The organism is Streptosporangium sp. NPDC051022, from assembly GCF_040683035.1.
Lineage (GTDB): Bacteria > Actinomycetota > Actinomycetes > Streptosporangiales > Streptosporangiaceae > Streptosporangium.
Genome location: NZ_JBFBCF010000024.1, coordinates 1 through 56913 on the forward strand (window position 1 = coordinate 1; position 56913 = coordinate 56913).

Annotated in this window: 52 protein-coding genes, 1 tRNA gene and 4 pseudogenes (1 of these 57 only partly in view); 25 read left to right on the forward strand and 32 right to left on the reverse strand. The window is 68.1% G+C overall.

From position 1 onward, the window contains the following. The 4 genes and pseudogenes from AB0N02_RS31710 to AB0N02_RS31725 all read right to left on the reverse strand — a co-directional run. Window positions 1-290 (reverse strand): annotated as a pseudogene (locus AB0N02_RS31710) (2-oxoacid:ferredoxin oxidoreductase subunit beta); the annotation flags it as partial. Next, window positions 283-2136 carry a 2-oxoacid:acceptor oxidoreductase subunit alpha gene (locus AB0N02_RS31715; protein WP_363953915.1) on the reverse strand — a complete coding sequence of 618 codons (1854 nt, stop codon included), beginning with the start codon at window positions 2134-2136 and terminating at the stop codon, window positions 283-285. The pseudogene AB0N02_RS31710 and the gene AB0N02_RS31715, both read right to left, overlap by 8 nt. A 204-nt stretch (window positions 2137-2340) precedes the next feature. Further along, entirely contained in the window at window positions 2341-2430 is a 90-nt protein-coding gene (locus AB0N02_RS31720; protein ID WP_363953917.1) for a putative leader peptide, read from the reverse strand. A gap of 69 nt (window positions 2431-2499) precedes the next feature. Then, a complete protein-coding gene (locus tag AB0N02_RS31725) occupies window positions 2500-4026 on the reverse strand; it encodes a polysaccharide deacetylase family protein (protein ID WP_363953919.1) in 1527 nt (508 codons plus the stop codon). 211 nt (window positions 4027-4237) lie between these two features. Here AB0N02_RS31725 and ndhC point away from each other — a divergent pair, with 211 nt between their 5' ends. From ndhC to AB0N02_RS31750, 5 genes are all read left to right on the forward strand, one after another. Then, window positions 4238-4609 carry an NADH-quinone oxidoreductase subunit A gene (ndhC, locus tag AB0N02_RS31730; RefSeq protein WP_363953921.1) on the forward strand — a complete coding sequence of 124 codons (372 nt, stop codon included), beginning with the start codon at window positions 4238-4240 and terminating at the stop codon, window positions 4607-4609. 105 nt (window positions 4610-4714) lie between these two features. After that, a complete protein-coding gene (locus AB0N02_RS31735; protein WP_363954168.1) occupies window positions 4715-5155 on the forward strand; it encodes an NADH-quinone oxidoreductase subunit B family protein in 441 nt (146 codons plus the stop codon). After that, window positions 5148-5738 (forward strand): NADH-quinone oxidoreductase subunit C, encoded by a 591-nt coding sequence (locus AB0N02_RS31740; RefSeq protein ID WP_363953924.1) that lies wholly within the window; start codon window positions 5148-5150, stop codon window positions 5736-5738. The genes AB0N02_RS31735 and AB0N02_RS31740 overlap by 8 nt, the downstream gene beginning before the upstream one ends. A 223-nt stretch (window positions 5739-5961) precedes the next feature. Continuing rightward, a complete protein-coding gene (gene nuoH / locus AB0N02_RS31745) occupies window positions 5962-6915 on the forward strand; it encodes an NADH-quinone oxidoreductase subunit NuoH (RefSeq protein WP_363953926.1) in 954 nt (317 codons plus the stop codon). Window positions 6916-7028: 113 nt separating this feature from the next. Next, complete coding sequence (locus AB0N02_RS31750) at window positions 7029-7964, forward strand: hypothetical protein (RefSeq protein ID WP_363953928.1); 936 nt, start codon at window positions 7029-7031, stop codon at window positions 7962-7964. Window positions 7965-8011: 47 nt separating this feature from the next. On the opposite strand, the gene AB0N02_RS31755 is transcribed toward AB0N02_RS31750, so the two are convergent. Further along, window positions 8012-9343, reverse strand: coding sequence for a serine/threonine-protein kinase (locus AB0N02_RS31755; protein ID WP_363953930.1), 1332 nt, complete (start codon window positions 9341-9343; stop codon window positions 8012-8014). 273 nt (window positions 9344-9616) lie between these two features. On the opposite strand from AB0N02_RS31755, the gene AB0N02_RS31760 reads away from it, so the two are divergent. From AB0N02_RS31760 to htpX, 8 genes and pseudogenes are all read left to right on the forward strand, one after another. Then, window positions 9617-11320, forward strand: coding sequence for a 4Fe-4S binding protein (locus AB0N02_RS31760; RefSeq protein ID WP_363953932.1), 1704 nt, complete (start codon window positions 9617-9619; stop codon window positions 11318-11320). Next, window positions 11317-11853, forward strand: a complete 537-nt coding sequence (locus tag AB0N02_RS31765) for an NADH-quinone oxidoreductase subunit J (RefSeq protein WP_363953934.1) — start codon at window positions 11317-11319, stop codon at window positions 11851-11853. Before AB0N02_RS31760 ends, AB0N02_RS31765 begins: the two co-directional genes overlap by 4 nt. A gap of 1 nt (window position 11854) precedes the next feature. Continuing rightward, window positions 11855-12139, forward strand: a pseudogene (nuoK, locus tag AB0N02_RS31770) (NADH-quinone oxidoreductase subunit NuoK); the annotation flags it as partial. Between the two features lie 185 nt (window positions 12140-12324). Next, on the forward strand, window positions 12325-14289 hold the full coding sequence (locus tag AB0N02_RS31775) for an NADH-quinone oxidoreductase subunit L (RefSeq protein WP_363953936.1): 1965 nt from the start codon (window positions 12325-12327) through the stop codon (window positions 14287-14289). A 246-nt stretch (window positions 14290-14535) separates the two neighbouring features. After that, window positions 14536-14775, forward strand: coding sequence for a hypothetical protein (locus tag AB0N02_RS31780; protein WP_363953938.1), 240 nt, complete (start codon window positions 14536-14538; stop codon window positions 14773-14775). Between the two features lie 28 nt (window positions 14776-14803). Next, entirely contained in the window at window positions 14804-16474 is a 1671-nt protein-coding gene (locus tag AB0N02_RS31785) for an NADH-quinone oxidoreductase subunit M (protein ID WP_363953940.1), read from the forward strand. Continuing rightward, entirely contained in the window at window positions 16471-18441 is a 1971-nt protein-coding gene (locus tag AB0N02_RS31790; protein ID WP_363953942.1) for an NADH-quinone oxidoreductase subunit N, read from the forward strand. Before AB0N02_RS31785 ends, AB0N02_RS31790 begins: the two co-directional genes overlap by 4 nt. A gap of 75 nt (window positions 18442-18516) precedes the next feature. Then, the gene (htpX, locus tag AB0N02_RS31795; RefSeq protein WP_363953944.1) at window positions 18517-19368 is read left to right on the forward strand and encodes a zinc metalloprotease HtpX; all 852 of its coding nucleotides are present in this window, start codon (window positions 18517-18519) and stop codon (window positions 19366-19368) included. Window positions 19369-19393: 25 nt separating this feature from the next. Here the strand turns inward: htpX and AB0N02_RS31800 are convergent, their stop codons facing one another. Further along, window positions 19394-20665 (reverse strand): MFS transporter, encoded by a 1272-nt coding sequence (locus AB0N02_RS31800; RefSeq protein ID WP_363953946.1) that lies wholly within the window; start codon window positions 20663-20665, stop codon window positions 19394-19396. A gap of 16 nt (window positions 20666-20681) precedes the next feature. Further along, entirely contained in the window at window positions 20682-21569 is an 888-nt protein-coding gene (locus AB0N02_RS31805; RefSeq protein ID WP_363953948.1) for a tyrosine-protein phosphatase, read from the reverse strand. A gap of 132 nt (window positions 21570-21701) precedes the next feature. Here AB0N02_RS31805 and AB0N02_RS31810 point away from each other — a divergent pair, with 132 nt between their 5' ends. Next, window positions 21702-22409, forward strand: a complete 708-nt coding sequence (locus AB0N02_RS31810) for a GntR family transcriptional regulator (protein ID WP_363953950.1) — start codon at window positions 21702-21704, stop codon at window positions 22407-22409. Here AB0N02_RS31810 and AB0N02_RS31815 read toward each other — a convergent pair. From AB0N02_RS31815 to AB0N02_RS31825, 3 genes are all read right to left on the reverse strand, one after another. Continuing rightward, entirely contained in the window at window positions 22393-23229 is an 837-nt protein-coding gene (locus AB0N02_RS31815; RefSeq protein ID WP_363953952.1) for a metallophosphoesterase, read from the reverse strand. The genes AB0N02_RS31810 and AB0N02_RS31815 overlap by 17 nt on opposite strands. Before the next feature lie 289 nt (window positions 23230-23518). After that, on the reverse strand, window positions 23519-24094 hold the full coding sequence (locus AB0N02_RS31820; RefSeq protein WP_363953954.1) for a pyridoxamine 5'-phosphate oxidase family protein: 576 nt from the start codon (window positions 24092-24094) through the stop codon (window positions 23519-23521). Window positions 24095-24115: 21 nt separating this feature from the next. After that, complete coding sequence (locus tag AB0N02_RS31825; protein WP_363953956.1) at window positions 24116-25123, reverse strand: hypothetical protein; 1008 nt, start codon at window positions 25121-25123, stop codon at window positions 24116-24118. Window positions 25124-25479: 356 nt separating this feature from the next. On the opposite strand from AB0N02_RS31825, the gene AB0N02_RS31830 reads away from it, so the two are divergent. Next, complete coding sequence (locus AB0N02_RS31830; protein ID WP_363953958.1) at window positions 25480-26043, forward strand: restriction endonuclease; 564 nt, start codon at window positions 25480-25482, stop codon at window positions 26041-26043. Between the two features lie 36 nt (window positions 26044-26079). Here the strand turns inward: AB0N02_RS31830 and AB0N02_RS31835 are convergent, their stop codons facing one another. Then, complete coding sequence (locus tag AB0N02_RS31835; protein WP_363953960.1) at window positions 26080-29544, reverse strand: CHAT domain-containing protein; 3465 nt, start codon at window positions 29542-29544, stop codon at window positions 26080-26082. Window positions 29545-30503: 959 nt separating this feature from the next. Continuing rightward, window positions 30504-30998, reverse strand: a complete 495-nt coding sequence (locus AB0N02_RS31840) for a YajQ family cyclic di-GMP-binding protein (protein WP_363953962.1) — start codon at window positions 30996-30998, stop codon at window positions 30504-30506. 363 nt (window positions 30999-31361) lie between these two features. Between AB0N02_RS31840 and AB0N02_RS31845 the strand changes: the two genes are divergently transcribed. Beyond that, window positions 31362-31446 (forward strand) — tRNA-Tyr (locus tag AB0N02_RS31845). A 233-nt stretch (window positions 31447-31679) separates the two neighbouring features. On the opposite strand, the gene AB0N02_RS31850 is transcribed toward AB0N02_RS31845, so the two are convergent. The 9 genes from AB0N02_RS31850 to AB0N02_RS31890 all read right to left on the reverse strand — a co-directional run bounded on the left by AB0N02_RS31850 (window position 31680) and on the right by AB0N02_RS31890 (window position 39265). Further along, window positions 31680-33044, reverse strand: a complete 1365-nt coding sequence (locus AB0N02_RS31850) for a tyrosine-type recombinase/integrase (protein WP_363953964.1) — start codon at window positions 33042-33044, stop codon at window positions 31680-31682. Beyond that, window positions 33041-33238, reverse strand: coding sequence for a helix-turn-helix domain-containing protein (locus tag AB0N02_RS31855; protein WP_229855691.1), 198 nt, complete (start codon window positions 33236-33238; stop codon window positions 33041-33043). The genes AB0N02_RS31850 and AB0N02_RS31855 overlap by 4 nt, the downstream gene beginning before the upstream one ends. Then, window positions 33235-35004 carry a replication initiator gene (locus tag AB0N02_RS31860; RefSeq protein ID WP_363953967.1) on the reverse strand — a complete coding sequence of 590 codons (1770 nt, stop codon included), beginning with the start codon at window positions 35002-35004 and terminating at the stop codon, window positions 33235-33237. Before AB0N02_RS31860 ends, AB0N02_RS31855 begins: the two co-directional genes overlap by 4 nt. Further along, complete coding sequence (locus AB0N02_RS31865; protein ID WP_363953969.1) at window positions 35001-35201, reverse strand: hypothetical protein; 201 nt, start codon at window positions 35199-35201, stop codon at window positions 35001-35003. The genes AB0N02_RS31860 and AB0N02_RS31865 overlap by 4 nt, the downstream gene beginning before the upstream one ends. Then, window positions 35201-36640: an FtsK/SpoIIIE domain-containing protein gene (locus AB0N02_RS31870; RefSeq protein ID WP_363953971.1), complete on the reverse strand. Its 1440-nt coding sequence runs from the start codon at window positions 36638-36640 to the stop codon at window positions 35201-35203. Before AB0N02_RS31870 ends, AB0N02_RS31865 begins: the two co-directional genes overlap by 1 nt. A gap of 87 nt (window positions 36641-36727) precedes the next feature. Next, entirely contained in the window at window positions 36728-37060 is a 333-nt protein-coding gene (locus AB0N02_RS31875; RefSeq protein WP_363953973.1) for a hypothetical protein, read from the reverse strand. Next, entirely contained in the window at window positions 37057-37536 is a 480-nt protein-coding gene (locus AB0N02_RS31880; RefSeq protein WP_363953975.1) for a plasmid replication, integration and excision activator, read from the reverse strand. The genes AB0N02_RS31875 and AB0N02_RS31880 overlap by 4 nt, the downstream gene beginning before the upstream one ends. 139 nt (window positions 37537-37675) lie before the next feature. Further along, window positions 37676-38407, reverse strand: coding sequence for a GntR family transcriptional regulator (locus AB0N02_RS31885; protein WP_363953977.1), 732 nt, complete (start codon window positions 38405-38407; stop codon window positions 37676-37678). Between the two features lie 486 nt (window positions 38408-38893). Next, entirely contained in the window at window positions 38894-39265 is a 372-nt protein-coding gene (locus AB0N02_RS31890) for a hypothetical protein (RefSeq protein ID WP_363953979.1), read from the reverse strand. A 382-nt stretch (window positions 39266-39647) separates the two neighbouring features. On the opposite strand from AB0N02_RS31890, the pseudogene AB0N02_RS31895 reads away from it, so the two are divergent. Next, window positions 39648-39800, forward strand: a pseudogene (locus AB0N02_RS31895) (helix-turn-helix domain-containing protein); the annotation flags it as partial. A 261-nt stretch (window positions 39801-40061) separates the two neighbouring features. After that, a complete protein-coding gene (locus tag AB0N02_RS31900; RefSeq protein WP_363954182.1) occupies window positions 40062-41072 on the forward strand; it encodes an XRE family transcriptional regulator in 1011 nt (336 codons plus the stop codon). Here AB0N02_RS31900 and cutA read toward each other — a convergent pair. Continuing rightward, entirely contained in the window at window positions 41038-41448 is a 411-nt protein-coding gene (gene cutA / locus AB0N02_RS31905; protein WP_363953981.1) for a divalent-cation tolerance protein CutA, read from the reverse strand. The two genes, AB0N02_RS31900 and cutA, sit on opposite strands and share 35 nt — an antisense overlap. Before the next feature lie 74 nt (window positions 41449-41522). Here cutA and AB0N02_RS31910 point away from each other — a divergent pair, with 74 nt between their 5' ends. After that, window positions 41523-42239 (forward strand): creatininase family protein, encoded by a 717-nt coding sequence (locus AB0N02_RS31910; protein ID WP_363953983.1) that lies wholly within the window; start codon window positions 41523-41525, stop codon window positions 42237-42239. A 398-nt stretch (window positions 42240-42637) separates the two neighbouring features. Here the strand turns inward: AB0N02_RS31910 and AB0N02_RS31915 are convergent. Further along, window positions 42638-43456: pseudogene (locus AB0N02_RS31915) on the reverse strand (IS5 family transposase); the annotation flags it as partial. Window positions 43457-43531: 75 nt separating this feature from the next. After that, window positions 43532-46579, reverse strand: a complete 3048-nt coding sequence (locus AB0N02_RS31920) for an NACHT domain-containing protein (protein ID WP_363953985.1) — start codon at window positions 46577-46579, stop codon at window positions 43532-43534. A 328-nt stretch (window positions 46580-46907) separates the two neighbouring features. Between AB0N02_RS31920 and AB0N02_RS31925 the strand changes: the two genes are divergently transcribed. The 3 genes from AB0N02_RS31925 (at window position 46908) to AB0N02_RS31935 (ending at window position 48712) form a co-directional block, all read left to right on the forward strand. Further along, on the forward strand, window positions 46908-47201 hold the full coding sequence (locus AB0N02_RS31925) for a hypothetical protein (protein ID WP_363953987.1): 294 nt from the start codon (window positions 46908-46910) through the stop codon (window positions 47199-47201). Window positions 47202-47694: 493 nt separating this feature from the next. Then, complete coding sequence (locus AB0N02_RS31930; RefSeq protein ID WP_363953989.1) at window positions 47695-48012, forward strand: hypothetical protein; 318 nt, start codon at window positions 47695-47697, stop codon at window positions 48010-48012. A 73-nt stretch (window positions 48013-48085) separates the two neighbouring features. Next, the gene (locus tag AB0N02_RS31935) at window positions 48086-48712 is read left to right on the forward strand and encodes a DUF6518 family protein (protein ID WP_363953991.1); all 627 of its coding nucleotides are present in this window, start codon (window positions 48086-48088) and stop codon (window positions 48710-48712) included. 60 nt (window positions 48713-48772) lie between these two features. Here the strand turns inward: AB0N02_RS31935 and AB0N02_RS31940 are convergent, their stop codons facing one another. Then, window positions 48773-49183, reverse strand: a complete 411-nt coding sequence (locus tag AB0N02_RS31940) for a hypothetical protein (protein ID WP_363953993.1) — start codon at window positions 49181-49183, stop codon at window positions 48773-48775. A 375-nt stretch (window positions 49184-49558) separates the two neighbouring features. Here AB0N02_RS31940 and AB0N02_RS31945 point away from each other — a divergent pair, with 375 nt between their 5' ends. Further along, window positions 49559-50323, forward strand: coding sequence for an autotransporter outer membrane beta-barrel domain-containing protein (locus AB0N02_RS31945; protein WP_363953995.1), 765 nt, complete (start codon window positions 49559-49561; stop codon window positions 50321-50323). A gap of 792 nt (window positions 50324-51115) precedes the next feature. Here the strand turns inward: AB0N02_RS31945 and AB0N02_RS31950 are convergent. Beyond that, window positions 51116-51421: a hypothetical protein gene (locus AB0N02_RS31950; RefSeq protein WP_363953997.1), complete on the reverse strand. Its 306-nt coding sequence runs from the start codon at window positions 51419-51421 to the stop codon at window positions 51116-51118. 329 nt (window positions 51422-51750) lie between these two features. Continuing rightward, window positions 51751-52263 (reverse strand): hypothetical protein, encoded by a 513-nt coding sequence (locus AB0N02_RS31955; RefSeq protein WP_363953999.1) that lies wholly within the window; start codon window positions 52261-52263, stop codon window positions 51751-51753. A 311-nt stretch (window positions 52264-52574) separates the two neighbouring features. Between AB0N02_RS31955 and AB0N02_RS31960 the strand changes: the two genes are divergently transcribed. Then, complete coding sequence (locus AB0N02_RS31960) at window positions 52575-53024, forward strand: GNAT family N-acetyltransferase (RefSeq protein ID WP_363954001.1); 450 nt, start codon at window positions 52575-52577, stop codon at window positions 53022-53024. Window positions 53025-53453: 429 nt separating this feature from the next. Then, window positions 53454-53765 (forward strand): hypothetical protein, encoded by a 312-nt coding sequence (locus tag AB0N02_RS31965; protein ID WP_363954003.1) that lies wholly within the window; start codon window positions 53454-53456, stop codon window positions 53763-53765. Window positions 53766-54016: 251 nt separating this feature from the next. Here the strand turns inward: AB0N02_RS31965 and AB0N02_RS31970 are convergent, their stop codons facing one another. The 5 genes in view from AB0N02_RS31970 to AB0N02_RS31990 are tightly spaced (at most 42 nt apart) and all read right to left on the reverse strand, a layout consistent with a single transcriptional unit that may run on beyond the window. Next, window positions 54017-54544, reverse strand: coding sequence for a GNAT family N-acetyltransferase (locus AB0N02_RS31970; RefSeq protein WP_363954170.1), 528 nt, complete (start codon window positions 54542-54544; stop codon window positions 54017-54019). A gap of 16 nt (window positions 54545-54560) precedes the next feature. Then, the gene (locus AB0N02_RS31975; RefSeq protein WP_363954172.1) at window positions 54561-54866 is read right to left on the reverse strand and encodes a transposase; all 306 of its coding nucleotides are present in this window, start codon (window positions 54864-54866) and stop codon (window positions 54561-54563) included. Between the two features lie 42 nt (window positions 54867-54908). Next, complete coding sequence (locus AB0N02_RS31980; RefSeq protein ID WP_363954005.1) at window positions 54909-55655, reverse strand: PIG-L family deacetylase; 747 nt, start codon at window positions 55653-55655, stop codon at window positions 54909-54911. 3 nt (window positions 55656-55658) lie between these two features. After that, window positions 55659-56846: an ROK family transcriptional regulator gene (locus AB0N02_RS31985; protein ID WP_363954007.1), complete on the reverse strand. Its 1188-nt coding sequence runs from the start codon at window positions 56844-56846 to the stop codon at window positions 55659-55661. Next, window positions 56846-56913 carry the 3' end of a carbohydrate ABC transporter permease gene (locus AB0N02_RS31990; RefSeq protein WP_363954009.1) on the reverse strand. Its footprint extends 763 nt past the window's final position, so the window shows 68 of its 831 coding nt (coding positions 764-831); the start codon falls outside the window, past its right edge; it ends in the stop codon at window positions 56846-56848. The genes AB0N02_RS31985 and AB0N02_RS31990 overlap by 1 nt, the downstream gene beginning before the upstream one ends.

A 56913-nucleotide genomic window follows, 5' to 3' on the forward strand; every position in this document is an offset into this window, starting at 1 on the left:
GAGGCCAGCCCGGTGGCGATCGCCGGGGCGCGGCCGTGGATCGAGTGGAACCCGTAGGTGTTCATGTAGTACGGGAACCGCGACGAGCAGCCGATGCCCGAGACGAACACCATGTTCTCGCGCTTGAGGCCCAGCTCGGGAACGAACGACTGGACCGCGGCCAGGATCGCGTAGTCACCGCAGCCGGGGCACCAGCGGACCTCCTGGTCGGACTTGAAGTCCTTCATGCCCAGCTTGACGTCGGACTTCGGCACCAGGGACAGGCCCCGGCCGTTCTGGATCTCACTCACTGTCGATCACGTCCTGGATCACGCCGGCCAGTTCCTCGGCCTTGAACGGAAGCCCGCGCACGCGGTTGTAGCTGATGATGTCGACCAGGAAGCGGGCGCGCAGCAGCAGCGCGAGCTGGCCGAGGTTGATCTCGGGGAGCAGCACCTTGTCGTAGGAGCGCAGCACCTCGCCGGTGTTGGCCGGCAGCGGGTTGAGGTGGCGCAGGTGGGCCTGGGCGACCTTGCCGCCGGACCTCCTGATCCGCCGCACGGCCGCCGCGATCGGCCCGTAGGTCGAGCCCCAGCCGATCACCAGCACCCGGGCGCCGCCGTCGGGGTCGTCGGCCTCCAGCGGCGGGATGTCCTGGGCGATCCCGTCGATCTTGGCCTGGCGGAGCCGGACCATCTTGTCGTGGTTGGCGGGGTCGTAGGAGATGTTGCCGGTGCCGTCGGCCTTCTCGATGCCGCCGATCCGGTGCTCCAGGCCCGCGGTGCCCGGGATCGCCCAGGGCCGGGCCAGGGTCTCGGCGTCGCGCTTGAACGGCAGGAAGGTCACGCCGTCCTCGCCGTTGGGGGCAGCGGCGAACTCGGTGCTGATGTCGGGCAGCTCGGCCGCGCTGGGCACCTTCCACGGCTCGGAGCCGTTGGCGAGGTAACCGTCGGACAGCAGCATGACCGGCGTGCGGTACTTCACCGCCAGGCGGGCGGCCTCGACGGCCGCGTCGAAGCAGTCGGACGGCGTCGACGGCGCCACGATGGGCAGCGGCGACTCGCCGTTGCGGCCGAACATGGCCATCAGCAGGTCGGTCTGCTCGGTCTTGGTCGGCATGCCGGTGCTCGGGCCCGCCCGCTGCACGTCGACCACGATCAGCGGCAGCTCGGTGGTCACGGCCAGGCCGACGGTCTCGGCCTTCAGCGCCACGCCCGGACCCGAGGTGGTGGTGACGCCCAGGGCCCCGCCGAACGCGGCCCCGAGGGCGGCGCCGACCCCGGCGATCTCGTCCTCGGCCTGGAAGGTGCGCACCCCGAACCGCTTGTGCTTGGACAGCTCGTGCAGGATGTCGCTGGCCGGGGTGATCGGGTAGGACCCCAGGAACAGCGGCAGTTTCGACTGCACGGAGGCCGCGACCAGACCGTAGGCGAGGGCCTGGTTGCCGGAGATGTTCCGGTAGATGCCCGGAGCCAGCGGGGCGGGCTTGACCTCGTAGCTGACGGAGAAGGACTCGGTGGTCTCGCCGTAGTTCCAGCCCGCCTGGAAGGCCGCGATGTTGGCCTTGGCGATGTCGGGCCTCTTGGCGAACTTGTTCTCCAGGAACCTGATCGTCGTCTCGGTCGGCCGGTGGTAGAGCCAGCTCAGCAGACCGAGGGCGAACATGTTCTTGGCGCGCTCGGCGTCCTTCTTGGACAGGTCGAAGCCCTCCAGCGCCCTGACCGTCAGCGAGGTCAGCGGCACCGGGTGGACCCGCCACTCGGCGAGCGAGTCGTCCTCGAGCGGGTTGGCGCCGTAGCCGACCTTCTGCAGGTTGCGCTTGGTGAACTCATCGGTGTTGGCGATGATGTCGGCCCCGCGCGGCAGGTCGCCGATGTTGGCCTTCAAGGCCGCCGGGTTCATCACGACCAGGACGTTCGGCGCGTCACCGGGGGTGAGGATGTCGTGGTCGGCGAAGTGGAGCTGGAAGCTCGACACACCCGGCAGGGTGCCTGCGGGGGCGCGGATCTCGGCGGGGAAGTTGGGCAGTGTCGACAGGTCGTTGCCGAACTCCGCCGTTCCCGACGTGAAGCGATCACCGGTCAGCTGCATGCCGTCGCCGGAGTCGCCGGCGAACCGGATGATGACGCGGTCGAGTTGCTGAACCTGCTTGGTCACAGCTCAGTCCTCCTCGACGCGAAAGGGCGCCGTTGATGGTGGCACGTTCTCAATTCCATGCTAGATCCCTCGGAGTAACGCGGAGTCTTTTCGCGTTCCACTCGGCGGAGGAATGTGACGTATGTCGCAGATCCTCGGCGGCCGCTGAGTTGGAGATGGCTCGGGCGTGGCGCATTGCGGCCGGCTGTCCCGGCCGCTGGGGGGTCACGATCGCGAACGGTTGGTCCGACACAGCCCAGCGGCGAGCCGGCACAGGTCCACGTGCAGGCGGCCGAAGAGGACGGTTGAGGTCACGGTGCCTAACTATATGTGCCGGGAGGAAAGTGGCCTCATCGCCTCTGGCTATGTACTCATAGCCTCCGGCTATGGCGTCGGCGTCCTCTCCAGTGCCGTCGGACCGCCCGGCGGCTTCTCTGAACTGCTCGATCGACCGGAGGCGCCGGAGTCGTAGGTTTCTCCGGGACGCATCGGGTGCGAGCCGTACAGCTCGGGGACGGTCACAAAGGTGTAACCCTTCTCCTGCAGTCTCCGCAGGATCTCGGGGGCCGCCTTGATGGTCGGGTCGTCCATGTCGTGCATGAGGATGACGGCTCCGGGCTTCGCCCCCGCGACGGCCCGGTCGGCGATGTCCTTCGTCTTCCCGCCGTGCCGGTCTCCGGCGTCGACGCTCCAGCCGACCACCGAGAGACCGAGAGTGCGCGCGATGGCGGCGATCCGGCCGTCGCTCTCGCCGTACGGCGGCCGCATCAGCCCCGGAACCTGTCCGATCGTCTGGGTGATCACGTACTGGGCGCGGCTGAGCTGGTCGACGACCTTGCTGTCGGTGAGGGCGGTCAGGTCACGATGGGACCAGGTGTGGTTGCCCACCAGGTGCCCCTCCCGCATCATCCGTTTGAGCAGTTCGGGCTTGGCGGAGGCGTTGGCGCCGACGGTGAAGAAGGTGGCCCTGGCGCGATACCTGCCCAGGACGTCCAGCAGCCGTTCCGTGCCGGGCCCGGGGCCGTCGTCGTAGGTGAGCGCCACACACTTGGCCTTGGCGCAGTCGACGCTGCCGGTCTGGGAGCTCTCCGCCGGGGGCTTGGCCGTGTCCGCCTTCGCGACGAAGTCCTTCCACACCGCGGAGCCGGGCTCGTCGGCCGTCTTCACGGCCGCCCGCTGCGCCCGCATCCCGGTCGCAGACAGCAGCCGCTCGATCTCGGCGGCCGGTACGGCCACCACCACCCGGCCCAGGGACGCGGCTCCCACCTGCTGGTCGTCGAACTCCACGACGAGGTCGCCGTGCGAGTTGAAGCCCATGGAGTCGAAGAACCCCGCCTCCGCCTTGATCACACTGGAGTTCACCTCGGGCCTCCGGCCGGCCAGCCCGGTCTTGACGAGCAGGGCCAGGTCCTTCAGCGCGGTGCCGTTCTTGAGCAGGCCCGCCGAGTCAAGGACACGGGCGTCCGTCCGGTCGTACCAGACGGTGGTCCGGGACTCCGACCAGCCGGCGCCGGCGGACTCGCCCATGCGCAGCCGTACGCCGATCACCTGGTCGGACACGGCGGCGAGCTGCCAGTCGACGTTGAACTCGCGGTGGGGAAGGTCGGAGTCCGCCGAGGCGACGCGGTTGAAGTGGTCGAGCCGCCCGAGCACCGTCTTGCGGAGTTTCTCGGTGAGGCGGGGAGCGTCGTCGATCGCGGGGTAGGCGGCCTGCACGTGCCGGTCGGCGGCGTCGCCCTCGGTGATGGTGCGCACGTTCAGCCCGTGGACCCGGGCGGGGTCCACATAGTTGATCATCGTGGGCTCCGACGGAACCCGGTCTTGCGCGTGGGTGGAGGTGGTGAGGACACCGCATCCGGTGACGGTCGCGGCCAGAAGGGCGATACTTCCGACGAGTCCCGCTTTGGGCATGAATGTAACCATAGGTGGCGAGAGTGTGCTTTTGCCGGATTTTGTGATTACCCGGGTGGAGGTTTTGGCTGGATCAGGTTTGATCGCTCCACTGCGTGACGAAGACGGTGGATCCTGCTATAGCTGGTGGGAGAGGGGCTCGCGGCGAGGTGTGCGCCCGGGGCGCGGGGGAGGTCCGCGACCTCGGAGTCCCCGGAAGGTGGGCAGAGCCGTGGACGGCTACTTCGGCTCCTACGCGGTGGTCCTCGCGCTGTTCGCGATCGGGACCGTGATCGTGGTCGGGGCGCTGACGGTCAACCGGATGCTGCGCCCGGCCCGGCCGACCCCCGACAAGCTGCTGACCTACGAGTGCGGAGTCGACCCGGTCGGCGAGGGCTGGGCCCAGTCGCAGATCCGCTACTACGTCTTCACGTACCTCTACGTGGTGTTCGCGGTGGACGCGGTCTTCCTCTTCCCCTGGGCGACGGTCTTCGCCGCTCCCGGTTTCGGGACGGCCACGCTGGTCGAGATGTTCGTCTTCCTGGGATTCATCGGGCTCGGGATCCTGTACGCCTGGCGCAAACGCGTGCTCGTCTGGGCCTGAGCGCCGCCGAGGCGGTGCCCGAACCGGCACTGAAGGAGAATGAGGGTCATGGCGGACCTTCCGATGCCCACCCTGGGACCGGCCTCCAGGCTGGCCCCCAAACCCATGCGCTTCATCCTGAACTGGGGGCGCCGATACTCGCTGTGGGCGTTCAACTTCGGCCTGGCCTGCTGCGCGATCGAGTTCATCGCGACCTCGATGAGCCGTCACGACTTCATCAGGTTCGGGGTCATCCCGTTCGCCAACGGCCCCAGGCAGGCCGATCTGATGATCGTCTCGGGGACGGTGACCGACAAGATGGCCCCGGCGGTCAAACGGCTGTACGAGCAGATGCCCGAACCCAAGTACGTGATCTCCTTCGGCGCCTGCTCCAACTCCGGCGGCCCCTACTGGGACTCCTACTGCGTGACCAAGGGGGTGGACCAGATCATCCCGGTCGACGTCTACGTCCCCGGCTGCCCGCCTCGCCCCGAGGCGCTGCTGCACGGCATCATGCTGCTCCAGGAGAAGATCGCCGCGGAGAACCCGGGTGATCGCCATGTCTGACCCCGCGGTCCCCGCGGACGGGCGGGCACGCGACCGGCGGCGGACGCCCGAGGCGCTCGCGGAGCGGTACGGCGAGCGCGTCCAGGTGTCGGAGTCGTCCGGCGAGATCACGGCGGACGTCCAGGCCGGCGACTGGATCGACCTGCTGGAGTTCGCCCGCGCCGAGGGCCACGAGTTCTTCGACTGGCTCACCGCGGTCGACGACCCGCCGGACGGGTTCCAGATCGTCGCGCACGTGTTCGACCCCGTCTCGCACGAGCGCCTGCTGCTGCGCACCCGCGTGTCCCGCGCCGACCCCAGGCTGCCCAGCGCGGTCGGTGTCTTCAGGGGGGCCGACTGGCACGAGCGCGAGACCTTCGAGATGTTCGGCGTGGTCTTCGAGGGCCACCCGAACCTGGTCCCGCTGCTGCTTCCCGAGGGCTTCGAGGGTTTTCCGCTGCGCAAGGACTTCGTGCTGGCCGCCCGGGTCGCCAAGGCGTGGCCGGGGGCCAAGGAGCCCGGCGAGTCCGACCACGGCTCGCCGAGCCGCCGCAAGACGCTCCCGCCCGGCGTGCCCGCCGACTGGGGGCGCGAGGGCGGATGAGGGATTCCCGGCCGGGACATCGTGGCCGGGGATCCACGGATCGGGGACATCGCGGGGACACCTCGAGGACACCGCAGGGACACCGCGGGGGCATCTCGGCGACATCGCGGCCGGAACGGTGGCCGCGACCGTGGCTGAACGGCCCGCCGGCGGGGGATGTGATGGCTGAGGAGTCCGCTGATTGGGGATGTGATGGCTGAGGGACCCGCCGGCTGGGGGCACGATGGCTGAGGTGCTCGACGTCGCCGTCCGGCTCGTCGTGATCGTCGTGGCCTTCCTGGTGCTGCCGCTGGTCGCCGGTCAGGCCGAGCACAAGATCATGGCGCACATGCAGGCCCGCCTGGGCCCCATGTACGCCGGGGGCTTCCACGGCTGGGCCCAGCTGATCGCCGACGGTGTCAAGTTCGTCCAGAAGGAGCACGTGGTCCCGGCCGCCGCCGACCGCCGGGTCTTCACCGTCGCGCCCGCGGTGGCGCTGATCCCCTACCTCGTGGTGATGGTCGTCATCCCCGTCGGCCCCGGCCTGGTCGGGGTCGACCTGGACGTCGGGCTGTTCTTCGTCCTGGCCGTGCTGGGGGTCGGCGTGCTCGGCTCGATCATGGCCGGATGGTCGTCGGGGAACAAGTACTCCCTCCTGGGCGGCATGCGCTCGGCGGCCCAGCTCATGGCCTACGAGCTGCCGCTGGTCCTGGCCGCCTCCAGCGTCGCGATGGCCGCGGGCACGCTCTCGCTGCCGGGGATCGTGTCGGCCTGGCAGTGGTGGTGGCTGCCTTGGCAGGCGATCGGCGGCGTCGTCTTCTTCGTGGCCGGGCTCGCCGAGCTGCGCCGCCCGCCGTTCGACATGCCGATCGCCGACTCCGAGATCATCATGGGTCCGATGACCGAGTACACCGGGATCAGGTTCGCCCTGTTCATGCTGGCCGAGTACGTCGGAATCATCGTGTTCTCCGCGCTCACCGCGGTGCTGTTCCTCGGCGGCTGGCACGGCCCCGTGCTGCCCGGCCCCGTGTGGACGCTCCTGAAGGTGGCGGCCCTGGTGTTCGTGGTGATCTGGGTCCGCGTGAGCTTTCCCAGGCTCCGCGAGGACCAGCTCCAGAAGCTCGCCTGGGTCGGCCTGGTGCCGCTGGCGCTGGTCCAGCTCGCGCTGACGGGAGTCGTCAGGGTCCTCACCGGCTGATCGCCGGCCGTCGTGACCTGCGGGTCCGGCCGATGTTCGAAGCGTGTGCGCCGGGCAGGGAGGAATACCTCCAGGTGGGACCAGAGGCCACCAGAGGCCAAGGACGGAGAAGCATGACTCTCGCGCTCGCCGTTGAGAACGACGACCTGGTCGTCGAGGTGCCGGAACACACCCCGGTACGGCTGCCGCTCACCGGCCGGGACAGGGCGGGCGCGCTGCTGCTGTTCGGCTACCCCGGCAGGGGCAGGACGAGGTACGGCCTGGCGGTGCTGGACGAGTCCGGCCTGGTGATGCTGGAGGCGCCCGGCTCCCGGTCACGCCGGGAGATAGAGGCGTTCGCCGCGGACAGCGGCCTGGGGTTCGAGATCAGGAGGTTCGCGACCGGGGAGGAGACCCGTGTGGCGCTCGCCCGCCGGTCGCCCGGATGGCGGGCGGTGACATGGCGCAGGCCGCCCCCGGCCGTGCCACGGCTGCGCGTGCCCGGGGTGCGGAGCCTGCGGCCCCCGAAGGGCTCGCCCCGGATCTGGTGGCGCGAGCAACTGCTCTACGGGCTCATGTGGCTGGTGCTCGCCTACGGTGCGGCCTTCGTGGCGCTGGTCGTCCTCAACCTGGAGCGTCCCGGCGGCGACCTCGGTGAGGCCCTGGGCCCGCTCGGGGTGGCGGCGCTGGTCCTGGCGGCGCTGACCGCCGTCGGCGCCGTCGTGGCCGGGATCGGCAGGCGGCGGGCCCGGGGCCGGACCGCGGACGGCCGCGTGCTGCGGCGGCACGGCGAGCCCCACTGCCGCCTGGTCGTCGTCCACGGCCGGCTGCTGCTGGAGACCGCGCGCCGGACACGCGAGATCGACGCCTCCGGGCTGCTGCTCTACTCCGTGGAGCCGGGGATGACCGGGCTGATCGTCGGGGACGGGCTGTTCCACCTGCCAGGTCGCTGGGACCCGGAGGAGGTGGAGCGCTTCGCCGTACGGAACGGTTTCGAACTGCGGACCCGGACGCTGGGCCGCCAGGAGTATCTCGACCTGACGGCCGGGGTACGGGACGCGGTGCCCTGACACCGCCCTGACACCGCCCTGACGGTGGTTTTCGACGTGCGGGCCGGTCAGTGCACGATTCGCAGCATGATGTCGGCGGCGGTCGGCCGGTTGCCCGGCTGTTTGTCCAGGCAGGTGGCGGCCAGCGGGCGCAGCGACTGGGGCAGCGCCGACAGGTCGGGATGGTGGTTGATCACCCGGTTGAGGATCGCCGGGATGGTGTCATCGCCGAAGGCCGCGCGCCCGGAGGCGGCGAAGATCATGGTGGCCGCCCAGCTGAACACGTCGGACTCGGGGCCGATGGCCCCTCCGGCGAGCTGCTCGGGCGACATGTAGGCGGGGGTGCCCATGATGTTGCCCGATGTCGCGGTGACCTGGTCCAGGGCGCGGGCGATGCCGAAGTCGATCACGCGCGGCCCGTCGGCGCCGATCAGCACGTTGGCCGGTTTGAAATCCCGGTGCACGACGCCCGCCTTGTGGATCGCGGCCAGCGCGCCCGCCGTGGCCAGGGCCAGCCGGGTCAGGCCGTCCTCGTTGCGGGGCCCCTGATCGCGGACGAGCTGCTCCAGCGAGACACCGTCCACGAACTCGCTGACGATGTACGCCTGGTCGTCGGTGATGTTCACGTCGAGCACCCGGGCCGTGGAGAAGGTCGCCACCTTGCGCGTCGCCTCGACCTCCCGCAGGAACCGCTCCCTGACCATCTGGTTGCCGGTGAGGTGCTGGTGCAGGACCTTGATCGCCACCTTCTGCCCCTGCGGGGTGAGGGCGAGGTGGACCGTCCCCTGACCGCCCTTCCCCAGGTCGCCGATCAGCCGGTACGGCCCCAGCCAGCCCCGGGGCGTGCCGGAGGTCTGCGTGTGGTGCGGCTGCGGATGGGACGTCTGCGCGTGCGTCTGGGGATGGTGGGTCTGGGTGTGGTGGGGCTGGGGCGGGTGCGCGGGCGCGTGCATGCTCGAGGCCACGGTCGGCGCGGTGGGGTACGGCACGGCCGGTGTGACCGGCACGGGGGGCGGGAACAGCACCCCCGGTCCCGGCAGCCTCGGCCCCTGAGGGTCCTGCTGGAAGACCGACCCCCTGATGATCAGCGCGTGCCCCAGCCCGCCGATCCAGCTCGCGAAGAGGCCGATCGTCATGACGGCGTTCAGCCAGCCCGGGATCAGGTCGGTGTCGTCGTAGGCCGAGATCGCGACGATGAACACCCCGATGCCCAGGGCGTAGAAGGCGGCCGACAGGGCCAGGAGCGGGCTGCGCAGCTTGCGGGCGGCGTGGGCCATGATGAACGGCGTCCCCATGCCGCAGGTGAACAGGGGGACCAATGCCCACACCACGCTCAGCCCCGTGTTCGATCGCGGGGGCGGCGGCTGACCATGCCAGGAGGGACCGTACTGGTGGGACATGGGGCGAAGAATACGTACTTCTGAGGGGGCTTGTAGTCACCTTGGCGGGTGATTCTGCGGAGGAGGCTCACACTCGAACACACAGTCTGTGGATAACCATTGTGGATAACTTGGGGCTCCTGGGGATAGTCCCTGACCGGAGCCGTTTCTCCCGGGGAGCGTTACCGGGCACCACCGGATTCCCGGGCGCGGGTCCATGCGCCATGATGTTGAGTTGTGGCACGTATACCAGGAGTGGGGTTGGCGAAAGGGCTCTCCGTCACCCTTCGCCACATGCTGAACAGGTCGGTGACCCAGCAGTACCCCGAAGTCCAGCCGGAACTGCCTCCCCGGAGCCGGGGGGTGATCGGCCTGGTCGAGGAGAACTGCACGGTGTGCATGCTCTGTGCCCGTGAGTGTCCCGACTGGTGCATCTACATCGACTCCCACAAGGAGACCCTCCCCGCGCCCGAGGGCGGCCGTCCCCGCGCCCGCAACGTGCTCGATCGCTTCGCGATCGACTTCTCCCTGTGCATGTACTGCGGGATCTGCATCGAGGTCTGCCCGTTCGACGCCCTGTTCTGGTCCCCCGAGTTCGAGTACGCCGAGGGCGACATCCGCAACCTCCTGCACGAGAGGGACAGACTGTCCGCCTGGGCCCAGACCGTCCCACCGCCTCCCGCCCACGAGCCGAACGCCGATCCGCCCAAGGAACTGGCCGCGGCCTCCCGCTCCCTTCCCGGCGAGGCCTCCGGCGCGACCCGTCCGGGCCGGCGGGAGACGGGCCCGGTCCCCGGCCGGGGGGCGGCGGGCCGTACGGCGGGGAGGCCCGATGCGGCGGGTCGCGTAGCCGGTGAACCGGGTGGCAGGCCGGGTGGGGGCGACGAGCCGGGCGTGACCGGTGAACGGCGCACGGCCGGTAGACCGGGCACGGCAGGTGAGACGGGCACAGCCGACAGGACGGACACGGCCGACAAGAAGGACACGGCCGACAGGACGGACGCGGCCGGTGGGCCGGACGCGGCCGGTGGGCCGGACACGGTCGGCGCGCCGGGCAGGACCGGTGGGCCGGACGCGGCCGGTAAGACGGACACGGCAGGCAACGCGGGCGCGGCGGCACCGGCACCCGGGGCGACCTCGGGCGAGTCCGGTCCGGCGACCCGTTCCACCCGCCCGGACCACCCGGCCCATCCCGGCCGCCCTGACCGTCCTGAGCGCGCTGACCGGTTGTCCGGGCGGGCGGCCGAGGCGCCCGGCTCCAAGGGAGGTGAGTCCGGCTCCGAACCCGCGACGCCCGACTCCTCCACCGCTCTCGACCGCACGCCTCCCGCTCCAGGAGCCGAGTCCCCGGAAACCTCCTCCCGCAAGGCCGTTCCTTCGGACTCCCGCGAGGCCGTTCCTTCGGACTCCCGCGAGGCCGTCCCCTCGGACGACGCCACCCGGGACACCGGCCTGCCGGACCCCTCCCGTTCGTCCGCCTCCACACCGGGCCCGGCCGTTCCGGACGTCGCGGCCGGGGCTTCACGAGCAGGGGCCGGGGAACCTGACGGCTCCGACAAGACGGACGGGTCTTCCACGACGGCGGACTTCTCCGACGAGACGGACGGGTCTTCCAGGGCGGAGGACTCCGGCACGGGGGAACCCCCGTCCTCGCCGTCTCCGGCCGGACGGGCCCCGGAGAGACCGGAGGGTCCGGAGAGACCGGTCGGGGCGGAGCGGCCGACGGTGGACCGGCCGGGTGCGGCGGACCGGCCGGAGAGGCCGGGAAGACCGGAGAGGCCGGTGCGGCGTGCCTCGGCCGGGCACGCGAGCGTCCGGGCGATCCGGCCGCCCGGGGCACTGCCCAAGAGGGACGATTCATCCACAGGCGGCTTGTCCACAGGTGGGCCGTCCGGCGAGAAGTTATCCACAGGTGAGGGTGGCGTCCCCCCGGCGGCGGGCACTCCGGAGCAAACTGCTGCCACGGACCCGAACGGAGAGCCCGAGGAGGAGAAGTGACCGAGGCGCCGTCCTATCTGTCACCGACCGGGCAGGAGATCGTCTTCCTGCTGCTGGGTGTGGTGGCCGTCGGGGCGGCGCTGCTCGTGGTGACCACGAAACAGCTCGTTCACGCCGCGCTGTGGCTGGTGGTCTGCTTCGGAGCCCTCGCGGGCGGTTATCTCGTCCTGACGGCCGAGTTCGTCGCCTGGGTCCAGTTGCTGATCTACGTGGGCGCGATCGTGGTCCTGCTGCTGTTCGGCATCATGCTCACCCGTGCCCCGATCGGCAGGGCCGCCGACCTCGACAGCCGGAACCGGCCCGCCGCGGCGATCGTGGCGGTCGCCACGGCGGCCGTGCTGGTCACCGTGATCGTCGACGGGTTCCGTTCGGCCTACGCGCCGCTGAAGCCGGGCGCGGGATCCGCCGGAGAGCTCGGCTCCGCCATCTTCCGCAACTGGGTGCTTCCCTTCGAGGTGCTCTCGGTCCTCCTGCTGGCCGCTCTCGTCGGAGCCATCGTCCTGTCCCGCACCGACATCCGCGGGAGGGAGTGACGTGCACATCGTCTACCCGGCGATCGTCTCCGCGCTGCTGTTCTCCATCGGCGTGTACGGCGTGCTCGCGCGCCGCAACACGATCCTCGTCCTGATGTCCGTCGAGCTCATGCTCAACGCGGTCAACCTCAACCTGGTCGCGTTCGACATGTGGTTGCGTGACCGGTTGCACAGCGGTCAGGTCCTCACGCTGTTCGTCATCGTGATCGCCGCCGCGGAGGTCGGGCTCGGGCTCGCGATCATCCTGGCCCTCTACCGCAACCGCCGGACGGTGGACCTCGACCGTCTCCGTGCCCTGGCCGAGCCCGCCGACCCTCACGCCCCCACCGGCACGACCACCGAAACCGGCGGCGCGGCCACCTCCGGAGAAGGAGACCGAGAAGGGGGCGGAAACTCTCCCCGGTCGCTCGGCGCCGCCGCCGGCCCCGTCCGTACGATGCCCGGACGAGGTGACAGGACAGGTGACATGCCGTGATCTCCGTCGCCGCCGCCGTCATCCTGCTGCCGTTCGTCGCCGCGGCCACCGGCTTGCTGGGCTCCCGTTTCCCCCGGGGTCTTCGAGGTGGTCCCGCCGACCGGGCCGCCAACCGCCGGGCAGCCCTGATCGCGGTCGTGCCGACCGCGATCTCCACGGTGCTCGCGATCTGGCTGCTCTACGCCGACTGGACCGGCGCGGGCGGGGGACGGAGGGCGCTGCTCCCCGGGGCCGGTGAGGGAGCGGCCCCGACGGGGATCGACGGTGTCACGGGAACGCTCGACGTCGTCGGCACGGGTTCGCTGCCGATCTCGATCGGGCTGCTCGTCGACGGTCTCGCCGCGGCGGTCGCGGTGCTGGTCACCGTGGTCGCGCTGGCCGTGCAGGTCTACTCGGTCGGTTACATGGCCGACGATCGGCGTTACCCGTCCTACAGCGCGTTCATCAGCCTGTTCACCAGCGCCATGCTCCTGGTCGTCTACGCCGCCGACCTCCTCGTCCTCTACGTGGGCTGGGAGATCATGGGCCTGTGCTCCTACCTGCTGATCGGCCACTGGTGGGAGGACCGCGCCAACTCCCGGGCGGCGGTCAAGTCGTTCCTGGTCACCCGGCTCGGTGACGTCGGATTCCTGTTCGGGATCTTCGTCCTGGGCGCGGCGGCCGGAAGCTTCCGGATCGCCGACGTCATCGCGAAGGCCCCGGAGATGTCCTCCGGCACGGTCGTGGCCGCGACGATGCTGCTGCTCGCGGGAGTCGCGGGCAAGAGCGCCCAGGTGCCGCTGCACACCTGGCTCCCCGACGCGATGGCCGGCCCCACCCCGATCAGCGCGCTCATCCACGCGGCGACCATGGTCGCGGCCGGGATCTTCCTCGTCGCCCGCCTCTACCCCGTCTTCATCGAGGCGGGTCCCACCCTTGACGTGCTCGCGGTCATCGCCGCACTCGGCATGCTCGGTGCCGCGCTGGCCGCCCTGGCACAGGACGACCTCAAACGGGTCCTCGCCTACTCCACGATCAGTCAGCTCGCCTACATGGCCGGTGCCCTGGCGGCGGGGTCCGAGAGCGCCGCGATCTTCCATCTGATCACCCACGGCGCCTTCAAGGCACTCCTCTTCCTCTGCGCCGGGGCCGTGATCCACGCGGTCGGCTCCAACCTCATGAGCGCGATGGGCGGCCTTCGCGGAGAGCTCCCCATCACCTTCACCGCGATGACGATCGGCTTCGCCGCCCTGATGGGCCTTCCCCCGGCCAGTGGTTTCTTCAGCAAGGACGAGGTGCTGCTGACCATGGAGCGGGCACTGACCGCGGGACCGCTCACCGACGCGGCCGCCCTGCTGCTGTACGGCTGCGCGCTGACCACGGTGGCGGTGACCGGCGCCTACGCCACCCGGGCGTGGCTGCGGACCTTCTTCGGCGAGCGCCGCGCCGTCGCGCTCCCCGAGTCCGGCATCGCCCACGCCGTCGCGTTCTCCGAGTCCGGCACCGCCCGCGCCGTCGGCACCCCCGAGGCCCCGGCGACCATGCGCTGGCCGATCATGCTTCTCGCGGTGCCGGCACTGCTCCTGGGCTTCCTCGGCGTCACCGATCTCCACTGGGCCACCGCCACCCTCAGCGCCGTGCTGGCGCTGCTCGGCGCCGGAGTGGTCTACGCCGTCTGGCGCGGCGACCCGCTGAGCGATCCCGCCCGAGCCCTCGGTCCCTTCCGCGTCCCGTGCGAGCGGGCCTTCTACGTCGACTCCGTCTATCACGCGCTGTTCGTCCGGCCGGTGCTGGGCCTTTCCCGCCTGGTCGCCCGCGCCGACGATCGCGTGGTCGACGGCGCGGTGCGCGGTTCGGGCCGGGCGACCCTGAGCCTGGCGGGCCTTGCCCGCCTGATCCAGAACGGCAACGCGCAGCTCTACATCACCGGTCTCCTCGCGGGCGTCCTCCTCCTCGCGGCGGGGGCGGTGATCTTCGGATGATCCCTCTGCCTCCCCGAAACCCCACCCCTGTCTCTCACCACGTTCCTCCAGCATGGATGTCCCGTCCTTCAGTGCGGGCCTTCAGGGCGGGGAGGAAATGCGGAACGGTCTCTCACTGTGTTCTCCGGATGTGTTCGGCAGGGCTTGTCATGGTGATCGGGCCGGTGATGACCAAGTCGGCATCGCGGGACCGCCCCGGGGCATGGGGTGGCGGCGCGGGGAGCCCGCCGGCCGTCAGGCGGGGCTGTGAACCGCGAACCACCCGGCTTCGGCCGGGAATCCCGGTCCTTTCGGGGCCGGGAGAATGTCAACCCACCGTCCCTCATGGGAACGGCGGCCGGGATGCGGTTCCGATCTCCGAAGACGGCCTTCACGAAGACCGTGTTCGCAAAGACGGCCTTCACGAAGACCGTGTTCGCAAAGACGGCCTTCACGAAGACCGTGTTCGCGGAGACGGCGTTCGCGGAGACGGCTTCCCGGGTGTGATCTCGGCGCCGGGCGGGGTGATCGGTCCGTGAACTGGGTGCTGATCGCTCTGCTCGTGGTGCCGCTGGCCGGAGCCGCCGTGCTGCTCGTGCCGTTCCGGACGGACGCCGCCGCCGCCGAAGGACGGCTGCTCCGGCTGTACGCCCTGGCGGTGTCCGGAGTCACGTTCGCGCTCTCCCTGGTGCCTGTCGTCGCGTTCGGCCCTGGTGGCGGCGCGGCCGATGTGCGGTTCTCGACCGACGTGGCCTGGGTTCCCGGGCTGGACCTCAGATTCCACCTCGGGGTCGACGGCATCTCGCTGCCTCTGGTCGTGCTGACCACGCTGCTGACGTTCCTCTGCTTCGTCTACCTGTGCTGGGGCGGCGCCGACGGGCCGGGACAGCTGCTGTGGCCGAAACCCGGTGGAAGACGGCCCCGGGCCCTGGTGTTCACACTGCTCATCCTCGAAGTGGGCATGATCGGCACGTTCCTCGCGCTCGACCTGCTGCTGTTCTTCGTGTTCTTCGAGGTCGTCCTCATCCCGATGTACTTCGTGATCGCCATCTGGGGCGGGAACGCCAGGCGGGCGGCGGCGCTCAAGTTCATCCTCTACACGCTGCTCGGCTCGGTCGTGCTCCTGCTCGGACTGCTGTTCGTCTGGGCGCGGACCGGCACCCTGGACATGGTCGCCCTCGCCGGGGCGCACGGGGCGGGCATGTCCCGCTCGGCGCAGACTCTCGCCTTCGTGGCCATCGGCGTCGGGCTCGCGGTCAAGAGCCCGATGTGGCCGCTGCACACGTGGCTGCCCGCCGCCCACACCGAGGCACCGACCGTCGGCTCGGTGCTCCTCGCGGGTGTTCTGCTCAAGATGGGCACCTACGGCTTCGCCCGCATCGCGATCCCGATCCTGCCCCAGGGCGCCGAGACCGTGGCCCCATGGCTCGGCGTCTTCGCGGTGGTCGGCATCATCTACGGCTCCCTCGCCTGCCTCGCCCAGCGCGACCTCAAGCGGATGATCGCCTACTCCTCGATCGGTCACATGGGGTTCGTGCTCCTGGGCTTCGCCACGCTCACCCCGGTCGGGATCAACGCCGGGCTGTTCGGCAACATCGCCCACGGCCTGATCACCGCACTGCTCTTCTTCGTCGTCGGAGGCATCAAGGAGCGTTACGGCACCGCCGCCATACCGGCGCTCGGCGGCGGCATGCTCTCGCGGCTGCCGCACCTCGCCTCCCTGCTCACCTTCGCCTCCGTAGCCTCACTCGGCCTGCCCGGGCTGGCGGGTTTCTGGGGCGAGATGCTGGCCCTCCTCGGCGCCTTCGACCCCGCCGCCGGCCTTTCCCGCCCGCTCTACCTGCTCCTCATGGCCGTCGCAGGTCTCGGCACCGTCCTGACCGCCGCATATTTCCTGGTCATGCTGTCCCGTGTCACCCACGGTCGCCTGACCGAGACCGTCCACGCCCCACTGCTCGCCGCAGTGGGCGGTGCGGGGCCGGGCGGCGGCGAGGACGCGGGCACAGGGGGTGGTGGGGACGCGGGCGGTGGTGGCCCGACGCACACCTCCGCGTACGCCGGAGCCGCACGCATGCGCGATGTCACCGGCTACGAGCTGGCGGCCTGGGTGCCGTTGGTCGCGCTGATCCTGCTGTTCGGTCTCTGGCCGAAGGCGCTCCTCTCCCTTACCGATCCGGTCGTCCAGAGCATGCTGGGGGCGCCGTGATCCAGTCGGTCGACTACTACGCGGTCGCGCCCCTGCTGGTCCTGGCGCTCACCGGCGGGCTCGTGCTGCTCCTGGATGCTTTCCTGCCGCGTCGGCCGTACGTTCGCCCGCTGCTCGGCCTGGTCACCCTGGCCGGGGTGCTCGGTGCCCTGGGTGTGGTGATCTCTCAGGCGTCGCGCCTGAGAGAACCCCTGCGGACCTTCTGCGTGCCCACAGGACTGTCCGGTGTGATCCGCGGTGAGGAGGCGGGCGGTGCGAGTGCGGCTCCGGCGGCTGGGACGGGCGGTGCGAGCGCGGCCTCGTGCTCGTTCGTGGTCGACCACTTCAGCCTGATCTTCGCGGGACTCACCCTGGTCGCGGGCGTCGTCGTGGTGCTGCTGTCCATGGCGGAGCTCTCCTCCGGAGAGATCCCCGTCGGTGAGTGGTACTTCCTGCTGTTCTGCACGTTGACCGGTGCCGTCGCCCTGCCCGCCTCCCGAGATCTGATCATGCTGGTCGTCGCGCTGGAGCTGGTCTCGCTGCCGGTCTTCGCGCTGACCGCGCTCAGACGCTACGACGGCCGGAGCTCCGAGGCGGCGGTCAAGCTCTTCCTGGTCTCGGTGGTCTCGACCGCGGTGATGCTTTTCGGGATCTCCCTGCTGTACGGCACGACGGGAACCGTTTATCTCGACCGGCTGGCCCAGGCGCTGCGCGCCCCCCTCACCGGACTCCAGGTCCCGCCCGGCCAGGCGGCTCACGCCGGGGCACAGGCCGCCGGGACCTTCGACGCCGGAGTGCAGGCCACGGGGGCCCACGGCTCCGAGGCCTACTCCTCCTCACTGCGCATCACCTTCGACGCGCCGCCCGCCGACCTGCGGCCCGTGCTCACCGTGGCCGTCGTCCTGGTGCTGGCCGGGTTCGCCTTCAAGATCGCAGCGGTGCCGTTCCACGCCTGGGCGGGCGACGTCTACCAGGGGGCGCCGGTGCCGGTCGCGGCACTGCTCTCGGTGATCTCCAAGGCCGCCGGGTTCGCCGGGGTGATCCTCGTCCTCGTCACGGCGCTGGGAAGCCGGGCTGGCACCTGGGTCCCGCTGGTCGCGATCATCGCCGCGCTGACGATGACGGTGGGCAACCTCCTGGCTCTGCGGCAGCGCCATGCCGTACGCCTGCTCGCCTGGTCCTCGGTGGCCCAGTCGGGTTACATCCTCGCCCCCCTCGGTGTCCACGGCGACAGGACGACGAGCGCGTCGATCGCGTACCTGGTCTTCTACGCGGCGATGAACCTCGGGGCGTTCGCGGTGGTCATGCTGGTGTCACGGCGTTCTCCCCGAAACGAGCTGGACGACTACCGGGGACTGGTGTTCCGCGCTCCGGTCGCCGGACTCGCGCTGGTCTTCTTCCTGCTCTGTCTGGCAGGCCTGCCGCCGGGGCTGGCGGGGATGTTCGCCAAGATCGTGGTGTTCCGGGAGATCGTCGGAGGCGGCGGGGCCTGGCTGGCGGTGGTGATGGCCGTCAACACGGTCATCGGCCTCTACTACTACGTCGCCTGGGCCGTGCGGATCCTCACTCCGGTCCAGGTTCCGGTTCCCGTTTCCGCCGCGGTTCCCGTTTCCGCCGCGGCCGCCGCGGAGGGTGGTGCCGAGGTGTCCCCCGAGGCGGGCGGCCGTACCACGACCGGAGCGGGCACCGGCCGTGTGAACGCGGAGGCGGGCGCCGTTCCCACCGGTCCTGGAGCGGATGGCGGTCGTGCGGGATCCGGAGCGGAGACGGATGGTGGTCGTGCGGGATCCGGAGCGGAGACGGATGGTGGTCGTGCGGGATCCGGGGCGGAGGAGGCTCGCGGCGGATTCGGAGTGGGCGGCGGTCGTGCCGGTTGGGTGCCGGTGGGGATCGCGATCGTGCTGGCGGGAGGCATCGCGCTGTTGTTCTCGGTCGCCCCGCAGGTGGTGTTCGACCTCCTTCCGGAAGTCCTCATCGCCGTCGGCTGAGCGTTTTCGGGAACGTTCGACCAGGCCGGAGACGTTGGAACCAATGAACCGGCATCAACCGACAAGGGGGGTGTAGTGCACCACAACGGTCTGCGTACCGCGGTTCTCCTCGGCGCACTGTCAGCGGTGATCATCGCGGCGGGAGCGTGGCTGGGCGGCGGCGCAGGCGTGCAGATCGCGGTTCTGGTCGCCCTGGTGACCAACGGCGCCGCCTACTTCTTCTCCGATCGGATAGCCCTGTCCGCCATGCGTGCCCGGCCGGTGAGCGAGGTCGAGCAGCCGGTCCTGTACCGGATCGTGCGGGAGCTGTCCACCGAGGCGCGTCAGCCCATGCCCCGGCTGTACGTCTCACCGACCATGCAGCCCAATGCCTTCGCCACCGGCCGCAATCCTCGCAACGCCGCGGTCTGCGTGACCTACGGCATCACCCAGCTCCTCGACGAGCGCGAGCTGCGCGGGGTCATCGGGCACGAGCTGTCCCACGTCTACAACCGCGACATCCTGATCTCGTCGGTGGCCGGCGCGCTCGCCACGATGATCACTTACCTCGGCTACGTCGGCCTGCTCTTCGGCGGAGGAGACGACGACGAGGGGCCCGGCTTCCTCGGTGCCCTGCTCATGATGGTGCTCGGCCCGGTCGCCGCCGGAATGATCCAGATGGCCGTGTCCCGCTCCCGGGAGTACCAGGCGGACGAGTCCGGTGCCCGGCTGACCGGCGACCCGCTGGCGCTCGCCTCCGCGCTGCGGAAGATAGAGATGGGAGCCAGGCAACTGCCCCTTCCCGAGAACAGCCGTCTCGCCTCCACCTCCCACCTCATGATCGCCAATCCTTTCCGGGGAGCGGGGATCGGCCGGTTGTTCTCCACCCACCCGCCCACCGCCGAGCGCGTCGCCCGGCTGGAGCGGATGGCCGGCTACCGCCGCTGAGGCGGCCGGGAGCCGGCCAAGGGGGCTAGCGTACGTCCCGCAGCAGGCCGACCAGCGGGGCGGCGGCGAGTGTCAGCAGGCCGCAGGCCAGGAAGAGCAGGAAGTAGTTCGGGCCGGGGGCGAAGGGGTCGGACCCGATGCCGAGCAGGATCGGCGCGACCGCGGGGGCCACCGCGCTGGGCAGGTGCTTGGCCATCGCGAAGGCGCCGAGATAGCGGCCCGCGTCACGCTCGTCCGGAAGCACCCTGGTGACCAGGCCGAGGTCCACGGCGTAGTAGACGCCGGTGGCGGCCCCGCTGACGATCGCGACGGCCACCACCACGCCGACACTCGCGGTCACGGCCTTCAGCAGCAGCGTCGCGGCCAGGATCGTCGTCGCCCACAGCACGAAGGGGCGTCCCCGGCCGATCCTGGCCGACCACAGTCCCCCGAGGTAGGCGCAGAGGCCGGACAGCAGGGTGCTGACGATGCTGGTCAGTCCCACCAGCGCGACGGCCTCCGAGGTCGGCATGCCGACCCGGCTCTGCAGGTAGTAGAGCGAGTACGACGCGATCAGTGCGAAACCGATGCTGACGAGCAGCCGCTGGATCCACAGCAGCCGGTAGTCGCGGGCGTGCCGGGGCAGGACGAGCAGCGCCGAGGCGAGGCTGCCGAGGTTCACCGGCCGCCGCTCCGCCGGGTCGAGGCGGCGGTCGGGCAGTACGGCGCAGAGCGCGCCCGCCGCGGTCACCGCGAGCCCGCCGCAGATCGTGAACTGCAGGAGCAGTTCCCCCGTGAAAGCCTGGGACAGCGCCATCGCCGGGATCACGCCGACCATGTTGCACATCGAGAACACGCCCGCCACGCGGACGCGGCGTTCGGCGGGGAACTGGTCGACGACCGTGGCGGTCAGCCCGGCCACCATGGCCTGGTAGCCGGTGACCGCGACCATCCAGCCGATCGCCACCGCGGCGATCGATCCCGCGAGCGCCAGGATGAGCAGCCCGGCCAGGCCGACCAGCGAGCCGCCCAGGATCCACGGTCTGCGCATGCCGTACCGGCTGGTGGTGCGGTCGGACAGGTGGCCGCTCAGCGGGTTGGCGACCACGGTGGCCACCCCGCCGAGGGCCGCGACGAGTCCGAGCGAGGCCTCCTTACCCTCGGGTGCTATCTCCTGGATCTTGAGGCCGAGGCCGAGGATGAGCGGCAGGGCTCCGGCGGCCGCGTAGAAGAGTTCGGCGAGACCGATGGCGGCGACGAGGCCACGCCGGGGCACCGGCCGGGGCGGAGCGGTTTCCCGGGGGAGGGTGAGGGACATGGGAACGCCTTTCGGATCAGCCGACAAGGGCGGTGCGAAGTCGCCGGACGTGGCCCTCGGTCAGGCCATGGGCCAGGAGCAGCCGCTCGGCGCCTCCGCGGGCGTCGAGGGCGGCCAGGAAGGTGCGCATGGCGGCTTCCGGCGCGTCGAGCAGCCCGGACACCGCGCCGGTGACCTCCGCCAGATGAGGCGGTACGGCCTGCGGCGCCGGGCAGGCGGTCTCCGCCGAGGAAGGCGGCGGGGGCTGGAGTACCAGGTCGGCGGCTTCCGCCGAGGGAGGCGTTGGGGGCTGTGGTGCCGGGCCGGTGGATGCCGTGGCGTGGGCGGGGGCCGAGGCAGGGGGAGCCGTGGGGGAGTTCGGTGGGGTCACGGGGGAGTTCAGGCCGAGCATCGTCATGATCTGGGGAAGGTGCTCCCCGGTCGCCGTGTAGTCGCGGACGATCGTGTCGTGGTCCACTCCGGCCAGGTCGAGGATCAACGCCACGACCAGGCCGGTGCGGTCCTTGCCTGCGGCGCAGTGCACCAGGGCGGGCAGCCCGTCGGCGATCTCCGCGACGACGGAGGCGAACCAGGTGGTCCGGTGGTCGAGCATCAGGACGTACAGGTCGCCGAGTTCGATTCCGGGTGGCAAGGCGGACAGGTCGGCGGGGGATCCCGAGGTGCCGAGTCTGACGATCCGCACGCCGCGCTCGGCCAGGGGAGCCCAGTCGTCGCCGGTCCGTTCGGCCTCGCCGCGCAGGTCCGCGATGAGGCGCAGTCCTTCGAGCGGGCCGCCGAGGAGTCCCGCGAGCAGGTCGGTGTCGGCGTGGGTCAGGGCGTGGGGCTGGGCGGAGCGCAGCAGCACGCCGGTGCGCAAAACGGTTCCGGTGCCGTCGGCGACGTCACGGAGGTTCAGAAGCGGCATGAGTCATATATATGACTGGCTCACCTGCGGAAACGCGGCGGAGAAATGGACGGTGAGTGAACGGGCGGGCAACGTTCGCACATCCGTGAATCATCGGCCGGGCCTGCCGTGCGAGAGCCGTACAGTATCCAGATGCCCAGAGAAGCCCGCTATCGCGCGATCGCCCGTGAGCTCGGGCGGCGCATCGAATCCGGTGAACTGCCGCCGGGTGAGCGGCTGCCCACCGAGGACGCGCTCGCCGAGCGGTTCGGCGTGCACCGCCTCACCGCCCGGCAGGCGATGATCGAGCTGCGCAAGGCGGGGCTGGTCGAGACGCGGCACGGGCTGGGCAGTTTCGTACGGCGCGCCCCACGCCGGATCGAGGTGACCGTCGATCCCGTCACCCGCAGGCACCGGCCGGTGGATCTGGAGGGGCTGGCCGCGACCTTCGCCGGCGGAGAGGAGATCCTCACCCGGGGGCCCGTCGAGCACCCCGCCGGAGCGCGCCACCTCGGGCTTCCCAGTGGGGAGATCCACGAGATCACCACGTTGCTCAGGTCCGGAGGCGTGCCGTGCGTGCTGAGCCGCTACCGGCTTCCCCCCGGGCGAGCGGACCTCGCCTACGACCCGGCGCTCGGTGTGCTCGGCTCGTTGGAGACGGGTGGGACGCCCTACCGCTACGCCTGGCACGCGATCTCGGCGGACCTGGCCGACCCCGACGACCAGGCCGTGCTCTCGGTCGACGTGGGCACCGCCGTACTCGTGCGGGAGGGGCTCGTCGCGCACGGCGACGAGCCCCTGTGTCACATCGAGCGGCGCTGCCGCGGAGACCTCGTCTCCTTCGTCACCCGCTATGACTAGCCAGGTGGCCGAGGAGTTCCTCGGTGTCCAGGTCGTACACCGGGGGCGCCGACGACAGCGGGACCACCGTGGTGATCAGGCCGTCCTCGGTGATGTCGATCCGGCTGAACGCCTGGAACGGGATCCCGCGGGTCCTGTCCGCCGGAGCCATGGTGTCGGCGCCGTAGGCGTTGCCGGGGCCGACCCAGACCGGGACGCCCGCGAGCGTGCCCGACGTCGCGCTGTGGGTGTGACCGGCGACGATCAGCCGTACGTCGGACCCGGCCAGCACCTCGGCCAGCTTCTCCGGGGTGCGCAGCCCGATCCCGTTCATCATCGGCAGCACGCTGGGGATGGGCGGGTGGTGCAGCACCAGCACGCTGCCGTCGGCCGCCGGCTCGGCCAGCGTCGCGGCCAGCCATTTCAGCTGGTCGCCGGAGAGCTCGCCGTGGTGCGCGCCGGGCACGGTGGTGTCGAGGGTCACGACGCGCAGACCATGAATCCAGGCCACGGCGTCGTACGGCTCGCCGCTCGGCTCGACGCCGACGAGCGCCGCGCGGAAGGCGCGGCGCTCGTCGTGGTTGCCCATCGCGACCACGACGGCCGCGCCGAGCCTGCTCGCGGCGGACTCCAGGGCCTCGGCCACCAGCCGGTAGGAGGGTTCGTCCCCCCGCTCGGCGATGTCGCCGGACAGGATGATCGCGTCCACGGGCTGCCCGGCGGCGACCACGGTGTCCAGCGCGGTCCTGAGGGCCCCCGTCGAGTCGATGGAGTCGTGGAGCAGGCCGTCGGCGACGGCGTGGACATCGGTGAGATGGATGAGTGTGTACCTGTTGGACATGACACCGACCATTGCTCATGTCACTGAACGTGACTGGTCATCTATATGAATTGCGGAGGTACGGCTCCCGCCGGGCGCATCCACTGGGGAGTCCCGCCGGACGGCCGCCCGCCGGTGACGTGACCCGCCGATGAGATGACCTGTTGGTGAGACGGCCCGCCGGTGAGACGGCGGACGGCCCGCCGACGAGATGGTCGCGCCTCCGCTGGAACGGGGGCTGCTCGGAACCGGTGAACCGCCGGATCGGAAACCTGCTCGGAAGTGGTGGGCCACCGGGCCGGGAGCCCGTTCAGGAGTGCTGGGCCACCGGATCGGTCTCCTCGGGCGACAGTCCGGGGAGACCGTCGATGCTCTCGCGGTTGTTCTTGGCCCGGTAGGCCCGCCGCTCCTGGACGTCCTTGCGTCCCGCCCACTCGTCCAGCAGCGTCCGATCCTTGTCGAAGGACATGAAGGGGACAGAGAAGCCGCAGGAGTCGGCGATGCGGTCGCATTCGACGACGATGATCGAGCGGACGCCGGGATGCGAGCCGAACTTCTTGATCAGCTCGGGGAAGGCGGGATCGTCCGGGACGACGACCCGGCCGGTGCCGTACAGGCGGAGGATGTTGGGAGGACCGGAGAAGGCGCAGAACATGACCGTGATACGGCCGTTCTGGCGGAGGTGGGAGACGGTTTCGACGCCGCTGCCGTCCAGATCGAGGTAGGCCACGGTGGTGTCGTCGAGGACGGCGAAGGTGTCGGGGTATCCCTTGGGGGAGACGTTGACGTGACCGCCCTGTTCGGGGGCGGTTGCGACGAAGTAGACCGGCTGCGCTTCGATGAACTCACGCAGCCGGTCGTTGAGCCTTGCGTGGATTTTCCCCATGAGAAGGACGATAGATGGCTGTCATTCGCCGGGCAGCCACCAGGTCCACGGGGACTTCTTGATCGTGAAGGCGTCCAGCTTCCGGGTGGCGCCGGTCTCGGCGTTCACCGTCCACTTCATCACCGAGGCAAGGTCGCCCTCGCCGCCGCCATTACCCGTCCAGAGCGTGAGCGTTCCCGCCGGGTTCCAGTAGAGGCGCTGGGGGCTCTCGTCCTTGGGGATGCCGAGCGGGATCGCGTCGGAGACGGTGTCCGACGTCAGGTCGTAGGTGCGCAGGCGGGGCTTGCCCGACGAGCCGGAGATGACCAGCGCCACCGTGGACCCGTCGTCCGCCAGCGCGACCGGCGAGTTGTTGGACACGATCTGCGGCACGACCTGGCTCGCGCCCTTCCTGCCGTCGGCGTCGAAGACCACGAACTCGGTGATGTTGTCGTCGGTGTAGCGACCGGTGAGCAGGTGCTGCCCGTCGGGGCTGAAGCTCAGCAGGCCGTTCTTCGACGGCAGCTTGATCGTCTTTCCGCTCTTGAGGTTGACGACCAGGGTCGGCAGCTTGTCCGCGCTGTCGGAGTAGTCGATCACGACGATCGAGCCGTCGGGGGAGATCGTGGTGTCCACGTCGTTCTGGCCGATCCCCTTGGGCAGCACGGCGGCCGCGCCGGGCAGCGGACGGACCTTCCCGCTGTTCACGTCACGGACGACGAGCTTGTCGCCCTTGAAATAGGTCACCGACCGGCCGTCGCCGCTGACCGCGAAGGGGGTGCTGGACTCCTTGTCCACATTGCCGTTGGCCAAGCGCGGATTGACCCGCGCGTCGGTCAGCTTGACGGTCTTGCCGCTGCGCAGCGTCAGAGTCCACTGGCCGCACGGAACCGTGTAGTCCTTCTTCTTGCAGCTCTTGATCCAGGCGTACCGGACCGAGTCGTCGGAAGCGGCTCCCGTTTTCGCCTCCGCCGGGGTCACGGTCATGGTCATGATGGTGGCGGTCAAGGTGGCGAGTGCGAGTGCGGCGAATCCGCGTGAGGGTGTCATCGCTCTTCCTTTCGTCACCTGGATAGATGCGGCCCCGGAGTAAAAGGTTGTGTCACGAATCAGCCACGCCCCCATGACGGCGCCCCGGCTCGGCGACTCTCGAAGGAGACGGTGATTCTCCGAGGAGACGGTGAGCACGGAAAGGCGGTGAGAGGTCGAGAGGGCGGCGAACGGTCTTGCACACCGGCCGCTTCCCGGGGGACACTCGGCGGGTATTTGATCAAATAGTCGTACAACGGCCTCTGGGAGTTGTGCATGGGCTCGCCGCCGTTTCCTCGGGATCGCTCCCAACGGCACCGCGGACATATCGCCGAAGGGCGGAGGCGCCCCCGCTCGCACGCTCTTCGCCGGCCGGCATGAGCCGGGACGACGGCGTCGACGTCTGGCAGGCGTTCGAACCGAGCCCGGCGGAGTACGAGCGGGCCGTCGCCGACCTCATGCGGGACGGCGGCCACGAGATCCTCGACTGGAGGGTCGAGCATCTGGACCCGGTGGAGGGGGTCGACGGCACCTACGTCATCGATGTCACGGTGCGCTTCCGGCTGCTCGGCGCTGACTTCCTCATGCTGTTCGAGTGCAAGCGGCACGCCACACCGGTCAAGCGCGAGCACGTGCAGGTGCTGAACGACAAACTGCGTGCCACCGGCGCGCACAAGGGGGTCGTCGTGGCGGCCTCCGGGTTCCAGCGCGGCGCGCTGGAGTACGCGAGAGTCCATGGCATCGCGTGCGTACGCCTGGTCGACGATTCATGGACGTACGAAACTAGACACGGCGGCCGGGCGGCCGGGCCGGACGCCGGGCAGTACACGGCCTACACCGGTCAGCTCACGCACTCAGGCCACGTCAATGTCATGCTGAGCGGCCAGCGCGACCGCATACTGCGCTTTCTCCTCGAAATCGAGCAGAGCTCGACCGTGTAGGTCCTCGGACACCCCCGGCCGGGTACCGGCGTGCGGTCAGGCACCGGTATGGACATGACAGGCCCACAGGGTGGGGGTGTCGAAGAGGGCCGCGCGCAGGTGCCGGGTGGCGTTGTGCAGTGCGAGAGCGGTGCGGGAGGTGTCCGCTGTACGGGAGCCCTCGTCGGTGAGCTGGGTGTAGACCTCCTCGGCGACACGGGCGGCCACCTGGTCGTTGATCGACCACAGGGTGCCGATCGTGTTACGGAAACCGGCGAGCTGGAACGCGGCGGTGATGTGGACCCCCTCGTCGACGAAACGAGGATGGGTGTCACTGGTTTCGCAGGCGGACAGGTAGGCGAGGTCTGCGCCGGTCAGGCGCAATCTGGAGATCGCGGAGACGGTCAGCGGACGGGTGGTGTGGTCGAAGAGCAGCAGACGGCTCGCGCCCGGGTCGTTCCAGTCACTGGTGCCATGACAGGCGAAGTGCACCACCGAGTGCGCGGGCAGCGCCGCGAGGACCGCCTGGTGGGTCGCGTGCGGCCCCCGTAGGAGGGTCGCGTTCCGGAGCAGGCCACTCAGACGGCGGGCTTCGTCGTCCGCACCCGGTAGCGGTCTCGCACCCGGGGTGCTGGGCATGGCGACGATCAGCGCCGGACGGTGGCCCGCCGTCCTCACATCGGAGGGGGTGGGGCTCCGCCGGGCATAGGCGAGCGCACGGACCGTGGTGGTGTAGGAGGAGACGACCCGGTCCATGACGGTACGGGGCGACGCGCCGTCGGTCACGATGTCGTGGTGGTGCCCGGCCGCGTGCAGCGGCAGATAGGCCATCACTCCGACCGGACACCACCACAGCCGTGGCCATTCACGGCCGGGCGCCGGAGTGGCGGTGTGACCGAGTTCGGCCAGGACGGGGGCCGCGACGGTGTCCCACAACCAGCCGAGGACGTCGTGCAGGTCGGCCTGAGCCCGCCTGCGCGTGAACGTGTCGGAAGCGGTGACAGCGGTACGGCGCGCCGCCAGAAAGCGCTCTCCCTGCAGGTAGACGTCATCCTCGGTGAGGCCGGTCAGGGGTACGTGCCGCACTGGCCGCTCGGGATCGTCGGTCAGGATCAGGGCGTCGCACCGATGCGGGTCGGTGGTCACCATGACGACGGGACCGGCCGCGGCCTGCCGCCGGAGCCGGTCGATGGGCGGCGGGATCAGGAAGTCGGCGAGTCCTGGGCGGGCGCGGATACGGTCAAGAAGCGCGTCCCACGCGGTGGCCGCCTCATGGCGCCGGCTCGCCGGCTCGTGGTCGCCTTCTCGCGGGATCCCCGATGCGACGTCCCGGTGCGCGGCCGCCTCGAGCTGGGCGAAGCGTTCGCAGAGCCGTACGAAGTCATCGGCGAGATCGGGGGCCTGCGCGCGCAGCCGGGCCTGCTCGGTGCGGGACTCCATGTCCTCGGCGAGCAGCAGGCCGCGGGCCTGTTCGAGGAGTTCCAGGGCCCGCTCCGGCCTGCCGGCCGACAGCGCCGCGGCGGAGGCCCGTCCGGCGATCCCGGCCATCTCGCCGAGGCGGTGTTCACGGTCCTTTCTCCGCAGGTCCCGGGATGCCATGAGCGGCAGCATGCGCACCACCTCCTCCATCGCCGACAGGGCGGCCGCGTCGTCTCCCGCCAGGGTGTCGGTCTCCGCCTTGAGATGGCCGGCGGCGATCCGGTCGCTGACGGCGGCGGTCCGTAGCGCCGCCGCCCGCGCGAACAGCTCCCTGGCCTCTGTCAGAGTCTCTCGATCCCCGGATCGCTCGAAGAGGTTGCGCAGCGCCGAACCCAGTAGGAGCAGGCGGTCGCACAGTTCGGGCCAGGTGTCGTCGGAGAGGGCCACGGCGGCGCGTCCGGCGGCGATGGCCTCGCGCAGTGCGCCGAGTTCCCCGGTGTCTCGGAAGAGCAGTGTCAGTCCGGCCCCGAGACTGTTCAGATATCTCGGCTTGATGGCATGGCCGTCCGGCGTGGCGGCCACGGCGGCTCGCGCCATGCCGATCGCCTCAACGAGCGCGCCGGGGTCTCCGGTGGTCTCCGCCAGCGCGTGCAGGGCGTTCCCGAGGTTGGACACGTATGCGGCGTGGTCGGGGTGACTGTCCGGAGTCGCGGCCAGTGCGGCCCGGGCGACCTCGACGGCCTCGCGCAGCACCGCCGGATCCCCGGTCTGTTCGGCGAGAGCGAGGAGGGTGTTGCCGAGGTTGGACAGGCGGCTCCCCCGGTAGGGGTGACCTTCCGGAGTGACCGCCGCACAGGTCCGGTGCACGCCGGCCGCCTCGTGCAGCATCCCGACGTCACCGATGTGCTCGAACATGGTGCGCAGGGAGACCCCGAGATTGGCCAGGCACATGGCCCGATCCGGGTGCTCGTGAGGCAGGGCCGCCACGGCGCGCCGCCCGGCGGCCACCGCCTCGCGCAGCGCCTCCACGTCCCCGGTGCATTCGAACAAGGTCTGGAGCGCGCCCCCGAGGCTCGACAGGCGTCCGGCCAGCTCCGCGGCTCCGTCCGGGGTGGCCGCCACGGCCGACCTGTGTGCGCCGACCGCCTCGCGCAGTGTCTCCGGGTTCCCGACGTGCTCGAACAGTCTGCGAAGGAGACTTCCGAGGTCGGTCAGATCCTCGGCGCGGTTCAGATGACCGCGGGTCGCGGATCCGATGACGGCTCGCCGGACGGCGACCGCCTCGTGCATGGCCTCGAGGTCCCCGGTGCGCTCGAAGAGCATGCGCAGGGCGGCCGAGAGATCGGACAGGAGATCGACGCGGTCGGGATGGTCGTCGGGGAGGTCGCCCGAGGCGGTGCGGAAGACGGCGATCATCTCGTGGATCGCCTCGGGGTCCTCCGAGAGTTCGTACCAGGTGCCCAGGGCACTCACGAGGTTGGACCGGCACAGGTCCCGTTTCGGGTGGTCGCGGGGCACCGCCGCGAGGGCGGCGCGGAAAAGCTGCAGGGCCTTCTGAAGGGCCTCGTGGTCGCCGGTACGTTCGTGCCAGCTGTAGAGCGCGACTCCCTGATCGGTGAGGTCAGCCGCGGTGGCGTCGGCGTCCGGATCCGCGAAGGGATCGGAATCGTGGGATTCCGGTTCGGCGAAGGAGTCATGGTAATCCGGGTCATAGACGAGATGTTCAGGGACATAACGGTCGTCATCGAACGGTTCGTCGTCGCCGGACAGTACCTCCCGCTTCTCGTAGAACTCGCGCAGCGTTTCGGGAACCGCCTGCGGATCATTGGCGAAAACCGGCCCGAACAACATGACGGCGCATCGCATGTCCTCGTCCCACTCACCTACCGGCAACGCCAGGACGCGGAGCCAGCACAACCACCCGACGGAATGGAGAACCTCCAGGTCGGGGCCGTTCCGGGAGTCCGTCGCCGACGCGCCGACGAACGCCAGCAGGGCCTGCATCTCCTCCAGCGCGGCCGGGTCGAGCACCGGTCGTGAATCGCCGGCCTCAATGGCGCTCGCGTTCCGCGCCCGAATCGCGGCGAGCAGTTTCTCCCGCACCGGTGACCTTCCTGTTCTCCGACCCGCCGACAAGATCCGGTCCATGGCCGAGGAGTTTTCGAAGCACGCGGTACTCTCGCCGGCTCACCGGAAGCGCGTCGATCCTATCCAGGAAATGCCGCGACATATTTAGATTTGCTATCCCCGCCGGAAATTTCCCGCTTTCATCGGAAATAGTCGGCGACGGTAAATGACCGGCGGCAGTCGTGAACCCTCCCGGCACGGGCCGGGCAGAGTGGCGTCGCGAACGACGAGAACACAGGCCGCGTCGGTGAACCGTCGGTACACCGGCACCCATGACACCTCGACCGCGACGTACCGCGGTCCGGCGTCCGTTCACCTTCGGGCGGCCCGCCGCTCGCCCTACGGCGCGGCGGCGGCCTTTGAGGGGTGGCCTGTCGGTGACGCTCGAATCCTGGATCCGGCTCACGGCTCGGACCGCCGCCCGAGTCGAGCCAACCCCTGCGGTGGCCGTCTGAGTCGAGCAAACCCTTCCAGCGGCCGTCTGAACCGAGCCAACCCTTCCGGTGGCCGTCTGAGTCGAGCCAACCCTTCCGGTGGCGAGCCCCGCACGATCGCCTTCTCACCGCACGGTAAGGACGATCCCCTCGAACATGACCAGACTCTCGGCGCTCCAGACCAACCGGTCTCCGGAAGAGCTCTACTCGTTCCCGATGGGGAAGGCGTGGCCTGCCCGGCGGCATTCCAGAAATCTCGCCGGTGGCCGGCCGGGAGTCAGGGGCTGGCCCACGGGGCAGCGGTGGCCGGCGACCGGTCCCGATGGTCCGGGGCGGTTCCCCCACGACCGAGCCTGACGCGCACGCGAAGGAGCCGCCCGAGGCACAGGAGAAGACTCGCGCCCCGGTGGACGGTGTGCCTTCGGCCATGTGCCCCGGATGTGCCCCCCTGAGGCGGAGAAAGCCCTGAACGCGCAGCTCGGAGCTATGGTCGCCCTTCCATCAACGGTAGTTGGTGAACTGCAGGGCGATCTCGAGGTCCTTGCCCTTGAGCAGGGCGATGACCTCCTGGAGCTCGTCCCTCTTCTTGGAGCTCACCCGTAGCTCTTCACCCTGGATCTGGGCCTTGACCCCCTTGGGGCCCTCATCCCGGATGATCTTCGAGATCTTCTTGGCGTGCTCCTGGTCGATGCCCTCCTTGAGGGTGACCATGAGCCGGTACTCCTTGCCGGACAGCTTCGGCTCGCCGGCGTCCAGAATCTTGAGCGAAAGTCCCCGCTTGATCAGCTTGTCCTTGAACACGTCAAGGACGGCGTTCGCGCGCTCCTCGCTGTTGGCCTTGATCTCGACGGCCTTCTGCCCGCCCGACCAGGCGATGTTCGCACCGGTGCCCTTGAAGTCGAATCGGTGCCCGACCTCCTTGACCGTCTGGTTCAGCGCGTTGTCGGCCTCCTGGTGGTCGATCTTGCTGACGATGTCAAAACTGCTGTCGGCCATTGCGTCGACTATCCTCTCTAGCTCTCTTGTCGACCCTAGCGCCTCACCTGTCGGCTCAGGATGAACGTGACCGTCAACACCCAGACGATGGTGTCGACGGCGGGGAAACGGGGCGGGTGCGGGCCGTACATCCGGCATATGACGACAGCCGCCCCACGCGTTCCAACGCTCCCTTTCACTCGCCCCCACCCCGCGTTCCCCGGCCACCCCACTCCCAAGCCCGTACCGCAGCCCCTCCCATCTGAGCCGTAAGCCGTAAAAGTCCTGGTAGAGCGGCCTATCGGCGGGCGACCTCTATCGATGTCACGTCACGCCCGGAAGTCCGCTATTCTTCTTCCTGTCGCCGCTTCGAGCGGAAGACGCGGCAGGTTGCCCGAGTGGTCAAAGGGAGCGGTCTGTAAAACCGTCGGCTCAGCCTACGCAGGTTCAAGTCCTGCACCTGCCACCAGCCAAAACGGCAGCTCAGAGCCCCGCGAGGGGCTCTTTTGCTTTTCCGGGACATGCAGTTGTACGCGGCCAAGAGCAGCCGTATGTCACCGCTCCACCAATATACGTGCAATGACCTTGAAGGCGTTTCCCCAGGTGGAGCCGGGGTTTCCGGGTGGTGCGGGGGCGGGAATCGGCCTCCGGAACGCCAAAGGACCCCGGGGGCTCCGGGGTCCTGGTTGTACGGCATGCGGTTCACGCGGCTAGCGCGTCGTCTATCCGCCTGTTGGCCACGTCCTTCTGCCCGTCGAGGCACTTGGCGTAGACCCGCAGCAGGACGTCCACACTGTGCCCGGCACGCTCGGCCACCTCAGGGGCGGGGACACCCGCGTTGAGCCACAGCGACACCGCCGCGTGCCGCAGGTCGTACGGCCTGCGCGCGAGGGGAGAGGCCACCTGAGCAGGAGTGAAGGCAAGCTTTCTGGCCTCCTGCCAGACCTCGGTGTAGGCCGTCGAGGCGACCACCCCGCCGCGCTCACTCCGGAAAAGACGCCCGTCCTGGCCGGTGCCGTACTCGGCGATGTGCTCCCGGAGGATCTCGACCAGCGTCGGCGGGATCGGCACCGGCCGTACGTCGTCCCGACCTCGATGCTTGAGCCCCCGTTCCTCGTGCGCGTCCCCGCTGTCGGTCCACCTCGTGTTGACCTCGGGACGGGAGACGTCGACCGTCAGCCGCCCCCAGCCCTTGAGCGGAAGGTGGCAGTCCTGCACTCGCAGGCCGACCGCCTCGGCCGGGCGCAGGGCCGCGTAGTACATGCAGGCGAACAGCGCCATGAGCCGCCGACCTCGGCCGCGACCGCCCACGTAGGCGACCATGGTCAGGAGCTCCTGAGCCTGCCGCGGATTGACCGCCACGCGAGGGTCAACGGTCTCGGTGACCTTGGGCGGCTTCCACTTGACCTTGTGCAGTGGGTTGGAGTCCAGCTCCCCAAGCTCCACCGCGTACTCAAGGACGGCATGAAAGACGGCCCGCTTACGAGCGATCGTGTTCGGAGCGGCGGCCTTGCCGTCGAGGCGGAGGGCGAGCGCATCGAGGGCCAGCCGTACCGTCTTGGCCTCGTTCAGGGCCGTCAGATCGAGCGACGCCGACCGGAGCCAGCGGACCGCCTGTGCCGACTCCGGGGGAGTAGCCGGCCTTTTGCTCTCCGGGAGAAGGAGGTACTTGCGAAGAGCCGTCCGCAGGTCTTCGGCGTCGGGACGGCCGGGGCGGTCCTTGGTCAGCGCGGGGAGGATCGTCGCGAGCGCGTCGGACATGCCGTCCCTGGTCTTGGCCGCCGCATGAGGCCACTTCATCTCGATGAAGGCCGTGACGAACTCAAGAACGGTCCGGGCGTCCTTGGCCTTGATCATCGACTGGGGGAGACCCGTCTCGACCTCGAACGCCTCACCCCGCTTGGCCGCCTGCCGCAGGTCCGACAGGAAGCTCTCGGCGAGAGCCTTGGTCCGGTAGGTCTTCGACGAGCGCTTCCGGGCGACCGACCACCGCACGACGTAGGACGGCGTCTTGCTCGACTTGTTCCGGCTGATCTCGAAGAACTTGACGTCGTACGAGAGGTTCACGCCGCCTCCCGGAGGGTCTCAAGCCACGCCTCGAACTCGCTGCGGTAGAGGCGGATCTCGTCGTTGGGCAGCCGCAGGCCACGAGGGAACTTGCCGATCTCCCGCCACCGGTAGAGGGTTCGAGCGGACACGCCGCCGAGCCGGTCGAGGATCTCGGGGACGGTCATTAGCTTGTCGTCGTCTCTCTTCTTCACGCCGCCTCCCTCAGTGCCGTGGTTGCCGAAAGATCGGGGATGGGTCTGCCGTCGGCTCTGGCCCGTAGTTCGTCGAGTCGAGCGCGGGTGTGTTGTCGGTTGGCCACGCCGCGCAGCAGTCGCACCGGCAGCGGGGTCCGGGTCGGGTCCTTGGTCGAGACGGGCCGCCAGACGTAGCGGTGCGGGTCGATGGCGGTGTCGTCGGCGGGCAGGCCGAGCATGTCGAGGACCCAGGCGCGGCGGTCGGCTTTGTGGTCGCGGAGGGTCTTGTTCGACCACTTGCGGGAGACCAGGACGCGACGGCCCGCGTAGCCGAGGTGTTCGGCCTTGTGCGCCTTGGAGCGGCACCGGCCCGGCGTCATGCCCGCCTTGGCGCCCTTGGGCTGGATGCCGTACCGCAGCCAGTTGGCGCAGGCCGGTGAGCAGGGTTCGTGGCGCAGCGCCTCCACCAGTCGGGCCGCGTGGTCCCGGCGGGCCTGATTGATCGCCGCATGAGCCGGACCGGCCGCCTCCTCGTCCTCACCCTGGTCCTTCTCGTCGAGGTCGAGGGTGTCGCCCAGGCTCTTGGTGAGGTACTTGGTCAGGTAGCCGATGCGCTTGTGAGCGTCCGGTGATCCAGCCAGGAGCCCCTGCACGTCGACCTGAGCGCCGAAGCGCATCACGTGCAGGGGCTTCGCCTCGTCGTCGGTGTCGAGCCGGTCGAGGGCCTCGTGCCAGGTCGGCAGGAGTTCGCCGGTGGCGGGGTCGAGGTAGTCGCCGGTCTGCCCGTCCGGGTACGGCTCGGCCTGCTCGTCTCGTTCCGCCCAGACCGGCAGGTGCTCCCCCTCGAAGCGCACCTGATCGACCGAGGGCCACCACACCTGGTGATACGTCGCGGCGGCGATCTGCTTGATCTCCGCACGCGGCAGGGTCCCGCGGATCGCCATGTGCAGGTGAGGCGCGAAGCGCTTCTGTGGTTCGACGGTGGCGAAGTACTGCACGTCATACCCGGCGACCCGGCGGAGGTTCTGCACGAACCGGTCGATGAGCTTGGAGAAGTGCAGGGCATCGCGGGCCGCGCGAGCGTAGTCGTAGGTGGCCGGGTCGGCCGGGATGCCTTGTCCGGGGCGGATCTTGCCGTAGGACGGCAGGGTGAGGGTGACGAACAGCGAGGGCCGGAACACCTGCCCGTCCGGGGCGACGAAGGTCCGTCCCAGGGTGGTGTTCTGCCGTGTCCGCCGGGGCAGGTCCGGGGCGTCCTGGCGGCGCCGGGTGGAGCGGGACCGGCGGGGAGTGTTCCGGCCGCCGGTGACGTTGCCTCGCATTCCGGTGGCGTTGATCTCGGCGTCGATGCCCGCGATGGCCTCGTCCCAGTCGGTCACGTCGTCGCCGTCGCGTTCGGCCTGGTCACGTTGGGCTTGAACGTCGGCCCGGAATTCGATCAGCCATTTCTGATCGGCGGTGCTGGGGTGCGGTTCGGCGACGGGCTCGGTCTCCAGGTGCCAGCCCTCGCGACACTGCGCCTTGCGGAGCTGCTTGTTGCGCTGGGCACACGGCGGACACTTGGCCTCGTTGGTGGTGCCGCACGGGATGTCGAATGGCTCGGAGCTGCCGGTGTGGGTGTCGAAGCGGCGTAGTTCGATGGGGCGGATGCAGACGCCGTTGAGCTTGGCGACTTCGACGGCGACGTCGAGGGCCAGGGGGAGGGTGTCGCGGATGGTGCGGGGAAGGGTGCGGTCGGCTCCGTTGGGGGATGCGGGGGCGGACGGGTGGGCGGTGTTGGTCACGGGGCCTCCTTCCGGGGCGGGTCGAGGATGGTGGCGTGCAGCCGGTAGGCGTCGTGGTGGGGGTGCTTGCGCAGTCGGGCGGTGTTCAGGTCGATGATCACGACGACTTCGGCGAGATCGGAGTCGTCGAAGGTGCGTAGCCGCCGGAAGGGCAGGGCGTCGATCTCGTCGGCGGTGCCGTGGATGGTGATCCTCATCAGGCCACCTCGGGCAGCGGCAGGGTGTCGGCGCTGAACACGGCGACCATGTTCCGGATGTCGTCGTCGGAGACGTAGGCGGCGCGGGCCCGGATCGGGTCGGGGGAGGTCTCCAGGCGGACGTAGGCGATGCCCGCGCCCTGCTGCGGCCGGGGTGAGATCAGGTCGGCCAAAGCACCCCGATTCCGAGCCCCGTCGCCGAGCACCATGTCGACCTGCTCGGATTCGTCGAGCCGTAGGGCGATCTTGTCGGGGAACAGGTTGCGGATGGTCAGCACGTCCTTGCGCGGGTCCTGGAGCGCGGCCAGCACCCCGACCCCGACCGCCCGCCCTTGGGTGGTGAGGGTGGCCAGGGCGGCGACGGTCCGGACCCGAAGACCCTTGTCGGGTTGGTAGGCGGTCAGGAACGCCACCTCGTCCACGACCACTAGGACGAACGGGTCATCCACCGTGGGGAGGTGGTTGCGGCGGACCCCGGCGAACCGCCCCGCCCGCTCCTGCATCACCTTCACCGCGGCTTCCAGCAGCGCTACGCAGGCTTCCGGGGAGGCGGCATAGTGGTCGCCGAACAGATCCCGGCCGAAGGACAGCTCCATCAGCTTGGGGTCCAGCGCCCAGATCTCCGTCAGGCCCACGCTGGCGGCAGGCAGCAGGCCCCGGATGGTCGACCAGATGACCGATCCCTTGCCCGCCCCGGTGGCCCCGGCGACCAGGACGTGAGTGCCGTGCACCTTCAATCGCCACGGTGCGCCATCTTCACAACGGCCGATCTCCACCGGCCCCACCCACGCCTCAGCGGGGATCGGTATGGCGGGCAGTGGCACGGCCAGCGGATCCCGCCGAGGAAAGGTCAGCAGCAGCCGGCCGGACCGGGTCACGGTGACCCGGCAGGAGGCGGCCCCGAAGCCATGGGCGAGCTGCTCGGTACGGTCGGCCCAGTCGGTGACAGCCTGGCCGGTGAGGATCTTCACCGTGACCAGGTCGGCCCACGAGGTGCAGGCCACACCCAGCAGATGGGGCAGGTAGTCACGTCCGCCGAGATGATGGGCCAGGCCGGAGATGGTCATCACCGCGTGCCAGTGCCGCCGGTAGACCCAGATCAGGCGGCAGAAGGCCAGCAGCCGCCAGCCGATCCAGTGCAGGAACGAGGGCCGGTGGACCAGCGCCCACAGAGACGGGACGGCCAGCAGCACGGCGACCGTGCCGAGGCTGTAGGGCCAGCCGTACACGGTCCAGATCACGCCGGGCACGGCGACGACGGTCGAGGCGATCGGGTGCCGCCAGATCAGGCGCACGAGGGTGGCCAGTAGCCGCCAGGCGTGGACGATCAGGGTGGCCATGACCGGGGTGCGGACCACGGCCGGACGGAAGACGACGGCGGTGTCGGGAGTGGTGGAGACCAGGCGCTGTGCCTCGTCGCCGGGCAGTTTTTTGAACATTAGGCTGGAGCTCTCTTCCTTGAATTCGCGTGAGAGGGAGATGTGAGGGGCCGCCGGGAGCTGCAACTTCCAGCGGCCCCGCTTACGTCAGGCCGGGTCGTCGTCCCGGTTGGGCGAGGGGGCCGGAACGATGGCCTGGACGGCGTAGAGCCGTTCGCACTCGTCGCGGTAGCGGTTGGCGGCGGTGGCGATCTCGCGGGCCAGGTCCAGGTCGGCGGAGGTGACAGGTCCGCCGCCGGTGGTGGAGATGGACAGCTGGCCCTCGGCGCTGCCGAAGCACAGGTAGGGGCGGATGCCCTGGACAGTCATCGCCATGACCGACAGCTCGGCGGTGTGAAAGGACACATCGAGCCGGGTGTCGCCGTTGTGGATGGAGGCGGTGACGTAGGTGTAGGGCTGGTAGTCGTTGCGGGTGTTCATGCTGCGATCTCCTTGTCCTTGCTGGTTGCGGTGTTGGCGGTGGCGTCCTTGGCCGAGGCCGACGCCAGGGCGGTGTGCTTGGTGGAGGGGATGGCCGTGGTGCGGGGAGCGCGCATGGCCCGCGCCCGCAGCGAGTAGGCCAACCTGCCGGTGTCCTGGCCGACGTAGGGGGTGACGGTCATCCCGTCGAACTCGACCGGGGTGAACGGCAGGCCGGGCAGCGGCGGCGGGGGAACGGGCTGGACCTCGGTGAGGATCTTGACGGTGACCGACTTCTGGGAGGCCTTGGCCTCGGGATCGGCGTCGACCACCGAGACCTGCCAGACCGGAAGGCCGGTGGTCTTGTCCTTGGCGTAGACGACCCGGGTGGCCGTCGAGGCGTCGAAGTCCTTGACCTGCTGCACCTCTCCGATCAGGTAGCAGCCGTGGGGGAAGACCTGGTCGAAGCCGATGGCGATGGGGCCTTGGATGGCCATGGAGCAACATCTCCTCATCATCATGAGCGGTCAGCCACCTTGACTAACCAAGCTGCTCCATCATTAAGCACGAAGCCCGCTTGGATAGTCAAGTACACCAAGCGGGCTTCGGAAGAAAAGTTGGAGCCACCGGTTGCGGCTACCGGATCGGGTAGGCGTCCTCCAACTCATGCCGATCACCGGGAAGAACCGTCTCCACCACCACCCACGGCTTGCCCGTGGCGTCGCAGGCGACGGCGTAGACACTCAGCAGCGCGGCCGAGCTCTTCACCCCGAGCAGGTCGCGTTCCTCGGGGGTGGGGTTGCGGGCGGTGACGTGCTCGATGATGTGATCCAGCGACACGCCGGCCGCGCTCTCCACATACCGCCGCACCCCCTGACGAAGGTCGGCGTCCTCGGCCAGGGCCGTACCCGTGCCGACGTCGGCCGGTACCCAGGTCGCGGTGATCTCGCTCGGTTCGCCGTCGCGTTCGATGAGGACTCGGCGGCCGACGACCGGGGCTTTGGGTTCGACGCCGAGGTAGGCCGCGATGCGGTTGGGTGCCTCGATGGGCCCGGCGGCGAGCAGCTTGCTTGCCGCCTGGGTCTCTGTCCGGTCGAGGAGTTCGCGGCCGGTGCGGGGTTGCTGGCCGGTGGGGATGGCGGGGCGGCCCCGGACGAAGCGGCCTTTTCCTTGGTGGGTGACGATCCAGCCTTGGTCACGGAGGACGCCGAGGGCTTTGACCACGGTGGGGCGGGCCATGCCGAACTCGGCCATGAGGGTGTGTTCGCTGGGCAGCAGGGAGCCCGCCGGGTACTCGCCGGAGTCGATGCGCCGTTCCAGTTCGGCGATCAACTGCGCGTACTTGGGAGGCGTGTACTCAAACGACATTAAAGCCTCGCATTCAACATGCCTGTCTAGCCAAGCAGGCTATCAGTGCAGGTTAAAGAAGCGAAGCCCTTCCCCGGCACAACCCCATCACCCCGTGACCACGACCACCGGATACCGCCGGATAACGGAAGGAGCGCGACGGGATGGGGGTAACGCTCCCCGGACCCCTCCAGACCGGGGGACCCCATCCCGCCGCGCAGTCCTATCGCGCCTCTCCGCAGAGCAACGCCCTCCAGACGGCGTAACCCTGGCGGATCGGCCAGCGATAGGTCTCATGCACCTGCCGGGCACCGTTGAACCGGTGCGTGCGCCGAATGAACGCCTGTCCTCCGGCAAGGCACAGCTCATACACCGTGGAGCGGCACTCACAGCTCCACTCGATCATCCGCACCCGCTCCACTGCCTGGTACGGCCTGCGCCACACCAGCCTCATGTGATCCGGCAGCGGCTTGGCCACATGCGGGCTCAGACACCCGCTCTTCGCGATCACTGCGGAGCCCAGCCGTTCGGCATCGGCGGCGGCACGGCCAACCGGCGCAACTCGGCATACCGGGCCGCCACCCGCCGCGCCGTACTCACCGGATCATCAGCGGGACTGTAGGCGTCCCACCCCAGCCCGTCCCGCGCACGCCCCAAGGCGTCCCGGCCGGACTTCCACCGGAACACCCGGCCGTCGGTCCACACCACCAGCTCCGACCAGACCGATACCAAGGCCAAGCAATGGCCGTGATGCACATCGGAGTCGATCCCCAACCCGGCCAGCTCCCGCTGTAATCGCTGAGCCGCCTCCACAGCACCGATCACCATCTCCGGCCTGACGCGATTCGGCTCGGCGGGCGGCTGTTCGCGCATGTCCATCACGCCGCCTCATCCGCCGCCGAGCAATCCAGGCACGCGACTCGGACCAGCCTCATGGCCTGCCCGTCAAGCTGGAGCACCACCTCGGCACGGTTGCGGCGCACCCATCGCCAGCCGCGTCCGTGACAGGTCTGGCACCTCTCGTCCGCTGCCTTTGTCGGCTCGTCCTCGGCAATCATGAGTTAAGGGTCTTCACCTGCGATTACGTAACCCATCCCGAGTCGGAATCCTCCGCCCGAATAGCTGATATCCCTTGACGGGATAACCGCTGAGCAGCAAGCGTTGTATAGCCAGAAGCCCAGGTCACAAAGGGGACAGTCAGATGGCCGCAGATGCGACTAAACCGGTCGTTATCCTGCCGGAACTATGGCAACGCCCCGAAATGCTGGCGGCTCTCAGAAAGCGGGATATCGGTCAGCTCTTTCGTCTTGTCCGCCAATATGCTGGGGCCAGCCAGACCCGTATCGGTGTCGCGGTGAACCTCAGCCAGGGCAAAATCAGCGAGATCATGAAAGGGAGCGTGCAGGTCACCTCGTTCGAGGTGATCGAACGGGTCGCCGAGGGGCTGTGCATGCCTGACGCCGCCCGCTTGGCCCTTGGTCTCGCTCCCGCCACATCGCAGGCGGTTGACGCCGCCCTTCATCCCGCCCCGGTTATCCCGCCTCGGGATGGAATGTCCACAAGCGGCCTGCCTAGCGTGGAAAGTCCTATCGCTGTTGGCCAAAGCCAGATCGCCGCTCCTTGGGATATCGACGTTCTGACCCTGGCCTGGATCGTGGGAAGGCTGGATGCTCACGTGGACCGCCGAACGATGCTCCTGCTCGCCGCCGGAATGACCGCCGAAGCCGCGGCCACCATCGCCGACCCCTGGGAACGGCTGGCCCACGCACTCGCCGGCCCCCAGAGCCTCGACGAGGAGACCGTCGAACGCCTCGAAGCCCGCACCATCGGCTTCCACCGCCTGGAGTTCGCCCTACCCGCCCGCGCCATCTACCAGGGCCTCACCGCCCACATCAACGAACTGAGCAACCTGCTCCAGAACAGCCCGCCCGACCGGCTTCGCCGACGCCTGGCCGCCACCGCTGGAGAAGCCGCGACCTTGGCCTCCTGGATCGCCTGGGACCTCAAACAGCCCGGCCAGTCCATCTCCTACGATCGCGTCGCGGCCCTGGCCGCCAAGGAGAGCGGGCACCTGATCATCCAGGCGTGCACCCACGCCTACAAGTCCTACGCCGTCCAAGGCCGGGCCGCTCATGAGGCCGTACGCCAAGCCCAGCAGTTCCTGCCTGCCCAGGGCGACGACGCCACCCGGGCATGGCTGCTCAGCCGCCAAGCCGAAGAACTCGCCGCCCTCGGCGACCGCCACGCCCTCGACCTACTGCACCAAGCCGAGGAGGCCTACAGCCGAGCCCGGCCGCATCGGGAACGCGCCTGGACCCGCTTCCTCGACCCCGGCCGCATGGCCGCCTTCCAACTGTCCACCTACGTACGGCTCGGCGACGAACACCGGGTGATCGAGGTCGGACAGGCCGCACTGTCGGCCATCGGCCATGACACCGATCGCAAGCGGGTAGCCGTCGTCTACGCCGACATCGCCCAGGCCCAGCTCCAGATCGGCGACGTTGCCGAAGGAGTCGCCTACGGTCGCCGCGCCCTGGAATCAGCCCAGCGCAGCGAATCCACCTGGGGACTCCAGCACCTCACAACGGTCGAGAAGGTCCTTGCCCCGCAGAAGGACCAGGCCGCCCAGGAACTGCTCGGCGACATCGTGGCTACTCGCCGGAGTCTAGGGATGTCTCCCGCCTGATCCACTCCAGATAGTCAGTGGTGCCGGCCACCAGCGCCACCGCGACGATCTGCGGCACCTCATAGGAGTGCAGCTCCCGCACCCGCCGCGCCAACTGCTCGAACCGGCCGACAGTCGTCTTCATCAGCACCAGCCACTCATCGGAGCGCTGGATCTCTCCCGCCCACCAATAGACCGACTCGATCGGCGCGACGATCTGCGCCGCAGCGGCCAGCCGCTCCTCCACCACTGCCGAACAAATCCGAGCCGCCTCCCCGCGGCTGCTGACAGTGACGTGAACCTCGACGCAATCCGAAGCGTTTTCGATCACACTGCCACACTGCCGCATCATTCCGATGGGTATCAAATGGCAGCGCTGCGCGTCGTCGTACCGCACTGCACTCGCCCCGCTGCACGTTGCAGTGGAGCCCTTCTTTTCTTTCTGCCAGCACCCCGGCCACCAGAAGGAGCATGGTGATCAACGCGCTGCCCACCGCTACCACCACCGAGGAACGTCACCGCAACGCCCCCATCGCCGTCCTACCCGTCGGCAGCTTCGAACAGCACGGCGACTACCTGCCGCTCAGCACTGACACCATCATCGCCACCCTCATCTGTCGAAAGATCGCCGACGCCTACCCCGTCCTGCTGCTGCCCCCGATCACCATCTCCTGCTCCCACGAGCACAGCACCTGGCCCGGCACCGTCAGCATCTCCGCCCGCACCCTGCACGCCGTCATCACCGACATCTACGACTCCGTCACCCGCACCGGCCCGCGGGCCCTGGTGATCGTCAACGCCCACGGCGGCAACTACGTGCTGAGCAACGTCGTCCAGGAGGCCAGCGCCGAAGGCCGCGCGATGGCCCTGTTCCCCACCCGCGAGGACTGGCAGCAGGCGCGAGCCGCTGCCGAGCTGGTCAGTTCCATGCACGAGGACATGCACGCCGGAGAGATCGAAACCTCCGTCCTGCTACACGCCTGCCCGGAGGTCATCCGCCCCGGCTACGAGACCGCCGACCACATTGCCGACGACCGCCGCCACCTGCTGACCGAAGGCATGCAGGCATACACCGAAACCGGGGTTATCGGCCGCCCCTCCCTGGCCACTGCCGAAAAAGGCAAGGCCGTCCTCGACTCCCTGACCAGCAGCTTCGCCGACGTAGTAGCCCTGCTCACCAAGCTCTGAGCACCGAGCGTGACACGATCACGATCACGTAGCGCCGACACTGCCGAATTGTTCTCATGGGTTGTCAAGGGCGGCGGCGCGGCGCGGCGCCGCACGGCCCGCCGCCCGAACGCCGCCCGAGCGTGCGGCGTGGGCGCCGGTCTCGGCCGGCGGCGGGACTCTGGGCCGCTCACCGCACACAGCGCCCGCCACACCGAGCCGCACTCACCGACCAGGGCCGCGCCGCCGCACGGATGCGGCACGACGATCGCCATGCTATAGCTGGCCGTCACACGGGGGCGGGGGCGATCGACGGGCCGGGACTTCGTTCCTCAGTCCCGGCCCACCGGTCCACATGGTGCTCTCTGTGCCGCATGACATTTTCAGCTCAGGGAGCGTTTGAGAGCTGATCGCTAGCTTCACCGGACCCATTCGAGCGGCCGTGGCCCAGGCCGCTGAGCGGGACAGTCTTGAGTGACTCGCCGCAGCAGTGTGCTGATCGCCGCCCACCGGACCATCGCCTCGCTGATCGGCGGGCGGCGCTCGTAATCACGCACCAGCCGCCGATGCAGCATCAGCCAGGCCAGCGCCCGCTCGACCACCCACCGCTTGGGATGCACCCGAAAACCACGCTGGTCAGCGGGCTTGGCCACGATGTGCACAACGATGCCCAGCACCTGACGTGCCCAGGCCACCAGCCGCCCGGCAAACCCCTGATCGGCGAAGACCACCCGGCAGGAACCGGTCAGATACAGCCCCAGCAGCAAGGTCGTGGCCCCGGCCCGGTCCTGCACACCGGCCGGACGCACCATCACCGCCAGCAGCAACCCAAGGGTGTCGGTCGCCACGAACCGCTTGCGGCCATTGATCTTCTTGTTCGCATCGTAGCCACGCGTACCGGCCCCGACGGTGTCGGCACCCTTGACGCTCTGGCTGTCGATGACCGCCGCCGACGGCTCCGGATCCCGACCGGCTCTTTTACGGACGCGCCGGCGCAGCACGTCCAGAATCCGCTGGGTGACGCCTTGGTCCTCCCAGCGCACGAAATGCCAGTACACCGTCTGCCAGGGCGGGAAGTCCGCCGGTAACTGCCGCCAGGCACAGCCGGTACGCACCACGTACACGATGGCGTCCACGATCTCCCGGCGCGGATGTTTCTCCTTGCGGCCGTCCCAGTGCGGAGCAGGAAGCAGCGGTTCGATCAGCGCCCACTGCTCATCGGTCAGATCAGATGGATAGAAAGGGCTGTCGTGTCATGCCTGCACCCCTACCCCACCACGGGACGGCCTCACGATCAGCTCTCAAACACGCTGTCAGTCAGTGCCAGGACTAGTTAAGTCAATCTCCCTGTGAGCCCAGCGAATGAGAAGGTTTTGCACGGACATCTCAACAGGCAGCGGAGGGAGTTCGCTATTACGGTTGCCAGTGACGCGCTGGAAAAGATATGGAGAGAAATCGCTCAACGGGCCGAGGTGTGAAGATGGAATATCTTCCCTTTGGCTCAGCAACTCCCCCATGACTGCGGCGATAAACGCTGCTGGACCGTATAATTCGGCTGGCAGGACGTAGGAAGCGGGTTTAAATTTATCATCCATCAACCAACGTAAAGGATTCGCTGGGTGCATCAGGGTAAATCGAGGAACCTCGGAGCTTTCCGATAGTCGGCGCTGGATGATATTCAGCACTCTACAGACGCGAGCGTTACCCATAACGGACTCGTCCGTAATTACGGCCCGAAGGCAAGACCAGGCAATACTAGCCCATCTCGTATTTCGAACGCCAGCTTTCGGCATCTGAAACAGGAGGTCTAGTTCATTATTGTGAGCTGCCATAATTGCGTCTACCTCAATTTGCTTTTTGTGCCAGGCTCCTATCGCAAACTCGGGAATGTGGGCATGGGTGACGAGTTCTGAACGATACTGAGCACACAAGACGTTTTCCTGCTCGCGCCAGTAGTCTTTTCGCACATCGCCGAGAATTTCAATAGCAAAAATGAGTCGAAGTCCGTTAATTCGCCTGTTTTCATCCGTCGACTCAAGGACAACGGCAAGCCAATTTATTATCTGAGTTGATACGTCTTCCCTCGTCGAGTTCGCACTTATAAGAAGGCATTGCAGAGGAGTCGTGAGATCGGCCGAGAACGGGTCGCGTAGTGCGTGATCAAGGATTCTATCGGTCAGTGTGCGCACAAGCCTCGGCGGCGGGTCGACAAATGATAGGCATCGGGCCAAAAAGCTGAGAACATTACCTCTACCCGCAGTGGCGCGATAGCGGCGCTCATTAAGTAGGGCCTCTATTACCCGCTCGCCGCCACGGTTGCTATTCTTGTTTTTTATTTGTACTGCGAGCTGGCCCGGTACATCCCACTCCTGCCTGGCAATGCGTGGTGCAATCCGCTTAGCTAGATCAGCGGGTGTGTCACAGTCAGCAGCTAAATACGCAGCTGCGAAGTACTCCATGAAGGTCCGATGCGTGAAAGTGTAGAGCTCTTCCCCACGGGCAGTAGTTCCCGCATCGCTGAACACCCATCCACGTCCGCGGCAAAACTCTACGAACTGGTCAGCTGCCGCCCGCGCCTGGTCCGGATCTTCGAACCGGTGGCTGCTCAAGAATTGTGTTGTTTCTTCGATAAGCTGTCGCTTCGACACCGTAGCCCCAGCCTCATCCCTAGTCAGCAGCCAGTATGCCAAATGACGAAGGGCAGGCTCGATGAGGTGCCTGGCCTGCAGCTCCACGTGAATCTTTCGGCGCTCGTCCCATTTTGTAAAAAGCAGCTTGGCGCACTCCTCATATACCTCTGGCCGATTTTGTGGGATCGACCCCTCGCCTCGGTACAGGATGCACATGAGAGCTAACATCAATGGGTTGGCGCGTAGATCGGGTACGCTGGCGCTCTCGATCATGAACACCTCAGCCAGCTCGGCCGCTCGCTCCGGTGTGGTGTTGTCCTCCTCTCCGAACCATCGCAGTACATAGTCCTTAACCCGGCCCTCATCAAATCCAGCGACCTGATATGTTGTGAACTGTTTTGGGTCCAACCGAGCCTGCTCATAGCCGATTAAACGTGAGGTCACCAGCACACGTGCCAATGGAAACTCAGTGCAGAAAAGTTCCACGATTGAGGCGATCTCCGCCCGGCGCGTGGTGTCCACGAGCTCATCCAGCCCATCGAAAATAACCATGGCCGCTCCATCGAATAGTAGCCTTTCTAGCAGGCCCTCCGGTGGGCGGCATTGGTAAAACGTCTCGAGTCGGTGCTCCAAGAATCCCACGACGGATCGGGCCGGCGGGTCGTCTGCTGCGAAGTCTCGCAGCGTGACCAGAAACGGCGCCAGCGAGCGTTCATCGCACGCGTGCCTGTGCATTAGAAACTGAGTGCAGGTCGTCTTGCCACCTCCGGGATCACCGAGCAGGACAACACGATCGATTAGCTTGTCGAGCGTCTGCACGTCGATCTCGCTCAACTTGTCCGGACTAGGCTGGCCCATAAACACAATCTTCGGCGGGACGTAGAGGCGCTCTAGCGGCACTCGGCGACGACGCTGGAAATCGGGAGGCTCTAGCTTCCCGTGATGCTCCCGAACCTGACGACGATAACGGACGATAAACTGCCTGGCCATATCGGGATCTTGCCGCCGCGCCAGTACTGCTGTGTGGCGCTCAATCGCTGACAGGGTAGCATTCACTCTCCCTAGGAAAGCCTCTTGGCGAAGTTGCGTGAGTGCACCGCTCTTATCAGTGGACAGTTGGCCGACAAGTGTGCAGATACGGTGGTCAAGGGCAGCAAATAAACTTTCCGATACTTCGCCACACCCCTCGGCTATGAGCGCGTTATGCAGTGCAACCTCCAACCGCTCCACTTCGATTTCCGGTGCATCGGTCAGTCGCACCGAAAGTAGTTCGTGGATAATCGCATGAACGGTAGACGAACGGAGTGCTTGCGCGAGTTGTTGAGTGGAAGTTTCATTGGCAGCTATTTCCGGTCCAGGATCAACCATCTCGTAGGTGTCAAACCAGCGAACAATTTCAAGGTCCGCCTTTCGAGCGTTCCCTGTGCTTTCCATAGCCACCCTCAGGCGCTGGCCCATCAGGCGTGCGGCTTCTACAATAAGACCACTTGCAATCCCTTCAATAAGTGACATATCGCAACCTTTCGTCAATCCTACGAAATTCCGATGCCGACAAGCATATCCACATTTCCCGCACCGGTCAGGGTTTTCCCGAACCCGCTCGCGGTGATCAATGATTGCATAAATCGCCCACCAGGGGATGTAGCTCGACAAAGTATGACTTATTGCATGCTGATGCGAGATGGTGAATGGTGTAATATGTGGCTTTGTGTCCGTTCGCGGAGCGATCAACGAGGAGTCGTAGATATTTGGCCCGTATGAGATATATATGCGGGATGGTCTTTACTGCTTGGCTGCCAGTGGAGTGCCTCCGCTCTGGTGACAAGTCCCACTACTGCCGGGAACGCAGTGCTCTTGAAAACCGCTAAGCCTGCTCTGAGGCGATGATGGCGACGAGTTCACCGCCGACTGCGTCAACTCGTGGCTGGCAGCCTGGCAGCACAACCTGGTCTACGCGCAGGATCCTGGCCAGGGAGAGACGCGGCGGATCTGGGCGAGGGTCGCCTTCGCGGCTCTCGATGGTGCCGAGCAGGCCGGCTACCCCACGTGGAATGCGAACATGAGCCGCTTCAACCTTCGGGCGTTGTTGATCACTGATCTCGGTTTTGGCAATGATCCGCTGTGGGATCCGGATTGGCTGGCCTCGGATGTTCTGGAGGCCCTGCCGTTGAGCTTGGAGCGGGCGGCCGACTGGGTGGAGGACTGGCGGGCGCGTCCTCTCGGTGAGATCTTGGCGTTGCGCATCTGCAAGAACTTCCTCGTTCCTATGGAACTGATCACTGATCGACTGGCGGAAGGGCCGGTGAGGACGCAGATCGATCGCTGGATGGACCTCCGGCCGCGTCTGCCGTGACGTGCAATATACGTGCAATGATCATGGTGATGGGGGAGCCGTGAACGTGCTGCGCACCAGGTCAGAGGCCGTGTCGCCAAGAAAGCGGTCACGAGCTGTAAAACCGTCGGCTCAGCCTACGCAGGTTCAAGTCCTGCACCTGCCACCAGCCAAAACGGCAGCTCAGAGGCCCTTCGGGGCCTCTTTTGCGTTTCGGGGTCATGCAGCCGTATGCCGCCCTGAGCGGTCGCGCGTCGGTGGTCGCGCAATATACGCGCAATGATCTTGAAGGCATTTTCCCAGGTCGCGCCGAGCTCCCAGAGAGCCTGCAAGCGAGAGCCGCCTCTGGAGCCATCCCATGCCAACGGCTACGGCGAGGAGCTCTGGAAGCTGGATGACCGATGAATCCGCTACGTAACGAATCATGATCATATGACGCATCTGTGCGTCTCGTCATTCACTGCCGGATCATGCTTATGGGAAACGAGGGCTGCCCGACGCCGACGCACGGGCCTTGCGGGAATTGGTCCGCGACGCCGACGCCAGGGCCGCATTCGTGGCGGACCTGCTAGAGAGCTCCCGCCAGGGCGGCGCGGCCATGGCCGAAGATCTCCGGCTATACCTGCGGCCATGGGGATTCGAGCCCGCCGACGTCCCCGGCCTGGTGCGCTTGTGGCACGGGACCGACGACCCCAAGGTGCCGGTCGCGCTGGCCCGGCGGCTGGCCGCACAACTCCCCCAGGCGAGCGCACGGTTCGTACCAGGCGGTCACTTCGCCGCCTTCGCCCACCAAGAGGAGATCATCGGCGAGATCGCGGCCGAGCGGCACTGAACTGGTATACCTGCTTGCCTGTAAAGTTGCGATTTGTCGGTATCCCGTGAGGGAAGACAGGGGGATCTTCCTGATGGGCAGCCGCTTCGGCCCGGTAGCAAAGCTCAGCGGTTCGTGGACATCCGCGCTACTGGCGGGTCTGGGACTCGGTGTTGTCACCAATCTGGCCCAGGGCTGGCTTCCGGGCGCCTGGAACCAGGTCGCCAACTCCGGTGCTGTCTGGTGTGTCCCGGCGTTCGTCGTCGGCGCCCTGCTTGCCGGGTGGGCGTCAGCGCGGTCGGCTGCCACCGCTGGCCTATGTGCCTCGATCGGTCTGGTCATTGGGTATTACGGGTACGCGGAGTTCGGCCGTGACGGCATGGGCAGCCTCACCTATCCGCTGATCTGGCTCGCGATGGCGGTCATCAGCGGCCCATTGTTCGGCGTGGCCGGGCTGTGGTGGCGGAACGGACGTACCGTACGTCACCGTGTCATTGGCCTCGCCGCACTGGGAGGTGTCTTCGGGATGGAGGGCATCATGTATGCCTTCGTCCTGCATTACACCCCGCAGGCATGGGCCTGCCTGGCCGTCTTCGTCCTTGCACCGCTGCTGATGGCACGTCGGCAAGGAGAGCGGACGCCGACCCTGCTGACGGCCCTGGCCCTCGCGGCACTGGCGTACTTAGTCATCGAATTGCCACTTCAATACGTGACGATATGAAGTGGATCGCGGACCGCAGACACGGTAAGCCAGGTCATGTTAGTCGACCACGCGCTTCATTTAGTCAGTTCCCTCATCCCTGTTCGGGACGCCGCCTCTGATCGACGGCTGCCTGGCCGGGACCGGTCTGGTTCTCAGGTCCTCGTAACTCCACGAATTAAAGATCAGCGGTGCCTTCCAGTCGGCGATGTTCCCGAACCCCAGCTGCTGGGCTCCGTCGACCGCCACATCGAAGGTCAGCTGCTCCCTCAGCGCGTACCACGACAACGCGCCACCATCGACAGTACGCAGGCTGTAGATCGTCGGCTGGTCTTGAGCGTGGATCGTCATCTCCCACTGGCCCCGCAATGCCGCTCGGTCCTCTCGCCTGCCTTGCGCCCAGTCGGTGGTGTACCTCCCCGGCGTGAGCGTGTTCTGCGCCTGGCGATCCTCATTGAAGGTGGCCAGGATGGACACGTGCGCTTGGGCCACAGGCCGAGGAGCGACGCTCAAGCTGTCGTCCGTCTCGCTCACCACCGTGGCCAGACCGTCGGCATCCACCGCGATTCCAGCCGGGCACTGACTAATTCATCTGGATCAATCCATTTTTCGTTGGCATGTCGGCCGCGCCGTGTTACCAATGGCTAGAACAGTCGAGAAAGACAACGGCCCGGCAGAAAGCCGCCGGGACGGTGAATTACGGTGTTCCGGATGTTGCCTTTCCGGTTTGCCGTTCTTTGATTAACCCTCTCTCCCCGAAAGGCTCGGCGGGCCTCTTTCCCCTGTGCGCGGATTTTCCCTGAAGGGAATGTCGCGGGACTCCGGAGGAGCCCTCCCACGGGGAGCGGACACCCCCAAGGAGAAACCATGCGGAAGACGACGGCCCGCCGGGGGATCCCCGGCACGGGTCTGGTCATCGCGCTGGCGCTGGTCGCCGGCGTGCTGTCCCTCGCACCCCCGGCGGCTGCGGTCCCGGCGGCCACGGCCGCCGCCGCGGACCTGCCCTACGGGCCCTACACCTGCAAGCAGAACTTCGTGTGGCGGGACGCGTTCCCCTATGACTATGTATGCGTGACGGTCGTGCCGGACATCCGCCGGGAGACCGCCGAGGAGAACCGGCTGGCCGATGAACGCAGGGAGCCGAACGGCGGCCCCTGGGGCCCGGACACCTGCAAGCAGGGGTTCGTATGGCGCGAGGCCAATCGGTCCGACCACGTCTGCGTCTATCCGTCCAGCCGGTCGCGGGCCTGGCTCAACAACGCGAACGCGGCCTTCGGTCTGCAGGACCCGTCCGCCCCTCCGCGCATCTTCGGCACCCACACTGCCGAGGACTACTCCGCGGAGTATCGCCATGTGACACTGAGGGTCACCGGCGCCTTCAGCCGGAACAGTAAGGTCACCTTCAGCACGTACGGCTATCACGGAGGAGGCTGGGAACTGAGAACTGGCTACACTTTTGACACCGGCGACAACGGCCGAATTATCACCCCCAACGGGCAGATCCTCACGTTCTACTGCGACCTGAACGCCCACCGCCGGGCGCAGGCCTTCCTCGTCGCGACGGATCACGCGAACGGCCAGGTCAGCAACCCGGGCAAGGTCACCGACCCCTTGTGCATATCCATCGACTGAGCCGCCGGGCGGTGGAGCCGCGGACGCCGTTCAAGTTCCGGCTCCTCCGCCCGAATTTCCCCCTTCTTTCCCCGGTTGATCGAGGACGGTGTTCCACCGGAAGGGAACGAGTCCCGGGCGCATCCTCGCGATGAGATCTTGGCTCTGCGCATCTGCAAGAACCTCCTCGCACCTATGAAGCTGATCACTGATCGGCTGGCGGAGGGACCGGTGAGGACGCAGATCGACCGCTGGATGGACCTTCGGCCGCAGCTGCCATGACGTGCAATGATCATGGTGGCGGGGGGGCCGTGAACGTGCTGCGTACCAGGTCAGCGGCCATGCCACCTGGAGAACGGTCACGAGCTGTAAAATCGTCGGCTCAGCCTGCGCAGGTTCAAGTCCTGCACCTGCCGCCAGTCAAAATGGCAGATCAGAGGCCCTTCGGGGCCTCTTTTGCGTTTCGGGGTCATGTAGCCGCACGTGGCCAGGAGTAGCCGCATGTCACCGCTCCACCGATATACGTGCAATGATCTTTGGGGCGTTTTCCCAAGTAGAGCCGAGCTTTCGGGGGCGATTATGGGTGGGGGGCGGTCCCCGGAACGCCAAAGGACCCCGGGGCCCCGGGGTTCTGGTCGTACGGCATGCACCTCATGTGGCCGGCGCGTCGTCCATCCGCTTGTTGGCCACGTCCTTGTGCCCGTTGAGGCACTTGGCGTAGACCTGCGACAGGACGTTCACGCTGTGTCTGGCCCGTTCGGCGACCTTGGGGGCCGCACTGCCGCCTACTGGCTGATAAGCCGTCCTTGACGGTCAACGCCGCTGTTGCCACCACGGCCACTCGGGCGAGGCACGCGGGTTCGGCGACGTCCGGGCGAGGAACCGCCTGTCGATGGGGAGGATCAAGGCGTACAGGTACGGCGTGGCCCGGCGTGGTAAGGCGATGAGCGCCTGTTCGAGCCGCTGACGTGGCGCGTCTCCGGAGCACTCAGGACACATGCAGCCGGGACCGATCCGGTCGACGCTGCCGGGAAGGACCGCCTGTGTCCAGGCCAGCAGTGCCTCGGCCACCGTGCCCGGCTGCATCCGGGTGTGCTCCAGCGCGATCACCGCGACCATGGGCCGACGCCCGAGACCCGGAACCTGATGGATCGAAGCTCTGTGGGTTCCGCACACCGATCCCCGCGTGGGAACCTCCGAAGGGCGCCTACGCGGCATGGCCCTTTCTGATCAACGTCATGAGCCGATGATCGCACGCCTGGCAGGGGAGCTCCAGATCCGGCCCGTAGGACCGTCACCTTGACGAGCACCTGGTGGTGGTCGATCCCCGTACGTGGTCGAGGGTGATCGAGGAGCCGGGGGTGAGGCACGAAACCCCGGGCCGCCGCGTTACATGGAGCCGGCCGTTGACCAGCTGGTGTAGCCCGACCCCGGATGAGCCGTGCCCGCTATGCGCCAAGCTTCTGGCGTGTGTACCGGTGATCGGGAGGTCCGAACTTCATGCCGTTCTCATCGAGGGCGTTGTAGATCGTCACCCGGCCGTTCGGGAAGACGAAGCCGACGGCCACCATCCCCAGGGCCATGTCCGCCCCCGTCCATTCGAGAAGTTCCACGGCCTGCAACCGCTGTCCCTTCAAAGCGGCCAGTTCGCCGGGCACACCGTCTCGCCACGTCAGCCGGAACTCTTCGCCCCAGTCCAACGGCTGAGCCGGATCCACGGTGTTCCACGTGATCGAGATCTCGTCGAACCTCATATGAACGATCTCGACCTGCTCGCCCTCGAAGTCCAGCAGGACCAGACCGTCGGTGAACCACTTGTCATCGTCGAGATCCCATACCAGCAGGGCCCGGGTCAGCCTCCGGCCTTCCAGCATGGCCAGTCTCCGGCCATGAGCGGCGGTGATGGCCGAATGCCCCCTCAGCCACACCGGCTTGTAGCCGGAGATCCCGAATTCACCCATCCGGCGATGATCCCAGGCGGCGACGCCAGGAGGTCAAGCCCCTGTGAGTGACCTCAGCGGGGGCGCCGGTGAGGACAGGCCCGCGTCCGTGCCTGTTACGTACCCATCAGGAGGGCGACCAAGGGGGACCCACGGGGAGTCGTGGTCACTCACCCCGCTCCCTCGAAGTTCGGCGCCTTCCCGGCTCAACGACCAGGCACGATGGAGACTTCCCAAGCCGACAGCGCAGGTCTGATTTCTTTCGTTCGTTCTCAAGGGCGGCGTGAAATCAGATGTCGTTGAACTGAATGTCTCTGGCATACTCCGCCTACGTGACGACTGATTCTGACGCTATTCTGACTGTCGGTGACCGCGATCCCGAGTTGAGTAAGCAACTCGACGACGCACTGACCGCCTTCAACGCCGCCGTCACAGGCGTATCCGAGCAGGGGGCTTTCTCCGTCAAGGTCGTTGACGAGGACGGAGAGTTGGTAGGAGGGTTGACCGCCTGGACCTGGGGAGGTCTCTGCGGTATCGCGATGCTGTGGGTGCGGGGAGACCACCGCAAGAACGGATGGGGCAGCAAGATCCTCCAGGCCGCCGAGGCCGAGGCGCTACGGCGCGGCTGCGATCGTGTCGCGGTTTCATCGTTCACCTTTCAGGCTCCCGGCTTCTATCAACGGCATGGCTACGAAGAGACCGGCCGGATGCTCGGGATCCCCGGCGGGCACGAGGACGTGCACATGTTCAAATCTCTGGCGGGTCCATCCGAGGACAAGTGATCATTCGTCTTGGGCTGCTTCTTCGCAGGTCGATCAAGCTTGCATCCGTCCTTGCGAACAGGTGATCCGCGGGCTTCCGGGAGCCGTTGTGGGAGCCGCCCAGACGGGCGATCGTGAACTGGGCCGGGCGGATCCGAAGAGCCGATGTTCCGGCGAGCAGTACGGCGAACGGTCTCGAACGGTCTCGAACGGTCCTGGACATCGCTCGGGGACCTGTGGATCAGGAGGTGTGTGCCCGGCAGGAGGACGATCAAGGGGGAATTGCGGTCGCTCGCCCCGCCCCCACAGGTCAACGTCTTCCCGGATCGGCGGCCAGGTGCGATAGAGGCTTCCCGAGCTGACAGTGCAGGTTTGCTTTTATCGCTCGCCTCGACCTCAACGGCTACCGATCTTGATGCTGCACCACAGCGGTGCCGGCATCCAGTCACCATGGCTATCGACTCCTCGAATCCGAACGGGAAAAACTGCGAGCCTCTGGCCTTCATCCTCATCTGGTTCAGCGCAACCCTCATGGTCATACCGATCTACGTCGTGATCGAGGCGAGTGGATCCGAGCTGCGGCAATCGCCTGTTTCGCCGTCAATCTTGGTCGGGTTACCTGTGCTCGGGGCTCTCGTCGGAGCCTTCCTGAGATTTCAGGGAAAGGGCGGCGGATTCTTTGGGATCACACTGGGTGTCTTCGTCGCCGGCCTGATCTCGATGGCGCTGCTCGCTTGCTGGATTCACCGCTCCGCCGACTGAATCCGCGCCCCGGATCATCGACCCGCCGAGGGGGGCAAGGGCGTGTGGAGCCGTTCAGGGGGGACCGTGTGTGCCCGCCGGCCTGTATCGAACTGTCCGGAACAGCGTATGGCCGATCTTTGAGCCCGCAGGATAGCGAATGGCGGGGGAGGGGTTGCCGGTCATGAGGGGGAACCCTCTGGTCTGGTTGCGGACCTGCCGGAGATCCGGCGTCGTGCAGTCGCTCGGAGAGGGCGTTGTGCGCTTGTTGATCAGCGGTCGAAGTTCTTGCGGTAGCGCAACTTGGTGATGGGCGGGACGTCGGTGCGATCAACGGTGACCGTGCCGTCGTGATGCCAGCCGTTTCGCTCATAGAAGGAGCGCGCTCGGGCGTTGCCTTCCAGGACCCAGAGGGTTGCCCGGGCATATCCGGCCGACGCCATGGCGTCGAGTACGGCGGTGATCAGTGTTCTGCCCACGCCGGTGCCCCAGACGTCGGGGAGCGTGTAGAGCGAACCGACCATGCCCACCTGTGCGGGGTCGTCGTCCTCGTCGTCTGTGGGGTAGAAGCGCGAGTAACCGACGATGAGGCCCGTCTGCTCAATGATCAGAGTGCCGGCCGGTGACCCCTCGGAGCGGGCCGGCAAGTCCCTCCACGTCTTCGTCAGGGCCTCATGGTCAAGACCGTCCAGATACTCGTCCGACAGAAGCCCCCGGAAGGCCGCCTGCCACGACGCCCTCTGGACCTTGGCCAGAGCCGGAGCGTCCTGTCGCGTGGCGAACCTGATGTGATGTGTCAGCTTTCCTCCAACGGCGTCACCTTGTCACGCGCCGGTAAACGGTAACCGTGACCGGGGGCAGGCGAAAAGCGATTATGCGCATCGTGGGACAAGCGGTGCCGTGGCCGAGTGCCTGCGGCAGGTGCTCCCACGCGATGCCGATGTGCGGCACGAACAGGACGCCCTGCAGGGCATGGTGGTCATCCAGGCGTTTTCGCCCTGGCCGGCGTGTCCGCCGCCGGTGTCCGGGCAGCAACGGCTCGATGACCGCCCACAGTTCGTCGCCGACCTCCCACGGCTTCGGCCGCGCCGATCGGCTCCCCCCCTTTCGCCGCCGTCGCAGCGAGAGGTCAAATCACCACGGAGATCATTCCGTCGGGCACTCCTAGCGGAACGGCATCAGCCGGTGTAGCTCGGCCGCGTCGGCCTGCCTGCCGTACGGCGCGAGCTGGAAGGTCTCCGCCCCGAGGAACTCCGACCAGTGCTTGTCGACGAAGGCGCGGCAGGCGTCCACGTCGTCGGCCGGGGGCACCTGGCCCAGGAGGCCGCGCTGGAATGGGCCGAACTCCAGGAACTGGGAGGCGTGCGCGAGGCAGGCGTCCAGTTTGGCCTGCGCCACCGATGTCACGTCCACCACCACGTCGTCCCGGTGCACGGGGGCGGAGGCGTAGTCGGTCATCAGCAGGCAGACCGGCTGCCGTTCCAGGGCGGGCTTGCCGCACTCGACGTTGCGCACGGTGACAAGCTCCACGGCCTGCTCGGCCAGCCTTCCCGCGGCCCGGTTGTCAGGGTGACCGGCGCCGTCGCCGTGCAGGGCGATCACCAGGTCGGGCCGCCAGGCGCGGATCTCGCGCATCAGTCTCAGGCGCAGCTCCACGGTCGGCTCGAGAAGGCCGTCGTGCACGTCGAGGATCTCGTAGTCGACCACTCCGAGAGCGTCGGCCGCGCGCCAGGCCTCCTCGGCCCTGCGGCGGGCCAGCGGAGCCCGTTCGAGCTCGTGGTGCCCGGCGTCGCCGTTGGTGAGCGTCAGGAACTTCACCGCGTGTCCCGCCCTGGCCAGCAGGGCGGAGGTGCCGCCGGCGTAGAGCTCGGGTTCGTCGGGGTGGGCAGCGATCACCAGGGTGCGCAACATCTCTCAGCTTTCGTTGACGGGGCCGGTACGGCCTGCCGTACCGGCGTGGAAGACCTGCTCGCGAGCCAGGTCGAGGGCATGGCGGACGGCGCCTTCGAGCACGGCGTTACCGCTGACGCGGCTGACGGCGACGGTGACGGGCGCGAGGCCGGTGGGGACCAGGAACTCGGCGACGCGGGCGCGCAGCGGCTCGCCGGCCGCTGTGCAGAGGGGGCCGCCGAGGACGACGCGGCCGGGGTCGAGCACGCCCACGGCCGCGATCACGCCGAGCGCGACACGTTTGGCGACGTCGTCGAGGAACCCGGCGGGAAGCTCGGTGCGAAGGAACCGCGTGACCGCGCGGAGGGCGGGCTCGACGTCCAGTCCGTGCGCCCTGGCCAGCTCGGCCAGCGGAGCCGTACCGAGCAGCGCGCCCAGCGGGCCGCCGTCCGGCCCGTAGATCCGCCCGCGGCTCACCGGATCGGGCACGATCACGGACCCGACCTCGCCGCCACGCCCGGTGACCCCGCGCCACAGGGCATCGTTGAGCACGGCCCCGGCGCCGACCCCGTTCCCCACCCAGAAGAGCACGAAGCTGCTCTCCTTGTGTTCCTCAAGCTCCCGGATCGCGACGAGGTTGACGTCGTTCTCCAGCCGGAAGCGCTCGGTGCCCAGCTGTTCGCGCAGGTCGCCGAGATCGTCGAGGTGCGACCAGCCGGACAGCTGTACCGCCTGACGCAGCCGGTGGCCTCCGGCGTCGACGACTCCGGGCACGCCCAGCACGATCTGGTCGAGGTCGTCGAGCGTGACCCCGGCGTCGTGGGCCGCCGCCTGCACCGCCTCGGTCAGGAACGCCACCGCGTCGGTGCCCTCGCCGGGGGCCTCGGCCTGGTAGCCGCCCCGCACCTCGCCGGTGAGGTCGGCCACCGACACCTCCACGGCGCGTGCCGTCAGATCCAGCCCCGCGACCCAGGCGGCCGAGCCGTTCAGCTCCCACAGCTGGGCGGCGGGGCCGGCGTTGCCGGGTTTGGTGCCGGCCTTGCGCGCGAGGCGCCCGTTCTCCAGGCGGCGCAGCACTTCGGCGGCGGAGGCCTTGGAGAGCCCGGTGTGGAACTCGAGCTCGGCGCGGGTGAGCGAGCCGTGCCGGAGCAGCAGCTCCAGGGCCGCTCGCTCGTTGAGCGTACGGAAGACGGTGGGGTTCCCGGTGGACACTACTTCACTGCTCCTGACGTCAGCCCGGACTGGATGTGCCGCTGGAAGACGATATAGGCCACCACCA

Excerpts from the sequence above, each read along its gene's own strand:
- AB0N02_RS31725 (WP_363953919.1), bottom strand. The coding sequence starts at position 4,026 with ATGCCCAAAGCGGGACTCGTCGGAAGTATCGCCCTTCTGGCCGCGACC.
- AB0N02_RS31735 (WP_363954168.1), top strand. The coding sequence starts at position 4,715 with ATGCGCTTCATCCTGAACTGGGGGCGCCGATACTCGCTGTGGGCGTTC.
- AB0N02_RS31740 (WP_363953924.1), top strand. The coding sequence starts at position 5,148 with ATGTCTGACCCCGCGGTCCCCGCGGACGGGCGGGCACGCGACCGGCGG.
- nuoH (WP_363953926.1), top strand. The coding sequence starts at position 5,962 with ATGGCTGAGGTGCTCGACGTCGCCGTCCGGCTCGTCGTGATCGTCGTG.
- AB0N02_RS31750 (WP_363953928.1), top strand. The coding sequence starts at position 7,029 with ATGACTCTCGCGCTCGCCGTTGAGAACGACGACCTGGTCGTCGAGGTG.
- AB0N02_RS31755 (WP_363953930.1), bottom strand. The coding sequence starts at position 9,343 with ATGTCCCACCAGTACGGTCCCTCCTGGCATGGTCAGCCGCCGCCCCCG.
- AB0N02_RS31760 (WP_363953932.1), top strand. The coding sequence starts at position 9,617 with ATGCTGAACAGGTCGGTGACCCAGCAGTACCCCGAAGTCCAGCCGGAA.
- AB0N02_RS31800 (WP_363953946.1), bottom strand. The coding sequence starts at position 20,665 with ATGTCCCTCACCCTCCCCCGGGAAACCGCTCCGCCCCGGCCGGTGCCC.
- AB0N02_RS31805 (WP_363953948.1), bottom strand. The coding sequence starts at position 21,569 with ATGCCGCTTCTGAACCTCCGTGACGTCGCCGACGGCACCGGAACCGTT.
- AB0N02_RS31810 (WP_363953950.1), top strand. The coding sequence starts at position 21,702 with ATGCCCAGAGAAGCCCGCTATCGCGCGATCGCCCGTGAGCTCGGGCGG.
- AB0N02_RS31815 (WP_363953952.1), bottom strand. The coding sequence starts at position 23,229 with ATGTCCAACAGGTACACACTCATCCATCTCACCGATGTCCACGCCGTC.
- AB0N02_RS31820 (WP_363953954.1), bottom strand. The coding sequence starts at position 24,094 with ATGGGGAAAATCCACGCAAGGCTCAACGACCGGCTGCGTGAGTTCATC.
- AB0N02_RS31825 (WP_363953956.1), bottom strand. The coding sequence starts at position 25,123 with ATGACACCCTCACGCGGATTCGCCGCACTCGCACTCGCCACCTTGACC.
- AB0N02_RS31830 (WP_363953958.1), top strand. The coding sequence starts at position 25,480 with ATGAGCCGGGACGACGGCGTCGACGTCTGGCAGGCGTTCGAACCGAGC.
- AB0N02_RS31840 (WP_363953962.1), bottom strand. The coding sequence starts at position 30,998 with ATGGCCGACAGCAGTTTTGACATCGTCAGCAAGATCGACCACCAGGAG.
- AB0N02_RS31865 (WP_363953969.1), bottom strand. The coding sequence starts at position 35,201 with ATGAGGATCACCATCCACGGCACCGCCGACGAGATCGACGCCCTGCCC.
- AB0N02_RS31870 (WP_363953971.1), bottom strand. The coding sequence starts at position 36,640 with ATGTTCAAAAAACTGCCCGGCGACGAGGCACAGCGCCTGGTCTCCACC.
- AB0N02_RS31875 (WP_363953973.1), bottom strand. The coding sequence starts at position 37,060 with ATGAACACCCGCAACGACTACCAGCCCTACACCTACGTCACCGCCTCC.
- AB0N02_RS31880 (WP_363953975.1), bottom strand. The coding sequence starts at position 37,536 with ATGGCCATCCAAGGCCCCATCGCCATCGGCTTCGACCAGGTCTTCCCC.
- AB0N02_RS31885 (WP_363953977.1), bottom strand. The coding sequence starts at position 38,407 with ATGTCGTTTGAGTACACGCCTCCCAAGTACGCGCAGTTGATCGCCGAA.
- AB0N02_RS31890 (WP_363953979.1), bottom strand. The coding sequence starts at position 39,265 with ATGGACATGCGCGAACAGCCGCCCGCCGAGCCGAATCGCGTCAGGCCG.
- AB0N02_RS31910 (WP_363953983.1), top strand. The coding sequence starts at position 41,523 with ATGGTGATCAACGCGCTGCCCACCGCTACCACCACCGAGGAACGTCAC.
- AB0N02_RS31925 (WP_363953987.1), top strand. The coding sequence starts at position 46,908 with ATGAGCCGCTTCAACCTTCGGGCGTTGTTGATCACTGATCTCGGTTTT.
- AB0N02_RS31935 (WP_363953991.1), top strand. The coding sequence starts at position 48,086 with ATGGGCAGCCGCTTCGGCCCGGTAGCAAAGCTCAGCGGTTCGTGGACA.
- AB0N02_RS31945 (WP_363953995.1), top strand. The coding sequence starts at position 49,559 with ATGCGGAAGACGACGGCCCGCCGGGGGATCCCCGGCACGGGTCTGGTC.
- AB0N02_RS31950 (WP_363953997.1), bottom strand. The coding sequence starts at position 51,421 with ATGGTCGCGGTGATCGCGCTGGAGCACACCCGGATGCAGCCGGGCACG.
- AB0N02_RS31955 (WP_363953999.1), bottom strand. The coding sequence starts at position 52,263 with ATGGGTGAATTCGGGATCTCCGGCTACAAGCCGGTGTGGCTGAGGGGG.
- AB0N02_RS31965 (WP_363954003.1), top strand. The coding sequence starts at position 53,454 with ATGGCTATCGACTCCTCGAATCCGAACGGGAAAAACTGCGAGCCTCTG.
- AB0N02_RS31980 (WP_363954005.1), bottom strand. The coding sequence starts at position 55,655 with ATGTTGCGCACCCTGGTGATCGCTGCCCACCCCGACGAACCCGAGCTC.